This is a genomic window from Streptomyces macrosporus, from assembly GCF_039533145.1.
Classification (GTDB): Bacteria; Actinomycetota; Actinomycetes; order Streptomycetales; family Streptomycetaceae; genus Streptomyces; species Streptomyces macrosporus.
In genome coordinates, this window is record NZ_BAAASZ010000023.1 from 56,097 (window position 1) to 112,021 (window position 55,925).

Annotated in this window: 55 protein-coding genes and 1 riboswitch (2 of these 56 cut by a window edge); of the genes, 28 read left to right on the forward strand and 27 right to left on the reverse strand. The window is 74.2% G+C overall.

Annotation, left to right across the window (positions count from 1 at the left end; all coding sequences use genetic code 11):
• The 5 genes from ABD335_RS15720 to ABD335_RS15740 all read right to left on the reverse strand — a co-directional run.
• Positions 1–495, reverse strand: partial view of a hemolysin family protein gene (locus ABD335_RS15720; RefSeq protein ID WP_344323229.1) — the beginning only. It extends 513 nt beyond the left edge of the window; 495 of the gene's 1,008 nt are visible here — the first part of the coding sequence; it begins with the start codon at positions 493–495; its stop codon lies beyond the left edge, outside the window.
• A complete protein-coding gene (locus tag ABD335_RS15725; RefSeq protein ID WP_344323231.1) occupies positions 492–1,910 on the reverse strand; it encodes a hemolysin family protein in 1,419 nt (472 codons plus the stop codon). Before ABD335_RS15725 ends, ABD335_RS15720 begins: the two co-directional genes overlap by 4 nt.
• A 180-nt stretch (positions 1,911–2,090) precedes the next feature.
• Positions 2,091–2,546: a GNAT family N-acetyltransferase gene (locus tag ABD335_RS15730; protein ID WP_344323232.1), complete on the reverse strand. Its 456-nt coding sequence runs from the start codon at positions 2,544–2,546 to the stop codon at positions 2,091–2,093.
• A 56-nt stretch (positions 2,547–2,602) separates the two neighbouring features.
• On the reverse strand, positions 2,603–3,493 hold the full coding sequence (locus tag ABD335_RS15735; protein WP_344323234.1) for an LLM class F420-dependent oxidoreductase: 891 nt from the start codon (positions 3,491–3,493) through the stop codon (positions 2,603–2,605).
• 63 nt (positions 3,494–3,556) lie between these two features.
• A complete protein-coding gene (locus ABD335_RS15740; RefSeq protein WP_344323236.1) occupies positions 3,557–4,336 on the reverse strand; it encodes an ABC transporter ATP-binding protein in 780 nt (259 codons plus the stop codon).
• Between the two features lie 198 nt (positions 4,337–4,534).
• Here ABD335_RS15740 and ABD335_RS15745 point away from each other — a divergent pair, with 198 nt between their 5' ends.
• Positions 4,535–4,768, forward strand: coding sequence for an antitoxin (locus ABD335_RS15745; protein WP_344323239.1), 234 nt, complete (start codon positions 4,535–4,537; stop codon positions 4,766–4,768).
• Positions 4,765–5,136, forward strand: coding sequence for a fic family toxin-antitoxin system, toxin component (locus ABD335_RS15750; RefSeq protein ID WP_344323240.1), 372 nt, complete (start codon positions 4,765–4,767; stop codon positions 5,134–5,136). The genes ABD335_RS15745 and ABD335_RS15750 overlap by 4 nt, the downstream gene beginning before the upstream one ends.
• Positions 5,137–5,177: 41 nt before the next feature.
• Here the strand turns inward: ABD335_RS15750 and ABD335_RS15755 are convergent, their stop codons facing one another.
• From ABD335_RS15755 to bioB, 4 genes are all read right to left on the reverse strand, one after another.
• On the reverse strand, positions 5,178–5,876 hold the full coding sequence (locus ABD335_RS15755; RefSeq protein ID WP_425583651.1) for a class I SAM-dependent methyltransferase: 699 nt from the start codon (positions 5,874–5,876) through the stop codon (positions 5,178–5,180).
• Between the two features lie 22 nt (positions 5,877–5,898).
• Positions 5,899–6,621 (reverse strand): dethiobiotin synthase, encoded by a 723-nt coding sequence (gene bioD / locus ABD335_RS15760; RefSeq protein ID WP_344323243.1) that lies wholly within the window; start codon positions 6,619–6,621, stop codon positions 5,899–5,901.
• A gap of 63 nt (positions 6,622–6,684) precedes the next feature.
• Positions 6,685–8,052, reverse strand: a complete 1,368-nt coding sequence (locus ABD335_RS15765; RefSeq protein ID WP_344323244.1) for an adenosylmethionine--8-amino-7-oxononanoate transaminase — start codon at positions 8,050–8,052, stop codon at positions 6,685–6,687.
• The gene (bioB, locus tag ABD335_RS15770; protein ID WP_344323245.1) at positions 8,045–9,238 is read right to left on the reverse strand and encodes a biotin synthase BioB; all 1,194 of its coding nucleotides are present in this window, start codon (positions 9,236–9,238) and stop codon (positions 8,045–8,047) included. Before bioB ends, ABD335_RS15765 begins: the two co-directional genes overlap by 8 nt.
• A 147-nt stretch (positions 9,239–9,385) precedes the next feature.
• Between bioB and ABD335_RS15775 the strand changes: the two genes are divergently transcribed.
• Complete coding sequence (locus tag ABD335_RS15775; RefSeq protein WP_344323248.1) at positions 9,386–10,558, forward strand: 8-amino-7-oxononanoate synthase; 1,173 nt, start codon at positions 9,386–9,388, stop codon at positions 10,556–10,558.
• A gap of 274 nt (positions 10,559–10,832) precedes the next feature.
• Complete coding sequence (locus tag ABD335_RS15780) at positions 10,833–11,270, forward strand: ATP-binding protein (RefSeq protein ID WP_344323250.1); 438 nt, start codon at positions 10,833–10,835, stop codon at positions 11,268–11,270.
• Between the two features lie 57 nt (positions 11,271–11,327).
• On the opposite strand, the gene ABD335_RS15785 is transcribed toward ABD335_RS15780, so the two are convergent.
• The 3 genes from ABD335_RS15785 to ABD335_RS15795 form a co-directional block, all read right to left on the reverse strand.
• Positions 11,328–11,837, reverse strand: a complete 510-nt coding sequence (locus ABD335_RS15785; protein WP_344323252.1) for a DUF6328 family protein — start codon at positions 11,835–11,837, stop codon at positions 11,328–11,330.
• A 101-nt stretch (positions 11,838–11,938) separates the two neighbouring features.
• Complete coding sequence (locus ABD335_RS15790; RefSeq protein ID WP_344323254.1) at positions 11,939–12,256, reverse strand: hypothetical protein; 318 nt, start codon at positions 12,254–12,256, stop codon at positions 11,939–11,941.
• A 15-nt stretch (positions 12,257–12,271) separates the two neighbouring features.
• Positions 12,272–12,907: an ATP-dependent Clp protease proteolytic subunit gene (locus ABD335_RS15795; protein ID WP_344323256.1), complete on the reverse strand. Its 636-nt coding sequence runs from the start codon at positions 12,905–12,907 to the stop codon at positions 12,272–12,274.
• A gap of 86 nt (positions 12,908–12,993) precedes the next feature.
• Between ABD335_RS15795 and ABD335_RS15800 the strand changes: the two genes are divergently transcribed.
• Positions 12,994–13,299, forward strand: a complete 306-nt coding sequence (locus ABD335_RS15800) for a type II toxin-antitoxin system Phd/YefM family antitoxin (protein WP_344323259.1) — start codon at positions 12,994–12,996, stop codon at positions 13,297–13,299.
• A gap of 100 nt (positions 13,300–13,399) precedes the next feature.
• On the opposite strand, the gene ABD335_RS15805 is transcribed toward ABD335_RS15800, so the two are convergent.
• Positions 13,400–14,422: an ABC transporter permease gene (locus ABD335_RS15805; RefSeq protein ID WP_344323261.1), complete on the reverse strand. Its 1,023-nt coding sequence runs from the start codon at positions 14,420–14,422 to the stop codon at positions 13,400–13,402.
• A 107-nt stretch (positions 14,423–14,529) separates the two neighbouring features.
• On the opposite strand from ABD335_RS15805, the gene ABD335_RS15810 reads away from it, so the two are divergent.
• Positions 14,530–15,189 carry a TetR/AcrR family transcriptional regulator gene (locus tag ABD335_RS15810; RefSeq protein WP_344323263.1) on the forward strand — a complete coding sequence of 220 codons (660 nt, stop codon included), beginning with the start codon at positions 14,530–14,532 and terminating at the stop codon, positions 15,187–15,189.
• 123 nt (positions 15,190–15,312) lie between these two features.
• Here ABD335_RS15810 and ABD335_RS15815 read toward each other — a convergent pair whose 3' ends face one another.
• Together ABD335_RS15815 and ABD335_RS15820 are read right to left on the reverse strand one after the other, a co-directional pair.
• Positions 15,313–16,044, reverse strand: coding sequence for a lysophospholipid acyltransferase family protein (locus tag ABD335_RS15815; RefSeq protein WP_344323265.1), 732 nt, complete (start codon positions 16,042–16,044; stop codon positions 15,313–15,315).
• 372 nt (positions 16,045–16,416) lie between these two features.
• Positions 16,417–17,421, reverse strand: coding sequence for a Gfo/Idh/MocA family protein (locus tag ABD335_RS15820; RefSeq protein WP_344323267.1), 1,005 nt, complete (start codon positions 17,419–17,421; stop codon positions 16,417–16,419).
• Between the two features lie 367 nt (positions 17,422–17,788).
• Here ABD335_RS15820 and ABD335_RS15825 point away from each other — a divergent pair, with 367 nt between their 5' ends.
• The 6 genes from ABD335_RS15825 (at position 17,789) to ABD335_RS15850 (ending at position 24,641) form a co-directional block, all read left to right on the forward strand.
• Entirely contained in the window at positions 17,789–18,208 is a 420-nt protein-coding gene (locus ABD335_RS15825; protein ID WP_344323269.1) for a CBS domain-containing protein, read from the forward strand.
• 357 nt (positions 18,209–18,565) lie between these two features.
• Entirely contained in the window at positions 18,566–21,067 is a 2,502-nt protein-coding gene (locus ABD335_RS15830; protein WP_344323271.1) for an ATP-binding SpoIIE family protein phosphatase, read from the forward strand.
• A gap of 85 nt (positions 21,068–21,152) precedes the next feature.
• Positions 21,153–21,572 carry an STAS domain-containing protein gene (locus ABD335_RS15835; RefSeq protein WP_344323273.1) on the forward strand — a complete coding sequence of 140 codons (420 nt, stop codon included), beginning with the start codon at positions 21,153–21,155 and terminating at the stop codon, positions 21,570–21,572.
• 103 nt (positions 21,573–21,675) lie between these two features.
• A complete protein-coding gene (locus tag ABD335_RS15840; RefSeq protein WP_344323275.1) occupies positions 21,676–22,566 on the forward strand; it encodes an MEDS domain-containing protein in 891 nt (296 codons plus the stop codon).
• Complete coding sequence (locus ABD335_RS15845) at positions 22,563–23,522, forward strand: anti-sigma factor RsbA family regulatory protein (protein ID WP_344323277.1); 960 nt, start codon at positions 22,563–22,565, stop codon at positions 23,520–23,522. Before ABD335_RS15840 ends, ABD335_RS15845 begins: the two co-directional genes overlap by 4 nt.
• A 189-nt stretch (positions 23,523–23,711) precedes the next feature.
• Complete coding sequence (locus ABD335_RS15850; RefSeq protein ID WP_344323279.1) at positions 23,712–24,641, forward strand: baeRF2 domain-containing protein; 930 nt, start codon at positions 23,712–23,714, stop codon at positions 24,639–24,641.
• A gap of 161 nt (positions 24,642–24,802) precedes the next feature.
• On the opposite strand, the gene ABD335_RS15855 is transcribed toward ABD335_RS15850, so the two are convergent.
• Both ABD335_RS15855 and ABD335_RS15860 read right to left on the reverse strand, forming a co-directional pair.
• Positions 24,803–25,921, reverse strand: coding sequence for a glycosyltransferase family 4 protein (locus tag ABD335_RS15855; protein WP_344323281.1), 1,119 nt, complete (start codon positions 25,919–25,921; stop codon positions 24,803–24,805).
• 292 nt (positions 25,922–26,213) lie between these two features.
• The gene (locus ABD335_RS15860) at positions 26,214–28,304 is read right to left on the reverse strand and encodes an amylo-alpha-1,6-glucosidase (RefSeq protein WP_344323284.1); all 2,091 of its coding nucleotides are present in this window, start codon (positions 28,302–28,304) and stop codon (positions 26,214–26,216) included.
• Positions 28,305–28,574: 270 nt separating this feature from the next.
• On the opposite strand from ABD335_RS15860, the gene nhaA reads away from it, so the two are divergent.
• The gene (gene nhaA / locus ABD335_RS15865) at positions 28,575–30,461 is read left to right on the forward strand and encodes a Na+/H+ antiporter NhaA (RefSeq protein WP_344323286.1); all 1,887 of its coding nucleotides are present in this window, start codon (positions 28,575–28,577) and stop codon (positions 30,459–30,461) included.
• Positions 30,462–30,620: 159 nt separating this feature from the next.
• Entirely contained in the window at positions 30,621–31,022 is a 402-nt protein-coding gene (locus tag ABD335_RS15870) for an SSI family serine proteinase inhibitor (protein ID WP_344323288.1), read from the forward strand.
• 78 nt (positions 31,023–31,100) lie between these two features.
• Here the strand turns inward: ABD335_RS15870 and ABD335_RS15875 are convergent, their stop codons facing one another.
• From ABD335_RS15875 to ABD335_RS15895, 5 genes are all read right to left on the reverse strand, one after another.
• Complete coding sequence (locus ABD335_RS15875) at positions 31,101–31,292, reverse strand: hypothetical protein (protein WP_344323569.1); 192 nt, start codon at positions 31,290–31,292, stop codon at positions 31,101–31,103.
• Between the two features lie 104 nt (positions 31,293–31,396).
• Positions 31,397–32,347 carry a cytochrome c oxidase assembly protein gene (locus ABD335_RS15880; protein WP_344323289.1) on the reverse strand — a complete coding sequence of 317 codons (951 nt, stop codon included), beginning with the start codon at positions 32,345–32,347 and terminating at the stop codon, positions 31,397–31,399.
• An 82-nt stretch (positions 32,348–32,429) separates the two neighbouring features.
• On the reverse strand, positions 32,430–33,167 hold the full coding sequence (locus ABD335_RS15885) for a type 1 glutamine amidotransferase (protein ID WP_344323291.1): 738 nt from the start codon (positions 33,165–33,167) through the stop codon (positions 32,430–32,432).
• Positions 33,168–33,207: 40 nt separating this feature from the next.
• A complete protein-coding gene (locus tag ABD335_RS15890; protein WP_344323293.1) occupies positions 33,208–34,446 on the reverse strand; it encodes a MurT ligase domain-containing protein in 1,239 nt (412 codons plus the stop codon).
• Positions 34,447–34,703: 257 nt separating this feature from the next.
• Positions 34,704–35,345 carry a TetR/AcrR family transcriptional regulator gene (locus tag ABD335_RS15895; protein ID WP_344323296.1) on the reverse strand — a complete coding sequence of 214 codons (642 nt, stop codon included), beginning with the start codon at positions 35,343–35,345 and terminating at the stop codon, positions 34,704–34,706.
• Positions 35,346–35,502: 157 nt separating this feature from the next.
• Here ABD335_RS15895 and ABD335_RS15900 point away from each other — a divergent pair, with 157 nt between their 5' ends.
• From ABD335_RS15900 to ABD335_RS15910, 3 genes are all read left to right on the forward strand, one after another.
• Positions 35,503–36,732 (forward strand): acyl-CoA dehydrogenase family protein, encoded by a 1,230-nt coding sequence (locus ABD335_RS15900; RefSeq protein WP_344323298.1) that lies wholly within the window; start codon positions 35,503–35,505, stop codon positions 36,730–36,732.
• A 609-nt stretch (positions 36,733–37,341) separates the two neighbouring features.
• Positions 37,342–37,495: riboswitch (cyclic di-AMP (ydaO/yuaA leader) on the forward strand.
• A gap of 3 nt (positions 37,496–37,498) precedes the next feature.
• The gene (locus ABD335_RS15905) at positions 37,499–37,972 is read left to right on the forward strand and encodes a C40 family peptidase (RefSeq protein WP_344323300.1); all 474 of its coding nucleotides are present in this window, start codon (positions 37,499–37,501) and stop codon (positions 37,970–37,972) included.
• Positions 37,973–38,125: 153 nt separating this feature from the next.
• Complete coding sequence (locus tag ABD335_RS15910; protein ID WP_344323302.1) at positions 38,126–39,133, forward strand: NAD-dependent epimerase/dehydratase family protein; 1,008 nt, start codon at positions 38,126–38,128, stop codon at positions 39,131–39,133.
• 165 nt (positions 39,134–39,298) lie between these two features.
• Here the strand turns inward: ABD335_RS15910 and ABD335_RS15915 are convergent, their stop codons facing one another.
• Entirely contained in the window at positions 39,299–39,772 is a 474-nt protein-coding gene (locus ABD335_RS15915; RefSeq protein WP_344323304.1) for a MarR family winged helix-turn-helix transcriptional regulator, read from the reverse strand.
• A 117-nt stretch (positions 39,773–39,889) separates the two neighbouring features.
• On the opposite strand from ABD335_RS15915, the gene ABD335_RS15920 reads away from it, so the two are divergent.
• The 7 genes from ABD335_RS15920 (at position 39,890) to ABD335_RS15950 (ending at position 48,479) form a co-directional block, all read left to right on the forward strand.
• Positions 39,890–40,273, forward strand: a complete 384-nt coding sequence (locus ABD335_RS15920) for a hypothetical protein (RefSeq protein ID WP_344323307.1) — start codon at positions 39,890–39,892, stop codon at positions 40,271–40,273.
• A gap of 380 nt (positions 40,274–40,653) precedes the next feature.
• Positions 40,654–41,520: an MEDS domain-containing protein gene (locus tag ABD335_RS15925; RefSeq protein WP_344323309.1), complete on the forward strand. Its 867-nt coding sequence runs from the start codon at positions 40,654–40,656 to the stop codon at positions 41,518–41,520.
• A 102-nt stretch (positions 41,521–41,622) separates the two neighbouring features.
• The gene (tap, locus tag ABD335_RS15930; protein WP_344323311.1) at positions 41,623–43,950 is read left to right on the forward strand and encodes a telomere-associated protein Tap; all 2,328 of its coding nucleotides are present in this window, start codon (positions 41,623–41,625) and stop codon (positions 43,948–43,950) included.
• A 3-nt stretch (positions 43,951–43,953) separates the two neighbouring features.
• Positions 43,954–44,511, forward strand: coding sequence for a telomere-protecting terminal protein Tpg (tpg, locus tag ABD335_RS15935; protein ID WP_344323313.1), 558 nt, complete (start codon positions 43,954–43,956; stop codon positions 44,509–44,511).
• 52 nt (positions 44,512–44,563) lie between these two features.
• Complete coding sequence (locus ABD335_RS15940) at positions 44,564–45,187, forward strand: GNAT family N-acetyltransferase (protein WP_344323314.1); 624 nt, start codon at positions 44,564–44,566, stop codon at positions 45,185–45,187.
• A 284-nt stretch (positions 45,188–45,471) separates the two neighbouring features.
• Positions 45,472–46,881, forward strand: coding sequence for a S1 family peptidase (locus ABD335_RS15945; protein ID WP_344323317.1), 1,410 nt, complete (start codon positions 45,472–45,474; stop codon positions 46,879–46,881).
• A gap of 182 nt (positions 46,882–47,063) precedes the next feature.
• Entirely contained in the window at positions 47,064–48,479 is a 1,416-nt protein-coding gene (locus tag ABD335_RS15950) for an NADP-dependent succinic semialdehyde dehydrogenase (RefSeq protein ID WP_344323319.1), read from the forward strand.
• A gap of 81 nt (positions 48,480–48,560) precedes the next feature.
• Here the strand turns inward: ABD335_RS15950 and ABD335_RS15955 are convergent, their stop codons facing one another.
• On the reverse strand, positions 48,561–48,977 hold the full coding sequence (locus tag ABD335_RS15955) for an ATP-binding protein (RefSeq protein ID WP_344323321.1): 417 nt from the start codon (positions 48,975–48,977) through the stop codon (positions 48,561–48,563).
• A 414-nt stretch (positions 48,978–49,391) separates the two neighbouring features.
• Between ABD335_RS15955 and ABD335_RS15960 the strand changes: the two genes are divergently transcribed.
• Positions 49,392–50,249, forward strand: coding sequence for a helix-turn-helix domain-containing protein (locus ABD335_RS15960; protein WP_344323323.1), 858 nt, complete (start codon positions 49,392–49,394; stop codon positions 50,247–50,249).
• Between the two features lie 292 nt (positions 50,250–50,541).
• Here the strand turns inward: ABD335_RS15960 and ABD335_RS15965 are convergent, their stop codons facing one another.
• Positions 50,542–51,573, reverse strand: a complete 1,032-nt coding sequence (locus ABD335_RS15965) for a DNA topoisomerase IB (protein ID WP_344323325.1) — start codon at positions 51,571–51,573, stop codon at positions 50,542–50,544.
• A 252-nt stretch (positions 51,574–51,825) separates the two neighbouring features.
• Here ABD335_RS15965 and ABD335_RS15970 point away from each other — a divergent pair, with 252 nt between their 5' ends.
• Positions 51,826–52,902, forward strand: a complete 1,077-nt coding sequence (locus tag ABD335_RS15970; protein ID WP_344323328.1) for a glutamate--cysteine ligase — start codon at positions 51,826–51,828, stop codon at positions 52,900–52,902.
• 16 nt (positions 52,903–52,918) lie between these two features.
• Here ABD335_RS15970 and ABD335_RS15975 read toward each other — a convergent pair whose 3' ends face one another.
• A complete protein-coding gene (locus ABD335_RS15975; RefSeq protein ID WP_344323330.1) occupies positions 52,919–53,344 on the reverse strand; it encodes a hypothetical protein in 426 nt (141 codons plus the stop codon).
• A gap of 231 nt (positions 53,345–53,575) precedes the next feature.
• Between ABD335_RS15975 and ABD335_RS15980 the strand changes: the two genes are divergently transcribed.
• Positions 53,576–54,214: a hypothetical protein gene (locus tag ABD335_RS15980; protein ID WP_344323332.1), complete on the forward strand. Its 639-nt coding sequence runs from the start codon at positions 53,576–53,578 to the stop codon at positions 54,212–54,214.
• A 71-nt stretch (positions 54,215–54,285) separates the two neighbouring features.
• Here ABD335_RS15980 and ABD335_RS15985 read toward each other — a convergent pair whose 3' ends face one another.
• Positions 54,286–55,041: a ZIP family metal transporter gene (locus tag ABD335_RS15985; protein ID WP_344323333.1), complete on the reverse strand. Its 756-nt coding sequence runs from the start codon at positions 55,039–55,041 to the stop codon at positions 54,286–54,288.
• Between the two features lie 184 nt (positions 55,042–55,225).
• On the opposite strand from ABD335_RS15985, the gene ABD335_RS15990 reads away from it, so the two are divergent.
• On the forward strand, positions 55,226–55,925 hold the start of the coding sequence (locus ABD335_RS15990; RefSeq protein ID WP_344323335.1) for a catalase. 956 nt of this gene lie beyond the right edge of the window; 700 of the gene's 1,656 nt are visible here — the first part of the coding sequence; the start codon lies at positions 55,226–55,228; its stop codon lies off the right edge, out of view.

Below are 55,925 nucleotides of genomic sequence, written 5' to 3' on the forward strand. Positions count from 1 at the left end.
CTTCAGCAGGCCGTTGGCCAGGGCGTTGATGCCGAAGATCACCGGCCGCAGGGTCCTGGTGACGGCGACCAGCGGCGGCCCGAGCAGCAGCGCGGCCCGCTCGGGGGCCGCCAGCGCGATGTTCTTCGGCACCATCTCGCCGAACAGCATGTGCAGGTACGTCGCCACCCCCAGCGCGATCACGAAGGCGATCGGGTGGATCAGGCCCTCCGGAACGCCCACGAGGTGGAAGACCGGCTCCAGCAGGTGCGCGATCGCGGGCTCGGCGACCACGCCCAGCACCAGCGTGGACAGCGTGATGCCCAACTGCGCGGCGGCCATCAGCGCCGACACGTGCTCCAGACCCCACACCACGCCGCGCGCCCGTTTCTCCCCCCGCTCGGCGAGCGGCTCGATCTGGCTGCGGCGCACGGAGATCATCGCGAACTCGGCGCCCACGAAGAAGGCGTTGGCGACCAGCGTCAACAGACCGATCAGCAGTTGGACGGCGGTCACCGGCGCGTCTCCCCTTCGTCGCCGTCGTCGGTCGCGGCACCGACGACGTCGGGACCGTGGTGGCGCGCGCCGCTGTAGAGGTGGTCGGCGCCGTAGGTGTCGACCATCACCGGCGCGGGCGCGGTCAGGAGCACTTTGGCGGCCCGCCGGCCGGTCGCGTCCACGACCTCCAGGCGCCAGTCGGCGACCTCCAGGGTGTCGCCCACGACCGGAATCCGGCCCAGCTCGGTGGCGATCAGTCCGGCCAGGGTCTCGTACGGGCCTTCCGGCGCGCGCATGCCGATGTTCTCCAACTGGTCGATGCGGGCCGCGCCGTCGGCGTCGTAGAGCGTGTGGCCCTCCTCGTCCTCGCCGGCGGGGACGAGGTCGGGCGTCTGGAGCGGGTCGTGCTCGTCGCGGACCTCGCCCACGACCTCCTCGATGATGTCCTCCAGGGTGACGACACCGGCCGTGCCGCCGTACTCGTCGATCACCACCGCGATGCTGTTCTTCCCCGACAGCCGGTCCAGCAGCCGGTCCACGGTCAGCGACTCCGGCACGAGCACCGGCTCGCGCAGCAGTTCGGTGACCGGGTGGTCGGGGCGGCGGTCGGCGGGGACGGCGATCACGTCCTTGACGTGGGCGATGCCGATCACGGTGTCGAGGTTGCCGCGGTAGACCGGGAAGTGGGACAGCCCCGTCGCCCGGGAGAGGTTGACCACGTCCTCGGCGGTGGTGTGCTCCTCCAGGGCCGTCACCTGCACCCGGGGCGTCATCACGCTCTGCGCCGTCAGCTCGGAGAGCTGGATGGTGCGGACGAACAGCTCCGCGGTGTCCGCCTCCAGCGCGCCCTCCCTCGCCGAGTGGCGGGCGAGCGCCACCAGCTCCTGGGGCGAGCGGGCCGAGGCCAGCTCCTCGGTGGGCTCCAGGCCGAGCCGGTGCAGCACCCGGTTGGCGGTGTTGTTCAGATGGGTGATCAGCGGCCGGAAGGCGGCGCTGAAGACGCGCTGGGGGACGGCCACCTTGCGGGCGACCGGCAGCGGCCGGGAGATCGCCCAGTTCTTCGGCACCAGCTCGCCGACGACCATCAGCAGCACGGTGGACACCGCGGTGCCCAGCACCAGCGCCGTCGAGGACGCCGCCGAGGCGGGCAGACCGACCGCCCGCAGCGGGCCGGCGAGCAGCCGGGCGATCGAGGGCTCGGCGAGCATGCCGATGATCAGACCGGTCACGGTGATGCCGAGTTGGGCCCCGGAGAGCTGGAAGGTGAGCGACCGCACCGCCCGCAGGGCGCTGTCGGCACCCGGCTCGCCGCGTTCGACGGCCCGTTCCAGTTCGCTGCGCTCGACGGTGGTCAGCGAGAACTCCGCCGCGACGAACACGGAGCAGGCGAGTGTCAGCAGCAGGGCCAGGAGCAGGAGGAGGACTTCGGTCATCGGGTCACCCCCGTCCCATGATCGGGCAGGGCGGAGAGGTCCGCTCGGTGGTGGCTGGTTCTGCTACCAGGAGGCTCGCCCATGGGCGGACGCTCACACACCTTTCTTCCGCACGACCGGGGGGCTGTCCATCGTAGGCGAACGGCCGCGCCCCCCTCCGGCCCCCGCGGGCCGTCCCGCTCAGCCCAGCGGCTTCACCCAGCGGCTCCACCGCGGCTGCGGCGCGTAGCCCGCGGCACGCCACGCCCGGTGGGCCACCTCGTTGTCGTCGAGCACCATGGCGTCGCCACGCCGCCCGCCCAGCGCGCCGAACCGCTCCTCGGCCGCCCTCAGCAGGGCCGAGGCCACACCGCGGCGACGGTGCGCCGGATGGACCGCGAGCCGGTACAGATGGCAGCGCCAGCCGTCGAAACCGGCGATCACCGAGCCGATGACCACCGGCTCCGACCGCTCCCCGTCCCGCTCGGCCAGCAGCAGCGCGTCCGGGTCCCGCTCGATCAGCCGCGTCACGCCCGCGCGGTCGTCGCTGACGCTCGTCCCCTTGGCGGCCTCCTTCCAGAAGGCCAGGACGGCGTCGACGTCCGCCGCCGTCGCCGTGCGGATTCGGAATCCGGAACCGTTCGAAAGATCGTCCATGCGGACATCCCAGCAGCGGCCGGGTGAGGGAAGAGAAGAATTTCACCATGCGGGCATCAGCCGTTCCGCAGCTCCTCGATCACCGGGCCGAAGGCCTCCATCCACGGTTCGAGGACACAGATGTAGGTGAAGCCGTACCGCTCGCGGTGGGCGCGCACCTGCTCCGCGATCTCCTTGACACCACCGGTGAGCAGGGCAGGGTGCTCCAGGAGTTCGTCCTCCGTCACGCCCGGGGCGTACGGGGCCAGCTCGCGGGCCACCGCGCGCCGGTCCCGGGTGATCTCCACCCGCTGGACGAGGTAGTTCAGCTCCGCGGGCTCCTGCCGTCCGGCGGCGAAGCCGCGGTAGGCGGCCACCCGCTCCTCCAGCTCGACGGGGGAGATCAGGTGGAGGGTGCCGTCCGGCGCGCCGGCGGCCTGGCGCGCCCCGGTGAAGGCGGCGATGTCGGCGCGGTGGGCGGCCAGCCGCAGCACCCGATCGCCGTTGCCGCCGACCATCAGGGGCGGCCGGGGGCGCTGCTCGGGCGCCGGGACGTGCTCGGGGTCGGCCAGCAGCCGCTCCAACTCGGCGACGGTGTGCTCCAGGCGGTCCACCCGCTCGCCCGGGGACCCCCAGGGCAGCCCGGCCCGCTCGTGCTCGGAGCGCACGTACCCGGTGCCCAGGCCCACCTCCAGCCGCCCGCCGGTGAGCCGGTCGCAGGTGGCGACCTCCCGGGCCAGGAGGGTCGGGTTCCAGAAGCCCGCGTTGAGGACGAAGGTGCCCACCCGGGGGCGCTCGGTCGCCTCGGCCGCGGCGACCAGGGCCGGGAACGGCGCGGGCGCGCCCAGGTGGTCGGGCACGAGCAGCACGTCGTACCCCAGCGCCTCGGCGCGGCGGCACTTCGCGCGCCACGCGTCGCCGGAGTCGGGGGTGACCAGGTTGACGCCGAAACGGAACGGTCTGTCCATGGCTCCTCCTCGGTGTTCTCGGAACGCGCCCCGGCGCCGGCGTACCGGACACCGGCGGCGGCGTCAGTACTGCCGGACGGGGTCGAACCGCTTCATGCGCTCCAGGACGGCCTCCGCGGTGGGCTCGGGCATCTCGTCGACGATCCGCCCGTCGGCGAGGAAGAGGACCAGGTCGGCGTGGGCGGCGGCGCCGGGATCGTGGGTGACCATCACCACCGTCTGTCCCAGGTCGTCCACGGCTCGGCGCAGGAAGTCCAGCAGTTCCAGGCCGGAGCGCGAGTCGAGGTTCCCGGTCGGCTCGTCCGCGAAGACGAGTCTGGGGCGGGAGGCCAGCGCGCGGGCGCACGCCACGCGCTGCTGCTGGCCGCCGGAGAGCTGGGTGGGCCGGTGCTCCAGGCGGTCGCGGAGGCGGAGCGTGTCGATCACCGTGTCCAGCCACCGCGGGTCCGGGGCGCGGCCCGCGATGTCCATGGGCAGGGTGATGTTCTCCCGCGCGGTCAGGGTGGGCAGGAGGTTGAACGACTGGAAGACGAAACCGATCTCGTCGCGCCGCAGCCGCGTGAGCTCCCGGTCGCCGAGCCCGGTGATCTCCGTGTCGCCCACCCACACCCGCCCGCCGGTGACCGTGTCCAGGCCGGCGAGGCAGTGCATCAGCGTCGACTTGCCCGAACCGGAGGGACCCATCACCGCCGTGAACCGGCCGGTGGCGATGTCGACGTCCACCGAGTCCAGCGCCACCACGGCGGCCTCGCCGCTGCCGTACGTCTTGGTCAGCGAGCGGGCCCGGGCGGCGACCCGCCCGCCCTCCGGCACCTCGCGCGTCTTCTCCGCCTCCGTGGACACCGCACCTCCCGGTCGTCGGACGGACGGCTCCCCGGCGGGAACCGTCACCAGTGCCGTACCCGGTGCGCGGCGGCGCATCCACCGGACGGCTCCGGGAAATGGCGACCTCGGGACGTGGCGGCTCCGGGACGTGGCGGAGTCCGGGGCGGCCGGCCGGGCCGCTTGCCGATGCTAGCACATCGGCGCTAGCGTGGTGGTGTGGCCAAGACCCAGTTGAACGTCCGCGTGGACGAGGCGACCGCGGAGACCGCCCGCAGGCGGGCGCTCCAGCGGGGCATCAGCGTGAACCGCTACATCGAGGAACTCGTCCGCCGGGACGCGGGCGAGGTGGGGCACACCTTCGTCGACGCGGCGGCCGACTTCATGAAGCAGTACGAGGCCGTCTTCGCCGAGGAGTTCGGCCGGGAACGCGAGGGTCACCGGCCTTCGTGACGCTCCGCATCGACCTCCCCTGGCTGCTCATGCTCGCCGAGGACAAGACCCCCGGCGATCCGCGCGTGACCGACTACGGCGCCCTCGTCGCCGCGGTCGCCCGCCACGAGGCGACCATCTTCGACCGTCCCGTCTACCCCGACCCCCACGACCGCGCCGCCGCGCTGCTCCAACTCCTGCTGCACGTTCCGGCGCTGGAGCGGTCCAACGCCCTGTTCGCCTCCGCCGTCGCCTACGCCTACCTGGTGGCGAGCGGGCTGAAGGTCGCCGTCCTGCCTGAGCAGGTCCGCGACCTGGCCCGGCTGGTCAAGGACGGCACCGCGGACGTCCGCGCCATCGCCGCCGAACTGCGCGGCTGGACCCTCTGACGTCCGCTCCGCCCCGCGCCGGTCGACGTCCGGCGCACCCGCTACGGCCGCCGCGCGCTGCCCAGGACGTGCGCCGAGACCGGGGTCGGCACACCGCCTTCCGGCACGCGCAGCCGCCGGTGGGAGACGGAGACGAACCCCGCCGCCCCGATCGCGGCGACCGTGTCCCGACCGGTGTGGCAGCCGCCGAAGAGCCGCGGCCACACCGTGCGGTCCAGCGCCCGTTGCAGGGCGGCTCCCGCCGGGCCCGCCGCCCGGACGTGCTCGTAGAAGCGCAACTCGCCGCCCGGCCGCAGCACCCGCCGCAGCTCCGCCAGGGCGCGGTCGGGATCCCGTACGGAGCACAGCACCAGCGACACCACGGCCGCGTCGAACTCCCCGTCGGCCGCGGGCAGCGCCTCCGCCAACCCCGGCACCACGGAGATCGGGACGGCGGCCTTCCGCGCCGCGTCCACCGCCGCCCGCCGCAGCCGGGGCTCCGGCTCGACGGCCACCACCTCGCGGACACCGGCCGGGTAGAGGGGGAAGTTCAGCCCACTGCCCGCCCCGACCTCGACCACCCGGCCGGAGAGCCCGGTCAGCAGCTCGGCCCGGTGCGCCCCGATGCCCGCCCGGACGTCCAGCACCGGGGCGAGGCGGGCGTAGAAGCGCGCGAAGAGCGGATGGCGCACGGTGCCGAGCCTCGGCGCGGCACCGTTTCGGGAGTCGCCGCGGACGGTCCTGTCGCCGCGAGCCGTCATGGGAACCCTCCGATCGGACGGGTCACTCCCAGTCTGCCTCCGCGGACGCCTCCACGCCCTTCCAGGTGCCGCCCACCTCCGGGGAGAGCCACGTTGCGGCCCGCCGCCGGAAGACCGAGGGGTCCAGGGCACCCGCCCCCTGCGGCACCAGCCCCACCAGGGGGGCGTCCGCCGCGACCGGAAGGTCGGCCAGGTTGCAGCGGGCCGCGAGGTCCGGATCGCGCGGCCAACTCCCGACCACCACCCCGGCGCACTCCAGGTCCCGGGACCGCAGCGCCTCCGTCGTCAGCGCCGTGGCGTTCAGGGTGCCCAGACCGGCCGCGGCGACCACCAGCACCGGAGCCCCCAGCAGCCGGGCCGCGTCGGCGAGGGTCGAGCCCCGGTCGTCGAAGCGCACCAGCAGCCCGCCTGCGCCCTCGACCAGCACCAGATCGTGCTCCTCGACCAGCGTCCGCACCGTCTCCGCCACCGCCTCGGGGTGCACCCGGGGCAGGCCCGCGCGCCGCGCCGCGGTCTCGGGCGCCAACGGCTCGGGGTAGCGGGCGAGTTCCACGGCGGTCACGTCCGCGCCGGCCAGCCGCCGCACCTCGGCCACGTCCCCGGGCTCGCCCTCGGCGACCCCGGTCTGCGCGGGCTTGAGCACGGCCACCGAGCGGCCCGCCGCCACGGCCGTGGCGGCCAGCGCCGCCGTGACCACGGTCTTGCCGACCTCCGTACCCGTTCCGGTGACGACCAGCACCGACATCCTCGCGCCTCTCCTCGATTCCCCGGGCCTCGCGGCCCTCGTCCCCTGCCCCTCGGCGTGTGCTCAGCCCGCGCGCGCCGCCGCGCACACCGCGGTCGCGATCCGCGCCACGTCCTCGTCGCCGGTGACGTACGGCGGCATTGTGTAGACCAGGTCGCGGAACGGCCGCAGCCACACGCCCGCGCGGACCGCCGCCTCGGTCGCCGCCGCCATGTCCACCTCGTGGTCCAACTGGACCACGCCGATCGCCCCGAGCACCCGCACGTCCCGCACCCCGGGCAGCCCGGCCGCCTCGGCGAGCCCCTCGCGCAGCCCCGTCTCGATCCGCTTCACCTCGCCCGCCCAGTCCTGCCCGAGCAGCAGGTCGAGCGAGGCGCCGGCGACCGCCGCCGCCAGCGGGTTGCCCATGAAGGTCGGTCCGTGGGCCAGCACCGGCACCTCGCCCCGCGAGATGCCCTCCGCGACCCGCGCCGTGCACAGCGTCGCGGCCATCGTCAGGTAGCCGCCGGTCAGCGCCTTGCCGACGCACATCACGTCGGGGGAGATCCCCGCGTGGTCGGACGCGAACAGCGCGCCCGTCCGCCCGAAGCCGGTGGCGATCTCGTCCAGCACCAGCAGCACGTCGTGCTCGTCGCACGCCTCGCGCAGCACCCGCAGGTAGGCGGGGGAGTGGAAGCGCATCCCGCCCGCGCCCTGCACCACGGGCTCCACGATGACCGCGGCCGACTCCTCGGCGTGGGAGGCGATCGTCTCCCTCAGGTGCGCGGCGTACGCCGGGTCGGGCTCGGCGTCGAAGCCGTCCGGCGGCGCGTCCGCGAAGATTTGCTCCGGCAGCACCCCCGACCACAGGTGGTGCATGCCGCCCTCCGGGTCGCACACCGACATCGGCTGCCAGGTGTCCCCGTGGTAGCCGCCGCGCCAGGTCAGCAGCCGCCGCTTGTCGGGCCTGCCGAGCGAACGCCAGTACTGCAGGCACATCTTCACGGCGACCTCGACCGACACCGAACCGGAGTCGGCGAGGAAGACGTGTTCCAGACCCTCCGGCGCGACGTCCACCAGCCGCTTGACCAGCCGTACGGCCGGTTCGTGCGTGAGCCCGCCGAACATCACGTGGCTCATCCGCTCCAGTTGGGCGCGCACCGCGTCGTTGAGCACCGGGTGGTTGTAGCCGTGAACGGCCGCCCACCACGACGACATGCCGTCGACCAGTTCCTCGCGCCCCCACGCCGGCCGCGCCAGCCGCAGCCGGACCCCGGAGGCCGAGGAGACCACCAGCGGTTCGGAGCGGCCCGGCATCGGACCGTAGGGGTGCCAGACGTGACGGCGGTCGAGGTCGAGCAGTTCGTCGGGGGAGAGCCCCGGGGCGGTGCCGGGCGTTCCGGGTGTTTCGGGGGAGAGCTCGAGGGAGAGGGGGAGTGGCGCGTCAGGCATTGGGGGGCAGCTCCGTGCCCGCGCCGCGCCGCCGCACCGCCACCAGATCGGTGCGGGCCCGCCCGGCCGTCGGGACGCCTCCGCAGGCGCCCGTGCCCTCGGTGGCGCCGTCGCCGCCCGCGCCGCCGCACGGCCCGCGACCGCCGTCGCCGTGCCCGCCGCAGCCGCCGGCCGGCGCGTCCGAGCGGTGCTCGGGCAGGGTCCGCTCGCCGGCGCCCTCCACCTCGAAGCCCGCGTCGGCGATCATCTCCAGGTCCGCCTTGCCCGCCTGGCCCTCGCTGGTGAGGTAGTCGCCCAGGAAGATGGAGTTGGCCAGGTGCAGGGCCAGCGGTTGCAGCGACCGCAGGTGCACCTCGCGCCCGCCGGCCAGCCGGACCTCCACGTCGGGGCAGACGAAGCGGACCATCGCCAGGATGCGCAGGCAGCGCTGCGGGGTGAGGTTCCACTCCTTGGCCAGCGGCGTGCCCTCGAAGGGGATGAGGAAGTTCACCGGCACCGAGTCCGGGTCCAGCGCGCGCAGCGCGAAGACCACGTCCACCAGGTCCTCGTCCGACTCGCCCATGCCCGCGATCAGCCCCGAGCAGGCCGACAGGCCGGCCGCCTGCGCCTGCCGGACCGTCTCCACGCGGTCGGCGTAGGTGTGGGTGGTGGTGATGTCGCCGTAGGTGGCCTCGGAGGTGTTGAGGTTGTGGTTGTAGGCGTCCGCGCCGGCCTCGCGCAGCCGCTCGGCCTGTCCCTCGGAGAGCAGGCCGAGGCAGGCGCACACCTCCACGTCCTGGTTCCGTTCCTTGATGGCGGCGATGGTCCGCGACACCCGGTCCACGTCCCGGTCGGTGGGCCCGCGTCCGCTGGCCACCAGGCACACCCGCTTGGCGCCTCCGGCCACGCCCGCGTCGGCCGCCGCGGCGGCCTCCTCCGGCTTCAGCCAGGTGTACTTCAGGATGTCGGCCTTCGACCCCAGCCGCTGGGAGCAGTAGGAGCAGTCCTCCGGGCACAGCCCCGACTTCAGGTTGACCAGGTAGTTCAGCTTCACGCGCCGGCCGAACCAGTGGCGCCGCACCTTCCCGGCCGCGGCCACCACGTCCAACAGGTCGTCGTCGGAACCGGCCAGCACGGCCAGCGCCTCGTCGCGTGTGGGCAGCTCGCGCCGCAGCCCTTTGTCCACCAGCGTGTTCAGCAGGTCCATGGCGCCGATCCTGTCCTACCCCACCGCCCGCGGCCAAGGCCGCATCCCACAACCGGCCGTGTGGAAGATGTGTGAATCACCACACCCTGTACGGGTGCGTCCGCGGCTACCTTTGGGCAGACCCGACGGAAGGCGAGGAACGGCCCCATGCCGCAGGACTCCCGGAACTCCTCCCCGGCTCCCGGGGACCCGTTCGGCTGGTTGGAGGAGGCGCGCGAACAGCGCCGCCGCGCGGGCCTGGTGCGCGCCCTGCGCCCCCGCTCCGCCGACTCCGCCCCGCTCGACCTCGCCGGCAACGACTACCTGGGGCTGGCCCGGCACCCCGAGGTCACCGAGGCCGCGGCGGACGCCGCGCGCCGATGGGGCGCGGGCGCCACCGGCTCCCGCCTGGTCACCGGCAGCACCGAACTGCACGCCGAACTGGAGGCGGAACTCGCCGACTTCTGCGGTTTCGAGGCCGCCCTGGTGTTCTCCTCCGGCTACGCCGCCAACCTCGCCGCCGTCACCGCCCTGACCGGACGCGACACCCTGGTGGTCTCCGACGCCGCCAACCACGCCTCCCTGATCGACGGATGCCGCCTGTCCCGTGCCGGGGTCGCCGTCGTCCCGCACGCCGACCCCGACGCCGTCCGCAAGGCGCTCGACGGGTTCGACGGCCGTGCCCTGGCCGTCACCGACGCCGTCTTCTCCGTCGACGGCGACGCCGCGCCGCTGCCCGAACTGGCCGCCGTCTGCCGCGAACACGGCGCCGCGCTGCTGGTGGACGACGCGCACGGCCTCGGCGTCCTGGGCGAGGGAGGCCGGGGCGCCCCCCACGCCGCGGGCCTGTCCGGCGCCCCGGACGTGGTGGCCACCGTCACCCTCTCCAAGTCCCTGGGCAGTCAGGGCGGCGCCGTGCTCGGGCCGGCCCGGGTGATCGACCACCTGGTCAACACCGCCCGCACCTTCGTCTTCGACACCGGCCTGGCCCCGGCCGCCACCGGCGCGGCCCTCGCGGCGCTGCGGCTGCTGCGCCGCGAACCCGCCCGAGCCGACCGCGTCCGCGAGGCCGCCGGAGGGCTGTACGAGCGGCTGACGGCCGCCGGTCTGGACGCCACCCGCCCGGACGCCGCCGTGGTCTCCGTACGCGCCCCCTCCCCGGAGGCGGCCCTCCGCTGGGCCGCCGACTGCCGGGACGCCGGGCTGGCCGTGGGCTGTTTCCGGCCGCCCTCGGTGCCCGACGGCGTCTCCCGACTGAGGCTGACCGCCCGCGCCGACCTCACGGACGTCGAACTCGACACCGCCGTCGCCACCGTCGTCCGTACGGCACCGGCGGCCTGACCGGAGGTCCGCCCGGTCCCGGCGCGCGGCGTGCCGGGACCGGGAGGGGGAGCCGGACGCGGTCTCCGCGCGGGCCGCGCGTGTCAACACCACGTGCCCCGCGCAGAGTTCACCGCATCGGGCGACAGAAATCGGTACATGTCGGGGGAACGACCGCATCGGAGTCCGTCTGATGGCACTCTGGCGCGAAGCAGCCATCCGAGGGCGGTTCCGCCTCCACACGCCCGGCACCGCGCCGGAGTCCCGCCCCGATGGGAAAGGGACGAGGCTCGCCATGGCAGATCATCAGGAAGCGTCCGTCACCCTCCCCAGCGTCCCGGTCTCGGTCACGGCCGCGCGCAGATACGTCACGGACGCGCTCGCCGAGTGGGGCATCGCGGGCGGGGCGGGCCGAAACGATCTGGCGGACACCATCCGGCTCATCGTCTCCGAACTGGCCACCAACGCCGTCGTCCACACCTCCGGCCTGTCGCCCACCTTCACCGTCGACGTCCGCCTGGAGCACGACGAGACGCTCCGGGTCGGCGTGACCGACAGCCACCCGCGCCGGCCCCGGCGACTGCCCGCCGCCGTCCGGCAGGACAACGGGCGCGGCATGGCCATCGTCCGCGCCCTCGCCGCCGAACTCGGCGGCGGCCTCACCGTCGAGCCCACCGCCGAGGGCGGCAAGACCGTCTGGATCACCCTGCCCCTGCGGGCCTCGCTCGACTGACCCGGGACACCCCGCCGCGCCGGATCGGTCCGCACCGGCCCGCGCCCTCGACGGACTTCACCGGCCTCCCGCCGGCGGCCCCGGAGGCCGTCCCGTCGCGCGATCCCCCGTTCTGAGCCGCCGGATCCCCAGGGGCAGCAGGGCCCACACCGCCGCGCAGAAGGCGAGCACGCACGCCGCCACCACGATCCCCACGGCCCGGCCCAGCACCACGTCCACCACCAGCAGCACCGACCCGGTCAGCGCGAGGGCGAGCACCACCAGACCGGCGGCGGCCAGCCGCGAGGACACCTCGACCAGCAGTCGCTTCACCCCTCGCCGGAACAGCGCCCGGTGCAGCGCGGCCGGGGCCGTGAACAGGACGGACGCGACGACGGCCAGCAGCAGCGTCGTGACGTAGGTGCCGCGCTGCACCGCGTCCAGCTCGTCGAAGCGCTGGGTGAAGGCGAGCGTGAGCAGGAAGGCGAAGAGGATCTGGACGCCGGTCTGGATGACCCGCAGCTCCTGGAGCAGTTCGACGAAGTTGCGGTCGTCGCGCTCCAGCGGCGTCTCACGACGGTAGTTCATGCCGCTGCGGGTAGCCCTTCCGCCGCGGGGTCACGCACCGCCGGGCCGGTACGGTCCCCTCGGCCCGGCCGTCCCTCTCCCCGGCCCGGTTGCCCCTTCCCTCAGCCCGGCCGGCCCTCCGGTTCGGGCGGAGGGGTGACCAGGGAGGTGCGCCGCGGGCCGTCCAGCACGCGCAGCGCCCGGGTCAGGGTGGCCGCGTGGATCTCGGTCTCGCCGCGGTCGTGCATCACGGTCAGCGCGTCCCGCAGCGCGGTCGCCCGTCCCACCAGCGCCTGGGCGGCGCGCAGGGCGCTGTAGGTGTCGCGCCCCCGGGCCGGGTTGATCCGGCCCAGCAGGTCGACCACCTCCAGGTAGCGGTCGATCAGTTCGCCCTCGGCCCGGGTCAGCGCGGGCAGGGGCGGCAGTTCGGGAGGCAGCACGGCCCTCGCCCCCGATCATCCGGCCGCGCGCACCGCGCGGGGCGTCTTGCGCCCGACCGTCAGCCGGTCCACCAGCCCGTAGGCCACCGCGCCCTCGGCGTCGAGGAACAGGTCCCGTTCGACGTCCTGCCGGACGCGCTCCTCCGGTTGGCCGGTGTGGAGGGCGAGCATCTCCTCCAGCTTCTCGCGGGTGCGCAGCATCTCCCGGGCGTGGATCTCCAGGTCCCGGGCCTGCCCCTGGACCGGCTCGGCGAGGGAGGGCTGGTGGATCAGCACGCGCGCGCCGGGCAGGGCCAGGCGCTTGCCGGGGGTGCCCGCCGCGAGGAGGACGGCCGCGGCGGAGGCGGCCTGGCCCAGGCAGACGGTCTCGATGTCGCAGGAGACGAACCGCATCGTGTCGTAGATCGCGGTCATCGCGGTGAAGGAGCCGCCGGGGGAGTTGATGTAGAGCGAGATGTCCCGCTCGGGCGCGGCGTGCTCCAGGTGGATGAGCTGGGCCATGACGTCGTTGGCGGAGGCGTCGTCGATGTGCGTGCCGAGGAAGACGATGCGCTCCTCCAGCAGCTTGGAGTACGGGTCCAGGGTCCGGACCCCGTAGGAGGTGCGCTCGGTGAACTCGGGCAGGACGTAACGGGCGATCGGGCGGTCCATGGGAGGTCCCTCCGTCGGTCCGGCGGGCATGCCGGACGGCTCCACGTACGGAATGTACAGGACGTACATCTGGTTATGCTGGGAGCATGGCCTACGAAATTCCGGTGACGCAAGCCCGCGCGGAGCTCGCCGACCTGATCAACCGAGTGGTGTACGGCGGAGAGCGGGTGGTGGTGACGCGTCACGGGAAGCCGCTGGTGGCCCTCGTCGCCGCCGCTGACCTGGAACGACTGGAGAAGCAGGACGCGCCGGCGCGGGACGAGGTGATCAGTACGGTCTCGGCCGTGCGGGAGGTGCCGTCCGCTCCGGGCGAACGGGGCCGCTTCGGCATCGCCGCCCACCACCCCGGCCCGTCCGCCGGGGAGCGCCGCCCGGGGCACCGGGGCGTGTAGCGGGCGCGTGGGGCGCGTGCGAGGCGGACGGAGACGCGAGAGGGCCGTGCGCCGCCGCCCGCCGCGGCGGTGACGCACGACCCGTTCGAGGTCCGACGGTTCAGCCCGCCGGGGTGGGGGAGGCGCCTCGCGCGGGGCCGGCGGCCGTGCCCGTCGAGCCCGCCGCCGCGCGCCGCCGGCCGAGTGCGACGGCCGTCAGGCCGAGCACCGACCACAGGGTCAGCACCAGCGCCGGACCGGCGGCGCCGTGGCCGGCGAAGTACGTCACCGAGCGCAGCATCGTGCCGCCCGCGCCCGGGGGCAGCCACTGGCCGAGCGGGCCGACCGGCTCCGGCAGCAGTTCGGGCGCCGAGGCGACCCCGGAGAACGGATTGCCGAGCAGCACCACCACCAGGGCGCCGAGCCCGACGCCCGCCGGGCCCAGCAGGGCGCCCAGCCCCGCCACGGTCGAGCCGATCGCCAGGGTGAGCAGCGCGAGCGTTCCGGCCTCCGCCCACCGGTCGCCGGCGAGGACGTCCAGCAGGCCGTGGCCCAGCGCCACGGCGACGGCGCCCGTCAGGACGGCCGCCCCCAGGAGCGCGGCCGGGGCGTACGGGCCGCGCAGCCCGAGCCGCCACACCAGGACCCCGGTCGCGACGCCCGCCAGGGACAGGGGCAGCAGGCTCGCGCCGAACGCCGTGCCGCGCGGGTCCGAGGGAGGGGCGGCGACGACGTCGGTGACGCGGACCTCGGTGCCGGGCGGCGCCTGCCCGGCGACCGCCTCGCGCAGCAGTTGGGCGACCACGGGGCTCGCGGCGGAGGCGGTGAGCAGCTTCGGACCGCCGTCGGAGACGACCAGGGCTCCGTAGATCTCGTGCTCCTCGATCGCCTCACGGGCCGCCGCCTCGTCGGCGTGGCGGCGCACCTCGAAGGCGCCGTCCCGGGCGGCGAGGTCCTTCTCCAGGGAGGCCGCCGCGGCGGCGGGACCGGCGACGCCCACCGGCAGGTCGCGAGGTGCGAGCCGGGCGGCGGGCCAGGCGAAGGCCCACAGGGCGAGGGCCGCGATCACCGGCACCAGCACGGCGACCAGGACGGCGCCGCGGCCGGCGGACGGAGGCCGGCGGGAGGTGGAGGGGGAGGACATGGCGTGCCTCGATTCTCGGAGAAGGATCGTTCGTTTTTCTTCTGGTGTCACCGTGCTCCCGAGGCTCTCGCCTTGTCAAGAATGAACATTCGTTTTAGCTTGGGCGCATGGCCCGCGTATCCCAGGAGCACCTCGACGCCCGCCGCCGCCAGATCCTCGACGGCGCCCGCCGCTGCTTCGCCCGCAACGGCTTCCACGCCACGTCCATGCAGGACGTCCTGCGGGAGGTGGGCCTGTCCGCCGGTGCCGTCTACCGCTACTTCCGCGGCAAGGACGAGCTGATCGCCGCCATCGCCCTGGAGGTCTTCGAGGAGGTCGCGGGAGCCTTCGACGCGGCCTCCCGCTCCGACGACCCGCCCACCCCGGACCGCGTCCTCGGCGAGGTGATGCGCATCGTCCAGGGGGACGAGGAGGAGGAGAACGTCCCGCCGCCCCTGCTGGTCCAGGTGTGGGCGGAGACGCTGCGGAACGAGATGCTGGCCGAGGCCCTGGAGAAGGGCTACGCGCGCGTGCGGCGGGCGTGGGTGAGGATCGTCGAGACGTACCAGCGACGGGGGCTGATGCGCGACGACGTCCCGGCCGACCACGTGGCCCGCACCCTCATCGGCGCCGCCCAGGGGTACCTGCTCCAGCGGGCCCTCTTCGGCACGGGCGACGTGACGCAGCTGGAGAACGGCCTGCGCGCCCTGACGTCCATGGCCCTGTCCGGCGACACGCCGGGACGGCCGGGACGGGGGGACGACGCCCCCGGGACCCCGCCGACGTGACCTCCGCGCCGTCTCCGGGCCGCCTCCGAGTTCCGCCCGTCCGGCGCGTCGGAGGGCCGGGCGCGGTGGCCGCCGTCGGGGCGTGGGTCGGGCCCCGCGGAGACGGGCCCCGTGCGTCCGGTCTCAGCGCGAGGCGTTCCCGGGAGTCGGATCGGCGTTGTCGCCGTTCCTCCGTGCCGCCGCCTGCGCGGCCTTGGCGTCGGGGGCGTACAGGTCCACGTACTCCTGGCCGGAGAGGCTCATGATCGCGTACATGATCTCGTCGGTGACCGCGCGCAGCACCGTGCGGTCACCGTGCATCCCCGCGAAGCGCGAGAAGTCCAGGGGCTCGCCGAAGCGGATGGTCACCCGTCCGATCCGCGGCAGGGCACGGCCCGGCGGCTGGATCTCGAACGTGCCCACCATGGCGCACGGGACCACCGGCACCTTTGCCCGGAGCGCCATGACGGCGACTCCGGTCCGGCCCCGGTACAGCCGTCCGTCGTGCGACCGGGTGCCCTCGGGATAGATGCCGAGCAACTCGCCCCGGCGCAGCACCTTCAGACCCTCCTCGATCGCCGCCCGTCCGGCGCCGCGGCCGGAGCGGTCCACCGGGATCTGCCCCGCGCTGCGGAAGAACGCCGCCGTCAGCCGGCCCTTCAGCCCCGGCCCGGTGAAGTACTCCGCCTTGGCGAGGAAGGTGATGCGCCGCTTGAGGATCGCGGGCATCAGGAAGTGGTCGGAGAACGACAGGTGGTTTCCGGCGACGATCGCCGCGCCCTCCTCCGGGACGTTCTCCAGGCCCTCGATCCGGGGCCGGAACAGCAGCCGCAGCAGCGGTCCCAACAGGGCGTACTTGAGCACGTTGTAGAACACCGGTCGGCTCCCGTCTGCGCAGGATGGTCCTCGGGGGTGCGTCTTCCAGGTCGGAGCGGGGGGCGAGGGGATCGGCGCGGGTGCGGGCGTCGCCGCGCAGGGCCACCTCCGATCGGACGCGCGGCGATCGGGCGCCGGTTCACGTGACGGTGCGCCAGACCGTTCCCGCTCCACAACCGACGCTTACCCGCCCGTGCCCGGTGCAGGCACGGGACCTCCCGATGGAGGGTGGACGACGCGGGCGTGCCGGTCCGTCTGACAAGCCGTCACGTGCCGCGCGGCGACGACCGGAGGCGGCGGCGAGCCCGACCCGTCCGGTCCGTCACCGGCCGTCCGTCACCGGCCGTCCGTCACCGGCCGTCCGGCGCCGGCTCAGTCACGGCCGTCGCCGTCGGCGAGCGGAGCCCGCGGGGCGCCTCGGCCCTCCGGCGTCGGGCCGTCCGCGCGCAGCGCCTCGACGGCCGCCAGGGTCAGCCGGTGGGTGCGCAGCGCCTCCTCGTAGGGCGCGCGGATCCGGTTGGGACCGCCGCGCACCGCGGTGACGAAGTCGGTGTCCTCGCGTACGAACGGGTCGCTCCTCAGGACGATGGTCCGGTGCCCGGCCCCGTCGTCGACGGTCAGGTCGCGTTCGGTGAGCACCACGGCCGTGCCGTCGCAGAGGAACTCCATGCCGGCGCGGCGACCGCGGCGGAGCAGGCGGGTGGAGGCCAGCGTGCCGACGGCGCCGGAGCCGAAGCGCAGCGCGCAGGTGACGGCGTGACGGGGGTCGTCGTCGCCCGCCGTCGGGCAGCGGGACTCCTGGGCGTGCACCACCCGGAACTCGCCGACGAGAAGACGGGCGAGGTCGAACAGATGGGCGGCGCGCTCCACCAGCAGAGCGCCGGAGGTCCGTTGGTCCGGCCGCCGGCCGGTGTCCGGGGCGCGGTCCAGCCAGTGTCCGAGGACGAGGGCCGGCGGGGAGTCGGCCAGCAGTCGGGCGGCCTCCTCGGTGGTGGGGAGACAACGCCAGTGGTGGCCGGCCGCGGTGATCAGTCCGCGCTCGTCCACCGCCGCGGCGATCCGCTCGGCGGTCTCCGCCGTGCTCGACAGGGGGACGTCGACGAAGAACGGCAGACCGCGCTCGATCGCCGCCTCCTCCGGGGCGCCGTGCGTGTACGGGGGCACGCAGAGGTAGAGCGCGTCCAGCCGCTCGGCGTCCAGCATCGCCTCGTGGTCGGCGTAGGGGCGGGCCCCGGTCCGGCGGACGAAGACCTCGCGGATCCCGGGGCGCGGCTCGGCGACCGCGGCGATCTCCACGTCCTCCACGCGGGCGAGGGACTCGGCGTGCCTGTCGGCGGCGTGATCCGCCCCCACGAAACCGATCCGGGTCGTCGGCATGGGTCCGACCCCCTCCGTCGAGGCGCTCGCCGGCGGGCCTCGACACCGGGTGGGTGCGCGCTCCGCCCTCGATCCGATCATCCGCCACGGGCGTCGCTCGCGCACCACGTGTCCGGGCGCGCCGTGCTCGTCCGGGTCCGCGGAGGCGGCGCGCGCCCTCTCCCGACGGCGCTCGCCCACGGCGGCCGAGCGTCGGGGTCCATGGCCCCGGCCGGCTCCGTCCCCGTGGCTCCGGGTGGATGCCGAGCGGGCCACCCAAGCGGTTCAATGGGGATGTAACAGGACATCGAGGAGATTCCGTCGGGTACTCGTGGCCCGCCGACGGAGTACGCCGCCGGAACGTCCCGACATCGTTTTGGAGGAGTCGATGGCCCAGCAGATCAGTGAGATCATGACGGCCGATCCCACCACCGTCACGCCGCAGACCCCGATCGTCGAGGTGGCCCGCCTGATGCGGGAGGAGGACATCGGCGACGTGCTGGTCGCCGAGGGCGACCGGCTGCGCGGCCTGGTCACCGACCGCGACCTGGTGGTGCGGGCCATGGCCGATGCCCGTGATGTCGAAGCCACGCCGGTGCAGGACGTGTACAGCACCGACCTGGTCACCTGCTCCCCGGACGACGACATCGAGGAGGCCGTCCGCCTGATGCGGGAGCACGCGCTGCGCCGGCTGCCGGTCCTGCACGGCGAGGCCCTGGTGGGAGTGGTCAGCCTCGGCGACCTCGCCGTCGAACGGGACCGGGGCTCCGCGCTCGGCGACATCAGCGCCACCGAACCCAACCGCTGATCCCACGCCGCGATCCCACGCCAGGGTCCACCACGGCACCGGGCCGGTGCGCCGCTCTCCGCCGACCGGTTTCCGGCCGGGTTCCCGCCGCCTCCGCGGGAACCCGGCGCGGCGGCACCCCCGCGCCGCGCGGGGACGGCTCCCCTCGCCGCCCTTCTCCTCCACCTCCCGGGCGAGTTCCTCCGTGGTCCGTCGAGGAGCGGATCGGGACACCCGGACGAGAGCCGACGAGAGCCGGCGACGAGGCCTGAAGGAGGACGTACCGGGTACCGGGCTCCACCGTGGGCCTTCCCGGGAGCGGGATAGGCTCTGAAGTCCGTGGTTTTCGGCCATGAACGCTCGCCAGGAAGTGACGCCATGGGGGATGTCGGGTTTGATCTGTCGGCTTTCGGCCTCAGCGAGATGGTGCGCTGTGGCGCGGAGCTCCGGAAGGCCCCTCGGAGAGCCGCGTCGCTGGAGACGGCGGCACAGGCCGTCGTCGACTTCCTGTACCACAGCATGGCCGACGGAGAGGGCCGCCGGGCCTGCCCCCTGGTGAGGCTCTTCGTCACCCGACGTTGGGACGCCCTGTCGCCCGAGGACCGCGCGGCGGCCTCGCCCCGGCCGGCCGCCGACCCTCCTCGGCCGGGCACGCGCTGCCTCGCCCTGGTGGCGTTCCGCGGTTCGTACCCCCGGTGGAGGGACCCCGCCACCGGCTCCGAGCGGTTCGTCCTGCCCGTGCCCTCCCGGGACGCCGCCCGACGGATTCCGCTGCTCTCCCGGCTCGTCGACCGCATCGGCCCCGGCGCCGAGGACGCCGTCGACGGGGCGCTGCCGCCCTCGGCCCGCTTCGAGGTCCTCCACGTCCCCGACGGCCCCCGCACCCGCGAGCTGTGGGGCGAGGAGTTCGTCGAGGAGTACGGCGTCCGCTCCGCCCTGGCGTTCGGCGGACCGCTGCCCGACGGCGAACTCTTCGCCGTCGTGCTCTTCTCCCGCGTCCCGCTGCCCGCGCAGACGGCCGAACTCTTCCGCACGGTCGCCGTCAGCACCCGGATGGCCCTCCTGCCCTTCAGCGGCGCGTCGCCGCCGGCCGGGGCCGCGGAGCGGACGTGGCGCGAACGCGCCGCCGCGGCGGAGGCCCTGCTCGGAGCCCTGGAGGAGTCCGTCCAGCAGCAGGCGACCCACCTGGAGACGCTGGTCGCCGAGTTGAGCGCCACCACACGGGAACTGCGCCGCTCACAGCGCGAACTGCGGCGGCGCGAGGAGGAGTTGCGGGGAGAGGCGGCGATCGTCGAGACCCTGCAACAGGTCGGGAACACCCTGGCCGCGGAGTTGGACCTCGACGCCCTGGTGCAGCACGCGGTCGACGCCGCCACCCGCCTGACCGGTGCGGCCTTCGGGGCCTTCTTCTACAACGTCCTGGGCGAGACGGGCGAGTCCTACCTGCTGTACGTGATCTCCGGCGTGGACCGGTCGGCCTTCGACCGGTTCCCCATGCCCCGCAACACCCGGGTGTTCGAGACGACCTTCCGCGGTCTGGGCACCCTCCGTTCCGACGACATCACCGCCGACCCCCGGTACGGCCACAACGCGCCGCACCACGGCATGCCGGAGGGACACCTGCCCGTCCGCAGCTACCTCGCCGTCCCCGTGGTCTCCCGCGGCGAGGTGCTGGGCGGCTTCTTCTTCGGCCACCCCGAACCCGGCATGTTCACCGAGCGGCACGAGCGGCTGGCCACCGGCGTGGCCGCGCAGGCCGCCGTGGCGCTGCAGAACGCGCGGACGTACCGGCAGGAGCGGAACACCGCGATGGAGCTGCAACGCCACCTGCTGCCGACCCTGCCCCGGGTGGACGGCATCGCGACCACCTCGCGCTACCTGCCCGCCACCCGCGGCACGGAGGCCGGCGGCGACTGGGTCGACCTCATCCCCCTCCCCGACGGAAGAGCGGCCCTGGTGGTGGGGGACGTCATGGGCAAGGGCGTACGGGCCGCGGCCGTCATGGGGCAGCTCCGGACGGCCTGCCGCGCCTACGCGCTGCTCGGGCTCTCCCCGGCCGAGGTCCTGGAACAGCTCAGCGTCCTGATGGACGACATCGCCCCCGGCCGCATCACCACCTGCGCCTACGCGACGCTGGACGCCGACCGCGGCCGGCTGCGCGTGGCCGTCGCCGGCCACCTGCCCCCGGCACTGCGCGACCCGGACGGCCGGGTCCGCCTCCTGGACGACGGGATCGGCCCGCCGCTGGGGGTCGGCAGGCGCGGCTACCCCGAACAGGAGGCCGCCTTTCCGCCCGGCGCCCGGCTGCTCCTCTACACCGACGGCCTCATCGAGCGCCGGGGGCGCTCCATAGACGCCGGTCTGCGGCACCTGCGGACGCTCCTCGCCGAGTCGGCCGGGGAGATCGAGGCCGACTGCGACTCCTGGCTGGACGTGCTGACCTCCGGCGGCCGGCACGACGACGACATCGCCCTGCTCTACGTCCACCGTCCCGCCGGAGCGGAAGAAGGCAGGACCATGGTCGTCCGCGAGTACCCCCCGGTGTCCGACGCGGTTCCGGACGCGCGCCGGCTGGTGTCCGACACCATGCACGCGTGGGGGCTCGGCCGTCTGGCGACCGACATGATGCTCATCGCCGACGAACTGGTGGCCAACGCCGTCCGCCACGCCAGGACGCCGCTGCGCATGGAACTGCGGCGCACCGAGGACAGGATCATGCTCGAGGTCACGGACAGCAGCACCGAGGAACCCCGACTGATGAAGTCCGCCCCCCAGGACTTCGGGCACCGGGGGATCTTCCTGGTCGACGCCATCGCGACGCGCTGGGGCACCCGGCGCGTCGAAGGCGGCAAGGTGGTGTGGGCGGAGGTCGCGGCATGAGCGACACCGCCGGGCAGCCCCGCCTCCCCGAGGCGAGCGGACGATTCGCCGCAGCACCCTGGAACGGAGATACGGACAACCGCGCATGAACCGACCGCCCATTCCCCACCCGCACGAGTCCGCCGGGGCCGACGCGTCGGCCGGCCCGAGCCCCCTGCCCAGCGGCCCCACCCTGACCCTGACCTCCCGCACGGGCCCCGGGCACACCGTCGTCACCGTCGAGGGCCCCATCGACTACCACACCTCGCCGCAGCTGCTGGGACACCTGCAGTCGAAGGCGTTGCAGCAGACGCCCCTGGTGGTCCTGGACCTGTCCCAGGTGGGCTTCTGCGACTCCAGCGCCCTGGGCGCCTTCGTGGAGGTGTTCCGGCGCCGCTCCGAGGCCGGTCTGCGCCTCGCGCTCGTCGGTCTCCAGGCCGACGTCAGACGCGTCATGGAACTCACCCGCCTCGTGGACGTCCTGCCGCTCCACGACACGGTGGCCGACGCGCTGGCGGAGAGCTGAACGGGTGACGACGCGTGGGTGCTGCCGCCCGCGCCCGGGCTGTACGGTGGGGTGTCCACGAGGCTTCCACACGCTCGAGAACAAGCGGCTCGGAGTGGAGCACATGTCGTCAGACGGGTTCGATCCGGTCCGGCCCTCCGGCGGGGACGGGCACCTGTGCTGTGCCTACGCCGGCGAGGACGAGTGGGCCCGCTGCGCGGCGGTGTTCGTCCGGGACGCCCTGGCCGGCGGCCGGCGGGTGGTGTACTTCTCGGACACCGCCGCCCCGGAGGCGGTGGTGGAGCGGCTCGCCCGCGCCGGGGTCGCCGCGCGGGCGGCGGCGGACCGCGGCCAGTTGGTCGTCCGGCGGGCCGAGGACTCCTACCTGCGGCGGCTCCCCTTCGACCCGGACCGGATGGTGACGGCCTGGGAGGAGATGTGCGCCGCGGCCGTCGAGGCGGGGTACACGGGGGTGAGCGCGGTCGGGGAGATGGCCTGGTGCGCACGGGAGGTACCGGGAGCGGACCGCCTCCTGGAGTACGAACTGCGGCTGAACGAGGAGGTGTTCGCGCGCCTGCCGCTCACCGCCCTGTGCCTGTACGACCGCGGGGCCGTCCCCGAGGAGACCACGGCGCTGCTGACCGCCGCCCACACCCGGCGTCTGTCCCCGTGCGGACGGGCCACCGCCGTGGACGCGCGGGCGGAACCACCGCTCGGGGTCACGCCCCTGGTCGACCGGGTGGGCCTCCGGTTGCGCGGCGGCGCGGACGCCGACACCCGCGTCGTGCTGCGGGGAGCGCTGGCCGCGCTCGCCCGGCTGCCCGGCCCGGTGGTGCACCTGGACCTGTCCGGCACCGACTTCACGGACACCGCGGCCGTCGCGGCGCTGGCCGCCGCGGCCGGCGCCGAGCGGGCACGGGGCCGGAGGCTGATCCTCCACCACCCGCCGCACTCCCTGCGGCGCGTGGTCGAACTGTTCCCCGACGAGTGCGGCCCGCTGGAGATGGTTCCGTGACGACCACGACCGCGAGCGCTCCGTCGGGCTCCGACACCGATCCGTTCGTCCACCCGGCCCTGTTCTACCGGGACGTGGACGAGTACGTGAGGGAGGTCGGCGGTTTCGTGCGCGCCGCCCTGCGGGCCGGCGAGCCGGTCCTCGTCGCGGTCCCCGGGCCGCGGTTGGCGGCCCTGCGCCGGAGCCTGACCGAGGCCCCCGACGTCACCTGGGCGGACATGACCGACGTGGGGCGGAACCCGGGGCGCATCCTGTCCATGCTGCGGGACTTCGCCGACCGGCACGCGGGCCGGGCCGCCCACATCGTGGGAGAGCCGATCTGGGCCGGCCGCTCCCGGGCGGAGATCCTGGAGGCCACCCGGCACGAGGCCCTGATCAACGCGGCCTTCGCGGGCCGCCGGGCCACCATCCTGTGCCCCTACGACACCGAGGGCCTGCCGGCGCGGGTGCTCTCCGACGCCCGGCGCACCCATCCCGTCGTCGACGAGGACGGCCGGCGGACCGTCAGCGCGGCGTACCGCGACCCGTCCGTCGTCTGCGCCGACTGCGACCTGCCCCTGCCCGAACCGGCCCACGCCCCGGAGTCCGTCGCCTACGCCGCGGGGGACCTCGCGGAGGTCCGCGACCGCGTCGCCGCCTGGGCGTCCGGCACCGCACTGACCCCCGCCCGGCGGGTCGACTTCGTCCTGGCCGTCAACGAGGCGACCGCCAACTCCCTCGCCCACGGCGGTGGCAGCGGCACCCTGCGCCTGTGGACGAGCGAACACGGCACGGTCGTCGCCGAGATCCGCGACCGCGGACGGCTGGACGACCCGCTCGCGGGACGTCGCCGCCCCGCCCTCGCCTCGGCCACGGGAGGACGCGGCCTGTGGGTCGTCCACCAACTGTGCGACCTGGTCGAGATCCGCGCCACCGGCACGGGGCTGACCCTGCGCCTCCACATGACCCCCTCCTGACCGCGGACCACCGGGACACCGGCGCGGCGTCCCGCCCACGACACGAGGCGCGCGACCGCGACGGACGGGCGGACGTCCGCCCCGCCGGCGGCTCGGGGGTTTGCGTCCCCTCCGGGCGGGCAGTCGCCCTGCGTGCCGCAGTGCCCGCTTCCGGGGTACGAGAGCCCGGGGGACGGCGATGGTCGCCGGTTGTCGGAAGACCGGTCCGCGACCGCTGCGGCACACCACTCGAACATCGCGTCGGGGCCGCCCGGGCGAGCGGGTGTACTGGTCGGTCTGCCTCGTCTGGGCCCGCTGGTGGAGCTGTGCGGCCGGGACCCGGCCTGTCTGGTCGCCCGCGTCGACCGCACGGGCGCCGACTTCTCGCTCCACGACACCGGACCGCGGCGGGACGCCGGGCACGTCGAGGGCGACGCGCGGTGGCCCGTCCACCGGACGGCCTCGGCGGACTGGTCCGAGCGGCACTTCCGGCTCAAGGTGGAGAACACCTGGGAGCACACCGCGGGCGAGATCGCCCGGGCGCTGGAGACGGCGTTCGAGGAGACCGGCGCCGATCCGGCCGTCCTGGCCGGCGATCCCCGCGAGCGGCAGGCCGTCCACGCCAGGCTCCCCGAGGCCGTGCGCGCCGTGACGGTGACGAGCGACCACGGCGGGCGGGCGCCCGGCTCCGACTCGGTCCCGTTGGAGCGGGACGTCGACCGCGCGCGCCGGGAGCACCTGAGCCGGCGCACCGAGGAGGCCCTGGACGGGTTCCGGGCCGGACGGGTGGGCACCGACCGGCCCACCGACGCCGTCGAGGGCGTCCCGGCGCTGGTCGAGGCGGCGCGGGAGCACCGCATCGGCACCCTGCTCCTGCGGCCCGGCGGCTCGGACCTGCACCGCGAGGTGCGGGTGGGCGCCACTCCCGACCGGATCGCCGAACGCCGCACGGACGCGCAGTACCTCGGCGAGAGCGAACCGGTGTCCGCGCGCGCCGACGGCGCGCTGCTGCGCTCCGCGGCGGCCACCGCCGCCGACGTGCTGGTCCTGCCCCCGGCGGACGCCGAGGACGCCGACACCGAGGAGTTGCCCGTGGGCGGTCTCGGCGCCCTGCTGCGCTGGAGCTACGAACAGCCCTGAGCGCGGCCCTGATCGCGGCTTCGAGCACGGCCCTGGTCGCCGGTCGGCCGCCGAACGACGGCGCCCCGACGCCCGATCCGGACCTCCGACGGAGAAGGGCCGGGCCCCGGCACCGGGTGCGGTGCCGGGGCCCGGCCGGGACGGCGGCAGGAGACGTCCCGTCAGGCCACGGGCTGCATGCCCGCGTTCACGGCGTCGGCCAGGGAGCCGTCCGGCTCCGCCGGCACGTCCCCGGGGGCGCCGCCGCGCGCGGCGATCGCCCGGCGGTAGACCGCCTCGTAGCCGGCCGCCATGATCTCCGGACGGAACCGCTCGACGACGCTCTTGCGGCACCGCGCCGGGTCCAGGTCGCCGACGGCGTCCAGGGCCTCGGGCAGGTCGGCCGGGTCGTCGCGGACCAGGCCCGTCGCGCCGTCCTCGACGACCTCGGGGACCGACCCGCGGCGCAGGGTGACGACCGGGGTGCCGCAGGCCATGGCCTCGATCATCACCATGCCGAAGGGCTCCTCCCACTGCAGGGGGAACAGCAGGCAGCGGGCCCTGGCCAGCAGGTCCTTCTTGCGCTCGCCGCCGACCTCGCCCAGCCACGCGACGCCGGGGCCCAGCCGCGGCCTGATCTCCTCCTCGAAGTAGGCGTGCTCCGCCGGTTCGCTGCACTTGGCGGCCAACCGGATCTCCCGACCGGCCGCGCGCGCGGCGTCGATCGCCAGGTGCATGCCCTTGTCGGGGGTGCAGCGGCCGAGGAAGAGGACCCAGTCCTCCTTCTCCTGCCGGAAGGGGAAGTCCTCGGGCCGGAGGGCGTTGTACACGGTGCCGCACCAGTTGAGGTCGGGCGCCGGGCGCCGCTGGGCGTCCGAGATGGCCACCAGGTGCACGCTGTCGCCCAGGTGCCGGTAGTACTCTCCCGGCTCCCCGTCGACCGGCCCGTGGACGGTGACCACCGTCGGGACGTTCCGGCCGCGGGCCAGCAGCGGCCCGGCCAGGGAGTGGTCGTGGACCACGTCGACGTCGAGGCCGTCGAGGATCCGTCCGGCCGCCGCGGCGTGCAGCACCTCCGGAAGCGGCTCGCCCAGCCGTGGGCCCTGCGGCACGTCGTAGGTGCGCACCATGCGGGCCCGGGTTCCGTTGCGCCCGGCCGCGATCAGGGTCACCTGATGCCCGCGCGCGACCAGGGCGTCGACCAGATCGGCGCACATGGCCTCGATGCCTCCGTAGCCGCGCGGGGGCAGGTCGAACCACGGCGGTGCGATCATGGCGATGCGAAGCGACCGGTTGCTCAACTCGACTCCTCCTTTGCACGCGTCGGCGTTCCCGGGCACGGGCCGGGCATCGGACCGGTGGTGTGCGCGGCCGAGGGGAACGGGGCCGCGCGGTGGATCCGTTCTCCCGCGAACGGTTTCAGGTGATTTCAGGCTGTTTCAGGCAGCTTCGAGCGTCATCAAGCGATTCCCGGCGGTCTCGGGCGGCGAGGGCCGGGGGCCGGACGGGACGTCCGGCCCGGTGGGGCGGACGAGGCGCGGCCACGGTCCCGGAGGAGCCGCGGGGCACGCGGAACGGGCGGGGGAGGGGTGTTCAGCCCTCCGTCACCGAGCACGGGCACGGCTCGTCCGTCAGCTTCACCCCGTCCGGCAGGCCGTCCACGGTCAGCCGGCCGTCGCGCAGTTCGACGCGCACCCGCGCGTCACCGAGCGGCAGGTCCTCCACGCGCAGCGGTCCGAAGCGGGACGGCAGGGCCGGGGCGACGCGCAGCCGTCCGTGCGGCAGGCACGCCTCGGCGCCCAGGAGCACCCTCAGCAGGTGGAGCGGGGTGGCGGAGGCCCACGCCTGGGGCGAGCACGACGCCGGGTACGGCACCGGCCGGTCGTACTCGGCGCGGTCGAAACCGCACAGCAGCTCCGGCAGCCGTCCGCCGAACGCCGCCGCCGCGTCGAGCACGGCGCCGGCCACGCGCTGGGCGTGCTCGGTGAAGCCGTAGCGCATCAGTCCGGCGGCCGCGATGCCGCTGTCGTGCGGCCACACCGAACCGTTGTGGTAGCTCATCGGGTTGTACGCGGCCATGGAGGTGGCCAGGGTCCGCACCCCCCAGCCGCTGAACAGCTCGGGCGACAGCAGGTGTTCGGCGACCAGCGGCGCCTTGTCGGCGTCCACGATGCCGCTCCACAGGCAGTGGCCCATGTTGGAGGCCAGGGAGTCGACGGGCTGCTTGGCGCCGTCCAGCGCCATCGCGTACCAGCCCTTCTCGGGCAGCCAGAAGCGCTCGTTGAACCGGCGCTTGAGGTCCTGTGCCTTGGCCCGCCAGCGCGCGGCGCCCTCGGCGTCCCCGGCGTCCTCGGCCAGCAGGGCGCGCGCCAGATAGGCGGCGTGGACGTAGCCCTGCACCTCGGCCAGCGCGATCGGCGGCTCCGCGATCCGGCCGTCGGCGCTGTTGACGCCGTCCCAGGAGTCCTTCCAGCCCTGGTTGGCCAGGCCCCGGTCGGTGGCGCGCCGGTACTCCACGAACCCGTCGCCGTCGCGGTCCCCGTACCGCTCGACCCACTCCAGCGCCCGGTCGGCGTGCGGCAGCAGCGCCCGTACGGCGGCCGGGTCGGCGCCCCAGCGCAGCAGCTCGCCCAGCAGGACGACGAACAGGGGAGTGGCGTCGACGGTCCCGTAGTAGACGTTGCCGCCCAGCACCAGCGAGGCGTCCACGCCGAAGCGCAGCTCGTGCGGGATGCGGCCGGGCTCCTCCTCGGTCATCGGGTCCTCCCGACGGCCCTGGTAGCGGGCGAGGACCTGGGCGGTGCCGAGGGCCAGCCGCGGGTCGGTCGGCAGGGACATCAGGGCGGTGAGGATCGAGTCCCGTCCGAACAGCGCCATGAACCACGGGGCGCCGGCCGCCACCACCGGGGTGTCCGGCAGCTCCGGGTCGAAGATACGCAGCGCGCCCAGGTCGCGGCGGCTGCGGCGCAGCGTCGCCCCCAGCGCCTCGTCGCCCACCGACGCCTTGGGGCCGGTCTCCAGCCACTCGGTGTTCCGCACCACCGGCCCGGCCTGCTCCACCGGCCGCTCCAGCGGGAAGGACGTCGGTGTCTCGACCCCGTCCACCAGCGGGGTGACCAGGATGGACTTCTCCCAGGTGCCGCGCGGGGGCACGACGACCCGGAAGGTGAGCGAGCCCGGCGCGCTGATCGCGCCCTCGGCGGCGAGCCGGACCCCGCGGCTCTGCCCCCGCCACTGCCGCGACAGCGTCAGGACCCCGTCCCCGTGCTCCACGCCGTGCTGGCCCTGGAGGCGGACCCGGCCCTCCTTCACCTCGAACAGGTCGGCGAAGTCGGCCTCCGCGCGGAGGGTGAGGACACAGGCCGCGGCCTCGTTGCCGAGGTTGCGCAGCACCACGTCCTCGCGCATGCCGGCGCCGACGAACCTGCGGCGCTCGACCAGGAGCGTGGCCTCCGCCTGCCCCGGCCGGGGACGGGCACGGCCGAGGAAGACCGCCCGGTAGGGCTCGGGGACCATCACGGACAGCGGGTCGATCTCCTCGTCGTCCAGCCGCAACCGCCAGGAGGACAGGATGCGGGTGTCGCGGTAGAAGAGGCCCTGGGGCGTTCCGGAGGCGATGTCGCCACCCGGCTCGGACAGACAGAACGACGAACCTTCGATGAGCGTGACCGCGCCGGTGTCCACCCGCGCGGATTCTCCGGCGAAAGTCCACCCCTCCGCCATCGATCACCCTCCCACACAGTCGAACCTGGGCAGTCCCCTGCGAGCCGAAATGCGAAAGGCCCAACGGGAAAAGAGGAATCGCGGTGTCCTGATGGACCTTCCGGAACGATCACCAACTTTATAAGCCTGCACGCAAGTTTTCTGCAAGATTCCATGGCAGTGGAACGGCGTGGGAGAGGCTGAGGCACGGCCGACGGGCGCGGGACGCCGAACGGCGGGAGAATCGGGAGGATGAACGTGCCCGCGGGGGAGCGGGGTCCCTCAGGCCAGACCGTGCGCGGCGGCGAGACGGCGTCCGCGCTGCGCGACTTCCTGCGCACGGAGACCGGCAGCGCCGTCGTCCTGGTGGTGTCGGTGCTCGCCGCGCTCGGCTGGGCCAACCTCGGCCCCGCGTCGTACGAGGAGTTCTGGCGGATCCACCTGTCGGTGCGGGCCGGGCCCTACGGGGTCTCCCTGGAACTGCGCGAGTGGGTGAACAGCGGTCTGATGACGCTGTTCTTCTTCGTCGTCGGACTGGAGACGCGCCGCGAGTTCGACGTGGGCGAACTGCGCGAGCGCAGGCGCCTCACCCTGCCGCTGCTGGCCGGCGTCTGCGGCATGGTCGTCCCCGTGGCGGTCTACCTGGCCGTCAACGCGGGCCACGGCACGGCGTACGGCTGGGGCGCGGCCATGTCCACCGACACCGCGTTCGCGCTCGGCCTGCTCTCCCTGTTCGGCCGGCGCATGCCCGCGGGGCTGCGGATCTTCGTCCTGACCGTGTCCGTCGTCGACGACTTCGCGGCGCTCGGCGTCATCGCCCTGGCCTACAGCGGCCACGTCACCGTGCCCGCGCTCCTGGCCGCCCTGGGCGTCTTCGGCGCGGTCCTGCTGGTGCGGTCCTGGGGCGTGCGCCGGGGCGGGGTGTACGTGCTGCTCGCGGTGGCGCTGTGGCTCGCCCTGCTGGAGTCGGGGGTGGAACCGGTCGTCGCGGGCCTCGCGATGGGGCTGCTGACCTACGCCTACCCGGCGGCGCGCGGCGACCTGGAACGGGCCAGCGGCCTGTTCCGGCTCTTCCGCGAGCAGCCGACACCGGAGCTGGAGCGGTCCGTGCGGCTCGGCCTCGCCTCGGCGATCTCCCCCAACGACCGGCTGCAACGGATGTACCACCCCTGGAGCAGCTACGTCATCGTGCCGCTGTTCGCTCTCGCCAACGCGGGCATCACCGTGAGCGGCGAACGGTGGGCACAGGCGCTCGGCTCGCCCGTCACGCTGGGCGTCCTGCTCGGCTACACGCTGGGCAAGCCGCTCGGCATCCTCGGCGCCTCGGTGCTGGGCGCCCGGCTGAGCCGCGGCCGGCTGCACCCCTCGGTCGGCATGGGATCGGTCGCGGTGGGCGGCACCATCTCCGGGGTGGGCTTCACGGTGTCCCTGCTGATCGCCGCCATCGCCTTCGACGGCGCCCGGCTGGAGGAGGCGAAGATCGGCATCCTCGGCGCGGTGGTCTGCTCCTCCGCCCTCACCTGGCTGGTCGTCCGGGGCATCGGAGCCCTTCCGCGGCGCACGCGTCTGCGGGCCCTCCACGGCCGCGCCGAGGGCATCGTCGACCTCGCCGTGCCCGTCGACCCGGAACGGGACCACGTGCGCGGGCCCCGCCGGGCACCCGTGACGGTCGTGGAGTACGGCGACTTCGAGTGCCCGTACTGCGGGCAGGCCGAGCCCGTCGTCCGCGAGCTGCTGGCGAACGACGGGGACGTCCGCTACGTCTGGCGGCACTTCCCCCTCGACGACGTCCACGTCCACGCCCGGCTCGCCGCCGCGGCGGCCGAGGCGGCCGCCGCCCAGGGCCGCTTCTGGGAGATGCACAACCTGCTGTTCGCCCACCAGGACGCGCTACGCCCCTCCGACCTGCGTGGATACGCCGAGGAACTCGGTCTGGACGCCGACCGGTTCCACCGCGACCTCGGGGAGCGCGCCGGTGCCGCCCGGCTCGCCGCGGACGAGGAGTCCGCCGACCTCAGCGGGGTGTCCGGCACCCCGACCTTCTTCGTCAACGGACGGCGTTACCAGGGCGCCTTCGACATCGACGGCCTCACCGCCGCCGTACGGGCCGCGCGGGAGCGCGCCGCCCTGGCCCCGTAGACCCCCACGGACGGGGCGGACCCGCCACCCGACCGAGGGAGCGTCGTCCGCCGACGGGGGGACGGCGCCGGCCGGTCGCTTGCCCGGGGCGGGGCCGGTGCGGTGGCCTGGGCGGCGCGATCGCGTCCACCCCACCCTGTCCACCCCAGGAGATCCGTCATGTTCCCGCGCCCCCGTGCCACCGCCGCCGCGGCCGTCGCCGCGCTCCTCGCCATCGTGCCGGCGTCCGCGGCCCGTGCCGTCGCCGAGCCGTCACAGCCCCACGGCGAACTCATGCTGACCGTCTCCGACGCCGAGGACACCTGGACGCGGGGCGTGATGCTGACCTGTCCCGACCAGGGCGGGCCCCACCCCCGGGCGGCCGAGGCGTGCGCCGCCCTCGACCATGCGGAAGGGGAGTTCCGCGCGCTGTCCGGCCGCGACCGGAACTGCACCGCGCAACACGAGCCGGTGGTCGCCACCGCCTCGGGGACCTGGCGGGGCAAGTGGGTCAAGTGGAGGGGAGAGTTCCCCAACGCCTGCGCCCTCGCCCGGCAGACCGGGGTCATGTTCGACTTCTGAGCCGGACCTCCGGCTCCGGGCCGGCTCCGACCCCGGGACCGGGTCACGGGCGGGGCACACCGTGCCCCGCCCGACCGTTCAGCGGTCCCGCGCCGTCACCAGGCCCAGCGTGGCCAGTACCAGCACCACCCAGGCGAACCACAGCCACCCGTTGCCGCCCAGGGCGACGGAGTAGGCGGTCACCAGCACCAGGGCGGCCACGGTGGTCACCGTCATGGCCTTCGCCTTCTCCGGCAAGGTGCCCGCCCCTTTGGGCGTCCTCTCAGGCATCGCTCACACCCTCCTCCCGACGTCGCCGGCAGGCGGAACGGGCGGATCGGTGCCGTGCCGCCGCGCCGCGGCCGTGCGTCACGCGCCCGGCCGCGGCCACCGTGTCACCGGCCGCGGGCCTGGAGCGACGCCAGGTAGTCGTTGTAGGCCGTCAGCTCGCGGTCGCCGTCGCGGTCGGCGGCCCGGTCGCTCCGCCGAGCCTGCCGCTGTTCGGAGAAGTACCACTGGATGAGCAGCGCAATCAGCACGATGACCGACGGAATCTCGCTGAACGCCCAGGCGATGCCGCCCGCCGTCTGCTGGTCGTCGAGCGCGGTGACCCCGAGCGAGGCGGGCGGATGCGCGTACGTGGTCACCAGCGGCGTGCTGGCCATCATCAGCGCGATGCCGAAGAAGGCGTGGAAGGGCATGCCGGCGAACAGCTCCAGGATCCGCATCACGTAGCCGGGGCGGTGCGGGCCCGGGTCGGCTCCCATGATCGGCCAGAAGAAGACCAGCCCCACCGCCAGGAAGTGCACCATCATCGCGATGTGCCCGGGCTTGGAGCCCATCAGGAAGTCGAACAAGGGCGTGAAGTACAGCGCGTACAGGCTCGCGATGAACATCGGGATGGTGAACGCGGGATGCGTGATCACCCGCATGTACCGGCTGTGCAGCAGGGCCACCAGCCACTCGCGGGGGCCCTTGCGACCGCGCCCGGCGGTCGGGAGCGCCCGCAGCGCCAGCGTCACCGGGGCGCCCAGCAGCACCAGGATCGGCGACAGCATGCTGATCACCATGTGCTGCACCATGTGGACGCTGAACAGCACCATGCCGTAGTCGTTGAGCGCGGTGCACATCACCAGCGCGACCGTCAGCACGCCCAGCGCGAAGGAGACCGTACGGCCCACCGGCCAGGCGTCGCCGCGCCGCCGCAGCCGCACGACCCCCCAGCCGTAGAGCGCCAGCGCGAGCAGGCAGCCGATGAGGAAGAAGGGCTCGCCGGAGAACTCCAGACCACGTCCGAGGGTGAAAGGCGGAAGATCCGCCGTCATGCCGTGTCCGTCGTGGTCCATCCCTGACTCTCCCGGTTCGTGCCGATCCGCTCGAACCAGGGTAGAGCCGACCCCGCCCGGACCTCCGGGCGGGGTGGCGCGATCAGGCGGGCTGCGTGGCCGCCGCGATCCGCTCGGCGCGCAGCGCCTCGTACCAGCGGTCGTCCACCGGCGGGAGGGCGTTCACGTCCAGGGCCAGCTTGAGCAGCAGGTCCGCGATCTGCGGGTTCCTGGCCAGCACCGGCCCGTGCATGTAGGTGCCGAAGACGGTTTCGTTCCAGGCGCCCTCGGTTCCGTCGCCGGTGCCGTTGCCCTTGCCCAGCCGCACCCGGGCCAGCGGCCGGGCCGTCGGGCCCAGGTGCGTGATGCCCTGGTGGTTCTCGAAGCCGGTGAGCTGCGGCAGCCCCAGCCGCTCGTCGATGTCGGCCAGGACGTCGCCGACGCACCGCTCGCCCTCGCCGCGGGTGCTGACCACGTCCAGCAGACCGAGCCCGGGCTCGCGCTGCCCGAGGTCGTTGATGAACTCGTGTCCCAGGATCTGGTAGCCGGCGCAGACCGAGAAGACGATCGCGCCGTTGTCCACGGCCCGGGTCAGCCCGCCGTCGCGGCGCAGCCGCTCGGCGGCCAGCCGCTGCGGGCGGTCCTCGCCGCCGCCGATCAGGTAGATGTCCCCGGAGGTGGGGATCGGCTGGTCGGACCGGACGTCGATCCGGTGCACCGCCAGGCCGCGCTGCCGCGCGCGCCGCTCCACCACCAGTACGTTGCCCTGGTCGCCGTAGGTGCTCAGCAGGTCCGGGTAGACCCACACCAGGCGCAGGCCGCTCTCGTTCGTGCTCGCCATTCTCGCCATCTCTCCTGCCGTGTCGTCGGTGGGCTCGGGATCAGTTGCCGACGACGCGGCGCAGATCCTGGAACGCGGTGTAGTTGGCGATCGCCTCGATCCGGCCGGGCGGGCACTGCCGCACGGCCTCGGTGGCGTTCTCGCACACCTGGAAGTCCACCCCGGCGACCTCCAGCCGGACCGCCAGGTCCAGCTTGCGGTCGCCGATCACGCAGATGGGGTGCCCGGCCAGCCGGGAGTAGTCCACGTCCCACAGCCAGGAGGTGTCGGTGCCGTCCGCGCTCCGGGCGTTGACCGACAGGATGACGGGCGCGGGCGCGGGGTCGATCAGGGAGAAGGTCTCCAGCCAGCCCGCCGGGTTCTTCGCCAGCAGCAGCCGGAGCTCGCGTCCCTGGTAGGACACCACGTCGTAGCGCCCCGCCACGGCGGTCACCGAGTACATCCGCTCCAGCGCCACCTGCGGGGGGACGCCGAAGGCGGCGGCGACGGCCGCCGAGGTGGCGGCGTTGGCCTTGTTGGCGCGGCCGGGGAGCTGGAGGCGGATCGGCCAGGCCGATCCGTGCGGGTCCAGCACGTGGTCGCCCGAGAGCGCCCAGCTCGGGGCGGGGCGGCGGAATCCGCACTCCCCGCAGAACCAGTCGTCGCCGGGCCGCTGCATCACTCCGCCGCAGGCGGGGCAGGACCAGGCGTCGTCCTTCCACTCCTGGCCGGCGGCCACCCACACCACGTTGGGGGAGGAGGACGCGGCCCACACCACCAGCGGGTCGTCGGCGTTCGCCACGATCACGGCCTTGGAGCCGGAGAGGCCCTCGCGCCACTTCTCGGCCAGCATCCGGGTCTCGGCGGCGCGGTCGAGCTGGTCGCGGGAGAGGTTGAGCAGGGCGATGGCCTTGGGGGTCACGTCCCGGGCGACCGAGGCCAGGTACTTCTCGTCGACCTCGATGACGCCGTAGCGGGCGTCGCCGCCCCCGGCGAGCGCCGCGGTGATGCCGGCGGGCATGTTGGCGCCCAGCGCGTTGGAGACCACCGGACCGACGGCCCGCAGGGCCTCGGCGATCAGCCGGGTCGTGGTGGTCTTGCCGTTGGTGGCCGACACCAGGACGACGTCCAGGTTCTGGGCGAGTCGGGCCAGCAGGTCGGGGTCGAGTTTGAGAGCCACCTTTCCGCCGATCACCGATCCGCTGCCACGACCCGCGGCCCGTGACACCGCCGCCGCGGCCTTGCCCGCCGTCACGGCCAGCTTGGCCCGCGGCGGCAACGGCTCCGTGTTGCCTGCCATCGTTCTTGCTCCTCCTTGCCCCTGGATCGGGCCTCAGCCTACCGAGGTCCGTCCCGGGTCCCGAATCGCGCCACCCCCGAGATGATCACCCCGCGCGGACGGCGCGCGCGCCCTGGGCCGCCTTCCCCCGAAAGCTCCGCGTCTGTCCGCTCCGCGCGGCCGGTCGGCGGCTCGGTTCGGCGCGGGATTCCCCACGGGATCCGCACGAGACGGCCGCCGTTCGGCGGCGCCGGACCCGTCCGGTGTCGCGCGGCCGGTCAGAGGCCGGGGCCGTCCGCCCGGTCCTCCGCCGTGGCGAGACCACCCCACAGCAGGTCCGCCAGATGCCGCACCAGCCGCTCCCGGGGGCAGGGCCGTTCGCGCAGCCACCAGTCCCCGGCCGCGTGCATCATGCCGACGATGCCGTGGCCCCACACCCGGGCCCGCTCCTCGCCCTCGGGGCCGAGCTCGATGCGCTCGGCGACGACCGTGGCCAGCTCCTCGCCCAGCCGGCGCAGCAGGGGGGCCGCGTGCTGTCCGACGTCGAAGCCGCGGTCGCCGCCGGGGTCCTCGGCGGGGTGCATCAGGAAGCGGTAGACCTGCGGACGGGCCTCGATGGCGGCCAGGTAGGTGTCGAGGGCGGCCTCCACGCGCTCGCGCCGGTCGGTGGGCGCGTCCAGGGCGGCCCGCAGCGCGTCCACCAGGGCGTCGGTGTGCCGTACGGCCAGGGCGCGGTACAGCCCGCCCTTGTCGCCGAAGTGCCGGTAGAGGATGGGCTTGGTGATTCCGGCCTCGGCGGCGATGGCGTTCATCGAGGCGCCCGGGCCGTCGCGCAGCACCACGCGCTCGGCGGCCTCCAGCAGCTCCTTGCGGCGGCGTTCCGTGGTGCTGAGCCGGTCCTCCCGGTGTGTGGTCTCCATGCCTCCGCCTCCCCGACCCTGTGACGCCTCGCCTGCCCCTCCGCGCAACGTAACACCCGCCACCGGGGGACGGGCGGACCGAGCGCCGGAGGTTGACACCGGACTGGCCGGTAACATATTCCTGTTACCGCTAGTAACAATCGGATGGAGGGCTTCCATGGCGGAGTTCGCACTCGAGCTCAACGAGGACCAGAAGGCCGTGAGGGACTGGGTCCACGGCTTCGCCGCCGATGTCATGCGTCCCGCCGCCGCGGAGTGGGACGAGCGCGAGGAGACTCCCTGGCCCGTCATCCAGGAGGCGGCCAAGATCGGCCTGTACTCGCTCGACTTCTACGCCCAGCAGTACTTCGACCCCACCGGCCTGGGCATCCCCGTGGTCATGGAGGAGCTGTTCTGGGGCGACGCGGGCATCGGCCTGTCGATCGTCGGCACCGCCCTGGCGGCCGTCGGCGTGCTCGCCAACGGCACCGAGGAGCAGATCGGCACCTGGATCCCCCAGATGTACGGCGACGCGAACGACGTGAAGGTCGCCGCCTTCTGCTCCTCCGAGCCCGACGCGGGCTCGGACGTCTCCGCGATGCGCACCCGCGCGGTCTACGACGAGGCCAAGGACGAGTGGGTGATCAACGGCACCAAGACCTGGGCGACCAACGGCGGCATCGCCAACGTCCACGTCGTCGTCGCCGTCGTCGACCCCGAGCTCGGCGCCAAGGGGCACGCCTCCTTCGTCGTCCCGCCGAACACCCCCGGCCTGTCCCAGGGCCAGAAGTTCAAGAAGCACGGCATCCGCGCCTCCCACACCGCCGAGGTGGTGCTGGACGACGTCCGCGTCCCGGGCCACTGCCTGCTGGGCGGCAAGGAGAAGCTCGACGAGCGCCTGGCCCGCGCCCGCGAGAAGGCGAAGAAGGGCGGCGGCGAGCGCGTGAAGAACGCCGCGATGGCCACCTTCGAGGCGTCCCGCCCGGCCGTGGGCGCCCAGGCCGTCGGCATCGCCCGGGCCGCCTACGAGGTCGCCCTGGAGTACGCCAAGACCAGGGTGCAGTTCGGCCGCCCGATCATCGACAACCAGGGCATCGCCTTCCAGCTCGCCGACATGCGCACCCGCATCGACGCCGCCCGCCTGCTGGTGTGGCGGGCCTCGTGGATGGCGGCGGCGGGCAAGCCCTTCGAGGCCGCCGAGGGATCGATGTCCAAGCTGTTCGCCGGGGAGACCGCGAAGGCCGTCACCGCCCAGGCGATCCAGATCCTCGGCGGCAACGGCTACACCCGGGAGTACCCGGTGGAGCGCATGCACCGGGACGCCGCGATCTACTCGATCTTCGAGGGCACCAGCGAGATCCAGCGACTGGTCGTCGCCCGCACGATCTCGGGCATGCACATCCGCTGAACCTCCGCCGGGCCGCCGCCGGGAGGCGGTGGCGGCCCGGCCGGGCCTTCCGGCCGTACGGTGCCCACCGGCGAGACGGCGGGCACCGTACGGCCTCCACCTGCGGCGATCGCCCTCCGACACCCGCGCGGCACCGTTGCCGCAGGTCGGCCCCGCCGCGCTCCCCTGCCCGCCGGCAACGCCGGTCCGCCGGCGCCGCGGGCGTCCGCACCGCCGTCGACCGCGTCCGCTTCCGGCGCGCCCGACCCGTCTTCGGGTTTTCGGATTTTCGGGTTTTCATGATGGCGTGGGTCGAGGGTCACCCGACACGAGGGCGGCCATTCGAGGTGATCGTCTCGGCGCGAGCGGCGCGCCGAGACCGTTCCGGCCGCCTCGCCGCACCCTCGGAGGGGGGCCAACAGCCGCTGCTCAGAGGCCGTTTCGAGAGGTTGCGGCCGGGCAGTGGAACGGCCCGGGACTCCGGACGGCACAGAAGTGAACAAATTCACAGATACCGTCAGATCTCGCACCTGAGCCCGTTCTTGACGCACTATCCGTAGACAACGGCAAGTCCCCGCCACGGGGCGGGGCGCCCGGGCGGACGCCGAATCCTGCCGCCGCCCGGGTGAGAGACGGACCATGACGAATCGGCAGGAGCGGGAGACCCAAGCACGACGGGCCGCACACCACGCGGCCCTTGGGGTGAAGCCACCGAGGTGGCCGGGCAACTTCGCCAGCCCGAACCCGACAGGTCATCTTTCGCAGGCGGATGACGAAGGGTTGAACCATGTCCGCGTACCCGCGTATACCCGGACTCGTGTCCCGAGCGGCCGTCACCTCCGCCGTCACCGCGGCGACGCTCGCGGGAACGGCCTTGATCCCGGCCGCCACCCCCGACGCCGAGGCGCTGACGCCCGCGGGCAAGGCGCTCAAGGTCGCGGCCTCCAAGAAGGGGGCGCCCTACCAGTACGGCGCCGCCGGGCCGAACCGCTTCGACTGCTCGGGACTCACCCAGTACTCGTACAAGAAGGCGGGCAAGAAGCTGCCGCGCACCGCGGCGGCCCAGTACAACCGCACCAAGCACATCACCGCCAAGTCCCGGAAGAAAGGCGACCTGGTGTTCTTCCACTCCGGTGGAAGCGTCTACCACGTCGGCATCTACGCCGGTGACGGACGGGTCTGGCACTCCCCGAAGCCGGGGAAGACCGTCCGCAAGGAGAAGATCTGGACCAAGAGCGTGCGGTACGGGCGCGTGAAGTGATCCCGGACCGGGCTCGACGGCCCCGGTGACGGGGCGCCGCGGACACCCGTCCGCGGCGCCCCGTCGGCGTGTCCGGCCCGATTCGGCTCTCGGCGATTCCGCCCGGGGCGTGAAGCCGTTCCGCCGCGCTGCCCGGGCGGGCAGGCTCGCCCCATGAGACTTCTGATACTGGGCGGAACGGAGTTCGTCGGTCGGGCGGTCGCCGAGGAGGCGTCGGCCCGCGGCCGGCGGGTGACCGTCTTCCACCGGGGACGGCACGCCGCGCCTCCCGGCGTCGCGGAACTGCTGGGCGACCGCACGGCCGACGGCGGCCTGGACGCCTTGGAGAAGGCGGCCGGGGACGGCGGCTGGGACGCCGTGGTCGACACCTGGAGCGGCGCGCCCTCCGCGGTGCGCGACGCCGCCGAACTCCTGGCCCCGCACGTGCGGCACCACGTCTACGTCTCCAGCCGCTCGGTGTACGCCGACCCCGTTCCGGCGGGCCTGGACGAGAACGGCCCGGTGGTCGACGCCTCGCCCGACGACGAGAGCGGCGCCGACTACGCGCGGGCCAAGAGGGGAGGGGAGCTGGCCGCCCTCGCCGCCTTCGGCGACCGGGCGCTGCTGGTGCGGGCGGGACTGATCCTCGGCCCCCACGAGAACATCGGACGGCTGCCGTGGTGGCTGCTGCGCGTCGCCCGGGGCGGCGAGGTCCTGGCGCCCGGCCCCCGCGACCTCCCCCTGCAGTACGTGGACGCCCGCGACCTCGCCGGCTGGACGCTGGACGCCGTCGAGCGCGGGCTGGGCGGCCCGTACAACGTGGTGAGCCCGCCCGGCCACACCACCATGGCCGAACTGCTGGAGAGCTGTGTGCGCGTCACCGGCTCCGGGGCCGAACTGCGCTGGACCGAACCGGAGACCGTTCTCGCGGCGGGGGCGCTGCCCTGGACGGACCTGCCGATCTGGATCCCGCCGGGCGAGGCGCACGACGCCCTCCACCAGGGGGACGTCTCCCAGGCCGTGGCGGCGGGGCTGCGCTGCCGGCCCGTCGCCGAGACGGTGGCCGACACCTGGGCCTGGCTGCGCGGCCTGGGCGGCGAACCGCCCCGGCGCCCCGACCGCCCCCGGCTCGGTCTGGCACCGGAGAAGGAGGCGGAGATCCTGCGGTCGGCGGATCGGTAGCCGGCCGGGCGACTACCGTTCGGGGCGGCGGGCCGGCCGGGCGTCACGGCCTCGCGGACCTCCGTCGGCCCGGACGGGCGGGGCTCCTCGCCGCCTCCGTGACCCGTCCCCGTGGCCCGGTGCCCCGCGCGAGGAACGCCGCGAGGGACGCGAGGTCCGCCGTGTTCAGCCCTCCCGGTCCGTCCGCCGGGCCGCGTGGTGCTCCAGGACCTTCCCCAACAGCCGTGTGAGCCGGTCCCGCTCGTCCGCCGAGAGCCCGGCGAGCAGCTCGTCCTGCGCCCGGCCCAGGGCCTCGTCGAGCCGGGCGAGCTGCCGGAGTCCGGCCGGGGTGATCGTGACGATGTTGCGCCGCCGGTCCGCCGGGTCCGAGGAGCGCGTCACCTGCTCCCGCTCGGCGAGCTCGTTGAGCGCGGCGACGACGTCGCTGCGGTCGATGCCGCAGCGGCGGCCCAGCTCCGCCTGGCTGGCGGGGCCGTACTCCTCCAGGGCCGAGAGCAGGGCGTAGTGGTGGTTGCGCGCGTCGGCGGAGGCGAACGCCCCCCACACCAGCCGGTGGGCGTGCGCCGTCGTCTGCGACAGCAGCCAGCTCGGCGTGTTCCTCAGCCGGGCGGGAGCGGCGTGGTAGGCCGTCGTGTCCATGCGGCGAGCCTAGCAAGGCCGTTGGTGCCGCCCACGGAATCGGGACGGCCGAAAGAGCGACCCGGATGGACCGGACCGGACTGTGACCATCGCCCGCACCGGGGTACAGGTGGGGCTATGAGCACTGAACGGATGGAAGAGAGCGCGAACCTGGTCGAGGTCGAACTCCCCGACTGCACTCCCTCGAACGCCGCGGCCGTCTTCGCCGTGCTGAGGTCCGCGTTCCCGCGGTCGCCTCAATTGGGGGACGGCCACGACCGGGCCGAGGGAGACGGGGAGGAGCGGCGGAGGTTCTGGGTCGGCACGGTCGACGTCGGCACGCACGGCGACGTGGAGTGCTCCCTGGAGCTGAAGGAGCCGACCGAGGCCGACATCAGCGGCAGCCCCGACGCGGTGCGGCAGGTCCGGGACGCGCTGGCCGGCTTCTACGACGTGACGGCCGAACCCCGGATCTCCGGCGACCAGGAGGTGGAGGTGCGGCTGCGGCTCACCCAGCGGTGACCGGACGCGGCGCGGGCGGACGTCCCGCCGGTGGGCACCGCCGCGGACCGGCCGTACCCGGCCGTACGGCGCCCTTCGAGCCGGCGGCGGACACGGAGCGTGTCGCCCCGTCGGGCGTCGGGGCCCTCCCGCGCGTTCTCTCCCGGACCCCGCCGGGACCCGCGGGGAGCAGGGAGGACGCCGAGGGCCCGGCCGAGGGCCGGAGGGAAACTCCCGATCATTCCCGCGCCGCTGTTCCGGCGAAGTGCTCACATCACGCGAGATTCCGTTCCCTTTCCGTCAATAGAAGTCGGATGTGGGCAGACGCTCCTCGTCGGTGAACACCGAGCGTAATGTCGTGCTGCCACCTTGATTCTCCCAGTACGAAGGGGCGGCACCACGTGGCCGTATGGAACGGCGCAACCGACCACACCATCGCCGTGGAGAGGCTGAGGCCGGGGGACCACGCCTTCGTCGGGTACGCGGGCGAGCCGCTCTGGCAGGGGTTGGCGGCCTTCACCCACGACGGACTGGTCCGGGGGGAGAAGGTGCTCCTCTTCCCCGACCCGGCCCTCCCCAGGGAGGAGGTCGACCACCGACTGCTCTCCTGCGTGCCGCCGGCCGAGACGGCCCTCGCCCGCGGCCGGCTCCGCTACGGCAGCATCCGGTCGCTGATCCGCCCGGACCGGGAGTTCACCCCCGAACGGCAGACGAGACGGCTGCGGGAGGAGACCGAACGGGCTGTCCGGGAGGGCTACGCGGGCCTGCGCGCCTACATCGACATGGCCTGGGTGCGGGACCTCGGCGCCGACATCGAGACGGTGATGCACCGCGAGTCCCACGCCGGACACCTCTTCGCCGACGGCCGGTACACGGAGGTCTGCGCCTACGACCGGCGCCGTTTCGACGACGCGGTGCTCACGGCCATGCGGAAGGCCCACCCGGTCGACCTGCTGGAGAGGCCCGGCGACCTCGCGGCCGTGTGCGGGGCGGACGAGGTCAGGCTCGTCGGCGACGCCGACCTGGCCACGCGCGAGGAGTTCCGCGCGGCACTGCGGACGGTGCCGGTCGGGGACGGCGACGCCCCGCCGGTGCGCGTGGACCTGTCGGAGCTGTGCTTCCTGGACATCGGCTGCGCCGCGCTGCTGCTCCGCCACGCCGCCACCGGCACCCGCCGGGTGGAGGTGCGGTGCGGGGCCGCCCAGGCCGATCTCCTCCGCCGACTGGGATCGTCCACCCTGGGAAACCTCGTCGTGACCGAGGTGTGACGGACACGGCCCCGCACCCTGCCGCGCGCGAGGCGGAACGGGGCACGTCCGGTGGACGGCCCGGGGCGCACGGATGGTTAGGCTCGGACGCGGAGGTGTCCCATGCCCAACGAGCGGGATCGGCTACTGGCCGCGGTCGACGCCCTGTTGACCCGCCCGAACGAACTCCCACCACCGGCCGAGCGCAAGCGGCTGCGCACGGCCGCGGGAGTGACCCAGGGCGAACTGGCGGACGTGTTCGGCGTGCGGCGGGAGACCGTGGCCGGCTGGGAGACCGGCCGCAGCGAACCGCGTCCGCCCAAGCGGGAGGCGTACGCGCGGCTGCTGGAGGGCTGGGCCGCCAGGTACCCGGCCGAGGCGGGAGACCCCGGCCCGGAGCGGGCCCCGGCACCGGCCCCCGAACCGATCACGGCCGCGTCCGCCGCACCCGCCACCCCCGCCGTGGCCGAGGCGGACCGCACCGGGGACGGCGGACTCGTCACCGGTGAGCCGCGTCCGTGCGTGCTGTGCGGAAAGCCGACGCCCTACCGCGCGGCCGGACGACCCCAGCACATCGGCGGCTTCTGCCGCACCGCCCCCGCGCACGCCCCTGCCCCCGCCTCCGCTCCCGCTCCCGCCGCGCCCGTACCGGCGTCCGTCCCCGCCCCCACCACCCCACCCGCCCCCGCTCGCGCCCCGGTCACCTCCCCGGCCCGGATCGCCGCGCCCACGCCGCGGCGTCCGGCGCCGACACCGTCCGCGCGGCGCGCTCCCGCCCCCGCGTCCGCCTCCGTGGCGCCCGACGCCCGTTTCCCGAGCGGCCCGCTCGCCGTCCTGGACGGGGACGGCACCGCCCACCTCGCCGACGGCCGGACCCTCGACTGCCCGGCACGCACCGTCCCGGAGCTGGTGGACTGGGCGCTGACCGACGCCGGACTCGGCGCACCACGACTGCACCGCTCCGGCCGGGACGCCGACCCGCTCGTCGTCCTCACCGACACCGCGACCGAACGCCTCGGCCTGCCCGCGGAGCTGACGGACCGCCGCGGCCTGCGCCTGCCCGACACGCATCCCGTCGTGCGCGGGCTGACCAAGGCCGGGTGGCGGCTCACCCGGCGCGGCTTCGGCCCCTGGGCGCGCGTCCACCGGCCCGCGGAGGGCGGGCGGCGCCGGTGCGTGCAGCTCGCCGTCCTCCCCTGGGGCGCGCTGGACCCCCGTTCCTGGGGCGACGCCGCCGGCTTCCCGCCGGACGAACTGGCCCGGACCCTGGGCGCCTACGCCGCCCGCGTCCTCACCCCCTGCGGCTCCACCGCCGTCTGCGGCCTGGAGCTGATGACCAGCGTGCGCCCGCCGACCCGCGCGGTGCGCGAGCCGGCCACCGGCGCGTGGGTGTCCGCCCCGGTGCCCGGCTCCCTCACCGCCCCCGTGGACCCCGCCCCGCCCGAGGCCCCCGACGAACACCCCGTCGCCGCCGGCCGCGCCGCCACGGACGTCCTGGACGAGGAGGCGTACGAGTGGGTCCGCGACCCGGACCTGGTCACCGACGACGAGCGCGCCCGTCCCTGGGCCGTCGGCATCGACGTCAACACCGCGTTCCTCGCCGCCGCGAACCGGCTGACGGTGGGTCTGGGCCCGGCCGTCCACGTCACCGCCCCCGACTTCGACAGGAAGCTGCCCGGCTGCTGGCTGGTCGACCTCTCGCACGTCGACCTCGACCCCCGGCTGCCGAGCCCGTTCACCCCGCACGGCGGTCGCCCGCGGGGCCCGGCCTGGTACGCCACCCCCACCGTCGCCTACGCCGTCGAGCTCGGCGCCGAGGTCCGGCCCGTGGAGGCGTGGGTGCGGCCCGAGTGCGGCCCGTACCTGGACCCGTGGCACGCCCGGCTGCGCACCGCCTACCTGGAGACGATGGCCGCCCTGGGCGTCACCGCCGACCTCGACGAGGCCGGCTACCTCGCCGCCATGGAAGGCCACAAGGACGCCGACCGCGGCCAGGCCGCCGTGCTGTCCGCCGTCAAGGCCACCGTCAAGGGCGGCATCGGCAAGCTCCGCGAGCGTCCCCAGGGCCTCGGCTACCGGCCCGGCGAGCGGTGGCCCGCGCTGGAGCGCCCCACCTGGCGTCCCGACATCCGCGCCGCCGTCATCGCCACCGCCCGGGTCAACATGCACCGCAAGATGGTCAGGACCGCGGCCGCCGCCGGGCTGTACCCGCTCGCGGTGCTGTCGGACTGCGTCGTCTACCCCGGCACGGGCCCCTCCCCGCTGGACGTCCTGCCCCGCGCGGAGGACGGCAGGCCGGCGCCGGGCACGTTCCGGCTCGGCGTCTCGCCGGGCATGGTCAAGCACGAGGGCACCCGGCCCCTGGCCTGGGCCCTGGAGTTGATGGAGGCCGGTCACAACCCGGCCCGCCACATCAAGGACGGCGTGGACGCCGTCGCCGAGGGGGAGTGATCGGTGGGGAAGATCGCCGACGGGCTGGAGGCGGCCGACCGGAACGTCTTCACCCGGCCCATCCCGAAGTCCGCCGGCGCGCGGATGCGGTTCCTGGTGCGGCAGGCCAAGGGCTCCACCAAGGCCGTCGCCCGGCGGCTGGGCGTCTCCCAGCGCACCGTCCAGCGCTATGTGGCCGGGCAGCGCAAGCACCCGCCCAAGGCCCTCGCCGAGGCGCTGGAGCGCGAGGTCCGCAAGGAGTGGCAGCCGCGGGTCCGTCGACGCGCCGAGAAGAGGGCCGCCACCAGCACGGGAATCGCCGTCGAGGCCCGCGCCCGCTTCGGCTTCACCGCCGCGCCCGGCTCCACCGACGACGGCCGGATGCGCCGCATCACCCAGCAGCTCCCGCCCGTGTACGCGCGGCGCCTGTTCGACGCGCGGGCCGCCGGGGCGAGCGAGCGGGAACTGCGGGACATCGTCGCCGAGGGCCTGCAGGAGGTCTACTTCAAGGACGGCGGTCGCCGGGCGCCGGGCCTCGTCGTGGAGTTCACCGACATCGACTACGTGGAGATGAGCTACTAGGGACACCCGGGGCGCTTTCCGGGGCGCTCGGCCGATCGGGTGGAATGGGCCGGTGACACAGAGGACACAGACCATCGTTCCCCGCGTGCTCCACGCCCCCGGTCTCGTGCTGCGGCCACTGGAGGAGACCGACGAGCCGGCCGTCGCCGAGGCACTGCGCGACGCCGAGATCCTCCGCTGGGCCACCGGCAGCGCGGTGGCCCGCGCCCCCGAGGCCGAGCGCGCCCGCACGTGGCTGCGCCCCCGCATCGCCGGCTGGGCGAACGGCACCGCCTTCTTCGCCGTCACCGACGGAGCCGACGGCACCCTGCTCGGCTCCGTCGGCGTCCGCGAGGTGAACCGGCTGCCGGACCAGGCGGTCGTCACCTACTGGGTGGCGGCGCGCGCCCGCGGCCGAGGGGTGGCGGCACGGGCCCTGGACGCGGCGAGCCGCTGGGCGTTCGCCGCCCGCGAGGACGGCGGGCTCGCGCTGCACCGCCTCTCGCTCGACCACGCGCTGGTCAACCCGGCCTCGTGCCGGGTGGCGACCCGGGCGGGGTTCCGGCTGGAGGGCACCATGCGGGACTTCTACGTCGACACGGCCGGTCGGCGGTACGACTCGCACCTGCACGCCCGGCTGGCCACGGATCTCGGAGAGGAGGCGGGAACGCGCCGGCCCGCGGCCTCCGGCGCGTGAGCGGCCCGTCGACCAAATCCCCCACCGTAGCCGCCGGACCCGGCCGGTGCCGGAAGTTGTCCGGTCGTGAGTGGCGCTGAGCCCGGTGCGGGGAAGGGGCCGTACCTCCTGGCGGCCGGAGAGCGCGGACGGTGCGGGAGCGGCTCCCGCACCGTCCGTACCCGGCACGGACCCCTCCGCGGCGGCCGAGGCGGCCGCGGGTCCGTACGGCATCCCCGGGTCGGCGGCGCCCTGCCCTGTCGGCCCGCCCCGCAGTGGAGGTCAGTGAGTTGAGCCACCGACGTGTGAACAGGCGGACCGGCACGGTAGCAGTGGCGGGAGCGGGGGTCGTCGCACTCGCGGCGATCGTGCTGCCGAACGCCAACGCGAGCCGGCACGAGCAACCCTCCGGACCCCGGGCACTCGCCTTCGCCACGGCCGCGGACCTCGGGCGGACGCTCGCCGCGGACCTCGGGACGGACGCGGCGGGCTGGTACTTCGACGGCGGTGACGGCCGACTGGTGATGAACGTGCTGGACGAGGAGGCCGCCGAAGCCGCCGAGGCCCGCGGCGCGGAGGCCGTGATCGTGGAGAACAGCATGGCCGAACTCAAGGCCGCCACCCGCACGTTGGGCGACACCGCGGCGATCCCCGGCACCGCCTGGTCGATCGACCCCAGGAGCAACAGGGTCGTCGTCGTCGCCGACAGAACCGTCACCGACGAGCGGATGGCCGCGCTGCGGCAGGCCACCGACGCGCTGGGCGACACGGTGACCGTCAAGCGGTCCGCGGGCGAGTTCCGGCCCTTCACCGGGAACACCGGGGGCACGGGCGCCGACAGCGGTGCCGGTGGGGAGGGCGGCACCGCCTCGGGCGGGGGCACCGCCTCCGGCGGGGCCGACGCCGGTACGGGAGGAGAGGGCGGTACCGGGGGGAACGGCGGTGCCGGCGGTGGGGACGCGACCGCGGGCGCCGTGGACGGCGGCGACGCCGTCTTCGGCGGCGGCGCGCGCTGCTCCCTCGGCTTCAACGTCACCCTCGACGGCGCCCCCGCCTTCCTCACCGCCGGCCACTGCGGAAACGCCTCGCGGACGTGGACGGCCGACGCCGCGGGCGCACGGCCGCTGGGCACGGTCGTGGAGTCGCGGTTCCCGGTGAGCGACTTCGCGCTGGTGGCCTACGACGATCCCGCCACCGAGGCGCCCGGCACGGTGGACCTGAAGAACGGCACCACCCAGGAGATCACCCGGGTCGCCGAGGCCGCCGTGGGCATGCGGGTGCAGCGCAGCGGCAGCACCACCGGGCTCGGCGAGGGCACGGTCACCGGCCTGAACGCCACGGTGAACTACGGCAACGGCGACATCGTCAACGGCCTGATCCAGACCGACGTGTGCGCCGAGCCGGGCGACAGCGGCGGCGCGATGTTCTCCGGCGACGCGGCGGTGGGGCTGACGTCCGGAGGCAGCGGCGACTGCACCAGTGGCGGCGAGACCTTCTTCCAGCCGGTCACCACCGTACTGGAGGCCACCGGAGCGCGGCTCGGCACCGGAACCGGCACGGGCGGCGCCGACGGTGCGGGCGGCGACGGCGCCGAGGACGGGAGCGACGGCGGCGACGGCGCCGAGGACGGGAGCGAGGGCGGCGACGGTGGCGACGGCGGCGCGACGGTGGCCGACGGGATCGCCGGACACGGCTCCCGCGGCTTCCGGCGCTGACACCGGCCGGGTCCGCCCGGCCCCCACAGCACGGCACGCCCCGGAGCAAGCACCCCGCCCCGTCCCCCGCCGGGGCGTGCCGTTCGCCGAGTGAGAGCGCCGCACGCGGGTACGCGGGGTCGCGGAACACGAGCCGTCGGCCGCAGGCCAGGCCGCCTCCACCGCTTCCGAGGAGGAACCCCATGCCCATCGCGACCATCAACCCGGCGACCGGGGAGACGCTGCAGACCTTCGAGTCCCTGGGCGCGGAGGAGATCGAGAAGCGACTGGAACGCGCCCGCACCGCCTTCGAGACCTACCGCACCACCGGCTTCGACGAGCGCGCCGAGCTGCTGCGCCGGGCAGCCGACCTGCTGGAGAAGGACCAGGAGGACATCGCCCGCACCGTGACCACCGAGATGGGCAAGCCCATCGCCGCCGCCCGCGCGGAGGCGGCCAAGTGCGTGAAGGCGATGCGCTGGTACGCCGAGCACGCCGAGGGACTGCTGGCCGACGAGCACCCCTCGCCCGCGGACGTCGAGGACAGCGGAGGCACGAAGGCGTACGTGCGCTACCGTCCGCTGGGCCCCGTCCTCGCGGTGATGCCGTGGAACTTCCCGCTCTGGCAGGTGATCCGCTTCGCCGCGCCCGCGCTGATGGCGGGCAACACCGGTCTGCTCAAGCACGCCTCCAACGTGCCGCGGACCGCGCTCTACCTGGAGGACCTCTTCCGCCGCGCCGGATATCCGGAGGGCTGCTTCCAGACCCTGCTGATCGGCTCCGGAGCCGTCGAGGGCGTCCTGCGCGATCCGCGCGTGGCCGCCGCGACGCTCACCGGCAGCGAACCCGCCGGACGCTCGGTGGCGAGCGTCGCCGGTGACGAGATCAAGAAGACCGTCCTGGAACTGGGCGGCAGCGACCCCTACCTCGTCCTGCCCTCGGCGGACATCGCCAGGGCGGCCGAGGTCGCGGTGACCGCGCGGACCCAGAACAACGGGCAGTCCTGCATCGCCGCCAAGCGCTTCATCGTGCACCGGGACGTGTACGACGAGTTCACCCGGCTCTTCGTGGACGGCATGAAGGCCCTGAAGGTCGGCGACCCGATGGACGATTCCACCGACGTCGGACCGCTCTCCAGCGAGCGGGGCAGGGCCGACCTGGAGGAGCTGGTGGAGGACGCCCGGAAGCACGGCGCGACCGTGCTGTGCGGAGGACGGCGGCCGGCGAGCCACCCGGCGGGCTGGTTCTACGAGCCCACCGTCCTGGCGGACGTCACGCCGAGGATGCGCGTCCACCGGGAGGAGACCTTCGGACCGGTGGCGACCCTCTACAAGGTGGCGGACCTGGACCAGGCGATCGAGGTGGCCAACGACACCGCCTTCGGGCTGAGCTCCAACGTGTGGACCCGCGACGAGGAGGAGCAGGAGCGCTGTGCGCGGGACCTCCAGGCGGGCGGTGTCTACATCAACGGCATGACCGCGTCGCACCCGGCGATGCCCTTCGGCGGGGTGAAGCGCTCCGGCTACGGCCGGGAGCTGTCGGGGCACGGCATCCGCGAGTTCTGCAACGTCACCACGGTCTGGTACGGCACGCCTCCGGACGTGCCGGCGGCCGAGTAGCGCGGGCGGGCGGAGCCGAGGGAGAGCCGAGGAAGAAGAACAGGGAGCAGAACAGGCAGAAGGAGGAGGAACGGGGCGGCGTCAGGAGCCGCTGTTCAACCTCAGCTCCGCCCACACGACGCGTCCCCGCGTCCGCGACGCGGGGACGTCCCCCCAGGAGTCGGTCAGGGCGTCGACGAGCTGGAGGCCGCGCCCGTTGGTCGCCTCGGTGTCCGCGGAGCGCGGTGTGAGCCCGAGCGTGCCGGTGCCCTGGTCGTGCACCTCGATGCGCAGCCACCGCTCGGACTGCTGGAGACGGCAGACGATTCTGTCGCTGCCGGTGTGGAGCACGGCGTTGGTGGCGAACTCCGAGATGACCAGCTGGGCGGTCTCGACGGTGTCCCGAGGACAGTGCCAGCGGTTCAGCCACTCGGCGAGCAGACGCCGCGCCACGCACACGGAGGAGCGCTGGGCCGGCACCTCGAACTCCGCCCGCTGCCGTGGTCGTGGGGCGGGCACGGCCGGAAGCATGGGGGCGAGACGCGCGGAGTGGGGGAGAAGAGCCATCACAGGCTCGCCTTTCGTGTGCCGGTGGGCGACGGAGGCGCCGCTCCGAACCCGGGCCCGAGTCCGTGGGGGAATCCGGTGCTCAAAACCGCCCGGTCACCAGTCACCGAGTCCAAAACGTCACCGCGGGGCGAGGCGGTGAGTGCGCGGCCCCCACGGGTGGGGTGGGAGGACCCGCGTGCCGGGACGGTTCGACGCTGGGACGGTCGCGTCGTGGACTGGATCACCACGCTACTATGCTCATTGGTGCCCGCAAAAGGCAAGAAGAGTTCTGCAAATTGCAAGATTTAAGCGACAGTCTGGCTGCACCACTCGTGTCGTGGCACACTGCTCTGCCTGTGTCGAGGAGGCAGGGAGGGAGACGCCATGGCCGAGTCCCGGTCGGCACCGACCGTGGGGCAGATCGTCCTGGGACTGCGGCTGCGCGATCTGAGGGAACAGGCCGGACGATCGTTCGAGGAAGCCGCCAGGGTACTGAGCGTCACCACCTCCACGGTCCGCCGCATGGAGAAGGCCGAGGTGGGACTGCGCCCCCTCTACGTCAAGGCGCTGCTGGAGAGCTACGGCGTCGAGAAGGGGGAGATCGACGCCTTCCTCGCCTTGGTGGAGAAGGCCAACAAGCCCGGCTGGTGGCACCGGTTCCGCAGCGTCCTGCCGGACTGGTTCAGCCTCTACGTCAGCCTGGAGAGCGAAGCCTCCCTCATCCGCTCCTACGAGCCCCACTGCGTTCCCGGCCTGCTGCAGACCGAGGAGTACGCCCGCGCCCTGCTGCGGACCGGTTTCCCCGGGGCCGACGAGGAGGAGCTCGACCGCCGGGTCGCGCTCCGCATGGGGCGGCAGCGACTCCTCGCCAAGCCGGACGCCCCGCGCTTGTGGATGGTGCTGGACGAACAGGTCCTGCGGCGGCCGGTGGGCGGCCCGGACGTGATGAGGGCCCAGGTGGACCGGCTGCTCGAGGAGAACGCCAAGCCCAACGTCAGCCTGCAGATCATGCCCTTCAGCGCTGGGCCGCACCCCGGCATGTTCGGCCCCTTCCAGCTCTTCCGGTTCAGTTATCCGGAGCTGCCGGACATCATCTACACCGAGAGCCTGACCGGCGCCGTCTACATCGACGAGCGCCCCGAGGTCACCGCCTACCTGGAAGCCCTCGACCGCATGGTCACCCAGGCCGCCCCGGTGCAGGAGACCGAGCGCATCCTGCGGGAGATGCGCGAGAACTTCTGACCGGCGGGCGTTCGCCGCGCTGCCGAATGTGATGGAAATCACTCGGTAATCGTCACTTTCCATACGATCCTTGTGCGGAAGTGGGCGGAAGTGCAGGAATGGCGCGCTTGTTCGGCGCACCGGACCGGCCCGGCGGGAGCCGGAGGGAGGCCGGCGCGGTCGATGACGTGCCGGCCGCCGTGATCGAGGCGGCCCTGGAGCGCACCAAGCGGTTCCTCGTCGCCGCCGACCCCGACCGGGACGTGCTCCACGGGCCTGCGACCCCCGCGACCGCAGCCGGCCGTCCGCCCGCTCAGGCACGCGGCGGACGGCCGGTGTGCAGCATCCGCAGCACGGCCTCCTCGACGGCCCCCTGGGTGGCGGGCACGCCGAACGCGGCCCCGGCGCCGAGGCGGTCCAGCACGGGGGCGATCGTCACGCCCTCCTCGTACAGCTCGATCACCCGGGGGTTGACGTACGAGGCGCGGCACACCGCCGGGGTGTTGCCCAGGTACACGGAGACCTCCCGCACGGCGCGCGTGACCGCGCGGCGGCGCGCGGTCACGCTCCGGTCGGCGAACCGCGAGACGGCCAGGGCGACGGCGGCCAGCACGGTGGCGTGCCAGGTGCGGAAGTCCTTGGCGGTGACGTCCACCCCGCCCAGGTCCTTCAGATAGGCGTTGAGGTCCTCGCCCGTCACCTCGTGCCAGGCGGGCCGCTCCCACCAGGAGAACAGCCGGTCGCCACCGCCGCGGCGGCGTTTCAGGGAGCGCACGGCCCGGCAGGTCGCGGGGTCGGCCACGGCCCGCACCTGCTCCTTGCCGTGCTTGCCGGGGTAGGTGAAGGTCACCGCGCCGCTCCCGATGGAGGCGTGCTCGCGCAGCAGGGTCGTCAGGCCGTAGGAGTTGTTCAGCTCCGCGTACCGTTCGCCGCCGACGCGGAAGAAGCCCAGGTCCAGCAGGCGGGCCGCGGTGGCGAGCACCCGTTCGCGGACCAGCCCCCGCAGGCTCAGATGGGCCTCCACCGCCTCGCGGATGCGGGGCAGCGTCTCGGCGACGTCGAGCACGTGGTCGTGCTTGGCCTGCTCCTGCTCGGCCCGGAACTGCGGGTGGTAGAGGTACTGGCGGCGGCCGGCGGCGTCGGTGCCCACGGCCTGGAGGTGGCCGTTGGGCTTCGGGCAGATCCACACGTCCTGCCACGCCGGCGGGATGACCAGGGACCTGATCCGCTCCAGTTCCGCCGGATCGCGCAGCGGGCGCCCCGAGGTGTCGAGGTAGCGGAAGCCGCGGCCGTGGCGCCTGCGGGTGTAGCCGGGATCACCGGGCCGGGTGTGGCGCAGACGCACGCGGTCCTCCTCGTCTTCTCGGGACCTTCTCGGGGCCTTCTCGGGGCCGGTGTCGCCCGCGTGGAGGGCGTCCCGGGCGGCGGGGACGCCTTCCTCTTTCCCCCGTTCGGCGCCGTCATGGTTCCGGCCGTGGCCGCTCCCCGCTCCCCTCCTCGCTCCCCGGCGCTCGGCCGGGCGGGGGGCCGGGGCCGGCCGGCGTAGTCCCGCCGGAGCGGGGAATCCGCTGGAGCGACTACTCGAGGAGGCTGTGCGATGAGAAGCGTGGGCGTGGAGGAAGAGCTGCTCCTGGTGGACGCGGACACCGGCGAGCCGCGGGCCGTCTCGGGAGCGGTGCTGGCCTCCGCCCGGGAGGAGGAGGAACTGGAGAAGGAGCTCCAGCGCGAGCAGGTGGAGACCGGCACCCGTCCCCGCAGGGAGATGGCGGACCTCGCGGTGGAGATACGCCGGTGGCGCGGAGCGGCGTCGCAGCGCGCGCGGGCGGCCGGTGCCGAGGTCGCCGCGCTGGCCACCTCCCCCCTGGAGAACCACCCCTCGCTCAGCCCCGGAGACCGCTACCGGCGGATGGCGGAGGAGTACGGGCTGACCGCGCAGGAGCAGCTCACCTGCGGATGCCACGTCCACGTGAGCGTCGAGTCCGACGAGGAGGGGGTCGCGGTCCTGGACCGGATCAGGCCCTGGCTGTCCCCGCTGCTGGCGATGAGCGCCAACTCCCCGTTCTGGCAGGGTGAGGACAGCGGCTACCACAGCTACCGCAACCGCGTCTGGGGGCGGTGGCCGTCGGCCGGTCCGGTGGAGGTCTTCGGCTCGGCCGAGCGCTACCACGAGCAGGTCCGCTCGATGATCGAGACCGGAGCGCTGCTGGACGAGGGGATGATCTACTTCGACGCGCGGCTGTCGCGCAGTTACCCGACGGTCGAGATCCGGGTCGCCGACGTGTGCCTCGACGCCCGCGACACCGTGGTGATCGCCGCGCTGGCACGCGCCCTGGTGGAGACCGCCGCGCGCGCCTGGCGCGCGGGCGAGCCGCCCACGCCGGTCGGGGTCGGCGCGCTGCGGCTGGCGGCCTGGCGGGCGAGCCGCTCCGGGCTCTCCGGCGATCTGGTCCACCCGGTGACCTTCAAGCCCGCCCCGGCGGAGACCGTCGTGCGCGCCCTGCTGGATCACGCCGGCGCCGCCCTGTCGGACGCGGGGGACCTGGCCCTGGTCAAGGAGGGAGTGGAGGAGATCTTCCGCCGCGGCAACGGCGCCGACGTCCAGCGGGCCGTCTTCGACGACACGGGGGACCTGAGCGCCGTGGTGGCCGAAGCGGTGCGCAGGACGGTGGCCTGAACACCCCGCCCGCCCCTCAGCGCTTCGCCGTGTCCTTGTCCATCGCCCGGGCCAGCACCATCTGCTTGACCTGGGCGATGCACTCCTCGCAGGCGTGGAAGAGGGTCGTCCCGCCCTGGTGCTCGACCTCCGCGAGAGGAAACAGCGGTACGTCGTCGCGCCCGCACCACAGCCAGCAGGCGGTGTCCTGGCGGGCCGGGGAGGTGCGCACCTGCTCCTCCAACCGGCGGATGCACTCCTCGCACGCGTACAGCGGGGCGTGGGTGCCCCAGGAGATCACCGGACCGAGCCAGGTCACCGCCGTGTCGGTGCGCCGGCACCACAGCCAGCAGTCGCCGACGACCCATGCGCACCAGCCGGTCTCGTCCCCCGGCTCCGACGCCGGGGCGTCGACGGGGGCGCCGGGCTCCCGACCGGCGTCCGCCTCGGGCTCGGTGAGCACGGGAACGGCCTCCTCTCGCCTCGCGCGGAGGGCGCGCCGGCGGTACGGCCCCCCGGTCCTGCCCCTCCTGTCATGCCTACCCCGGATCGGCCGGTGGGGACAGCGCTCCTTCGGCCACCCTCGCGCCCTCTCGCGAAATGCGGCGGATCGTCGGGAACCAACCCCGTCGACCTGGGCGTCCACTGATCGCGGTCGTCAGGGGGACGACCTCGAACAGGGGGGTACGCCATCGTGTTTCGGACACCCGGAAGATCTCTGCGCCTGACCGCCGTCGCCGCGGTCGTGGTCGTCGCCGCGGTGACCGGCTGCCGGCCGGAGGACGTCCCGGCGTCGCCGGACGGCTTGCGGTCCGCGTCGCCCGGCGCGTCGCGCCCCGCCGACAGCGCCCCGCCGACCGCCGCGCCCGACGGCGAGCGGGCGCTGGTGGACGCGCGGGAGGCGGGCGGCCTGCGCAGGCTCACCGGCGAGGGGGCCGTCACGGACGTGCCGGTCGACCCGGGGGAGATGCGGGACGGGATGCGGCTGGTGGTGGCCGAATTCGCCGCGCCGGACGGCGGCGAGCCGGTCCTCTTCGAGGGTGTCGACAACGTTCCGGAGGACCCGGTCAAGCGCCGCGAGCACCTCTTCCGCGGCATGTTGGAGCACATCGAGTGGGACCCGGAGCCGGGGCAGCCCGAGGCGCGGCCGGTGGCGGACCCCGGTCCGCTGGGCGGCTCGGTGGAGTGCCTGTTGGCCTCCCTCGCCGAGGACGGCAACGTGATCTGCGGCTGGGCGGACGAGAGCACCGCCGCGGTCGCCCTCTTCCCGAACAGCGACCCGGACGAGGCCGGGAAGCTCTTCGTCGCGATGCGCTCCGACCTGGAGCGCTGAGCCCGCGCGCCGGTCCGCCGGCGCCCGTCCGGGTGCCGGCGGACCGGCGCGTCGGCGTCGGGACCCGACCCTCACGCCCGCGAGAGCGCGAAGGAGACGAGGAAGCCGGCGACGACGATCAGCCCGATGGCCAGGTGGGCCTTCTCGAACGCCTCCGGGATCATCGTGTCCGCGATCATGGCCAGGATGGCACCCGCGGCCACGGCCGTCACCGCGGCCACCACGGGAGGCGACAGCGCTCCGGCGGCGGCGTTGCCCACGACGGCCGAGAGCATGCTCGCGACCGCGATCGCCCCCCACAGGCCGAAGACGTAGCCCCTGCTCCGCCCGGCCTTGCGCATGCCGGACGAGCTGGAGAGCCCCTCGGGCACGTTGCTGATGAAGACCGCGGCGACGGTCACCGTGCTGACCGCACCCCCCTCGGCGAGGCCGAGCCCGATGACCGCGGACTCCGGGACGCCGTCCAGCAGCGCGCCCAGCGCGAGCGCCACCCCGGACCCGGCCTGCTGTCGCTCCGACGGCTGGTCCTGCACGTGTCCGGAGCGTTTGCGGTGCCGCGCCCCGCGTCGCGCCAGGACCATGTTGCCCACGGTGTAGGCGGCCGCGCCCCCGACGGCGCCGACCACCACCGGCGGCATTCCCGACCGGCCGTAGGCCTCGTCGAACAGCTCGAACGACACCGCCGACAGCAGCACTCCGGCGCCGAAGGCCATCACCGACGCGACCACCTGATGGGGGATCCGCAGGACGTATCCCAGGACCGCGCCGATCAGCAGCGCCGAGCCCGCCAGGAGCCCCCACCCTCCCGCTTCCAGTAGTTCGCTCATGCGGCGCGCGTACCCGGTTCCGGCCGCTCGGCGTCCCCGCGTTCCGCCCCGCCCCGGCGGGCGGCCGGGCACATGGCCCAAACCGTCAATGAGCACCCTGATGGTACGAACCGGGCGTATCGGGGTACAGGCACTCGCGCGACGGGCTCGAACCCGCACCCATCGTTCGAAGGAGACCAGGACTGTGACCGACACGGCGAAGCAGGGAGCCGACACGGGCGACACCCGTCCGGTGCTCACCAACCGGCAGGGACACCCGATCCACGACAACCAGAACCAGCGCACGGTCGGTGCCCGGGGTCCGGCCACATTGGAGAACTACCACTTCCTGGAGAAGATCAGCCACTTCGACCGGGAGCGCATCCCCGAGCGCGTGGTGCACGCGCGCGGCATCACCGCCTTCGGGTTCTTCGAGGCGTACGGTTCCTGGGGCGACGAGCCCATCGGTCGGTACACCCGTGCCAAGCTGTTCCAGGAGCGGGGCAAGCGCACCGACGTGGCCGTCCGCTTCTCCACCGTCATCGGCGGACGCGACTCCTCCGAGGCCGCCCGCGACCCCCGCGGCTTCGCGGTGAAGTTCTACACCGAGGAGGGCAACTGGGACCTGGTCGGCAACAACCTCGGCGTCTTCTTCATCCGGGACGCGATCAAGTTCCCCGACGTCATCCACGCCCTCAAGCCCGACCCGGTGACCTTCGAGCAGCGGCCCGAGCGGATCTTCGACTTCATGTCGCAGACGCCCGAGTCCATGCACATGCTCGTGAACCTCTTCAGCCCGCGCGGCATCCCCGCCGACTACCGCCACATGCAGGGCTTCGGGGTCAACACCTACAAGTGGGAGAACTCCGACGGCCACACCATGCTGGTCAAGTACCACTGGATGC

Bases quoted from the DNA above. Each gene is read 5' to 3' on its own strand.
- ABD335_RS15870 (WP_344323288.1), top strand. From the start codon at position 30,621: ATGTTCCCGCGCCCCCGTGCCACCGCCGCCGCGGCCGTCGCCGCGCTC.
- ABD335_RS15810 (WP_344323263.1), top strand. From the start codon at position 14,530: ATGGCCCGCGTATCCCAGGAGCACCTCGACGCCCGCCGCCGCCAGATC.
- ABD335_RS15960 (WP_344323323.1), top strand. From the start codon at position 49,392: ATGGCCGAGTCCCGGTCGGCACCGACCGTGGGGCAGATCGTCCTGGGA.
- ABD335_RS15900 (WP_344323298.1), top strand. From the start codon at position 35,503: ATGGCGGAGTTCGCACTCGAGCTCAACGAGGACCAGAAGGCCGTGAGG.
- ABD335_RS15880 (WP_344323289.1), bottom strand. From the start codon at position 32,347: ATGGACCACGACGGACACGGCATGACGGCGGATCTTCCGCCTTTCACC.
- ABD335_RS15915 (WP_344323304.1), bottom strand. From the start codon at position 39,772: ATGGACACGACGGCCTACCACGCCGCTCCCGCCCGGCTGAGGAACACG.
- ABD335_RS15950 (WP_344323319.1), top strand. From the start codon at position 47,064: ATGCCCATCGCGACCATCAACCCGGCGACCGGGGAGACGCTGCAGACC.
- ABD335_RS15765 (WP_344323244.1), bottom strand. From the start codon at position 8,052: ATGCCTGACGCGCCACTCCCCCTCTCCCTCGAGCTCTCCCCCGAAACA.
- ABD335_RS15735 (WP_344323234.1), bottom strand. From the start codon at position 3,493: ATGGACAGACCGTTCCGTTTCGGCGTCAACCTGGTCACCCCCGACTCC.
- ABD335_RS15910 (WP_344323302.1), top strand. From the start codon at position 38,126: ATGAGACTTCTGATACTGGGCGGAACGGAGTTCGTCGGTCGGGCGGTC.
- nhaA (WP_344323286.1), top strand. From the start codon at position 28,575: ATGAACGTGCCCGCGGGGGAGCGGGGTCCCTCAGGCCAGACCGTGCGC.
- ABD335_RS15920 (WP_344323307.1), top strand. From the start codon at position 39,890: ATGAGCACTGAACGGATGGAAGAGAGCGCGAACCTGGTCGAGGTCGAA.
- ABD335_RS15785 (WP_344323252.1), bottom strand. From the start codon at position 11,837: ATGAACTACCGTCGTGAGACGCCGCTGGAGCGCGACGACCGCAACTTC.
- ABD335_RS15830 (WP_344323271.1), top strand. From the start codon at position 18,566: ATGGGGGATGTCGGGTTTGATCTGTCGGCTTTCGGCCTCAGCGAGATG.
- ABD335_RS15800 (WP_344323259.1), top strand. From the start codon at position 12,994: ATGGCCTACGAAATTCCGGTGACGCAAGCCCGCGCGGAGCTCGCCGAC.
- ABD335_RS15725 (WP_344323231.1), bottom strand. From the start codon at position 1,910: ATGACCGAAGTCCTCCTCCTGCTCCTGGCCCTGCTGCTGACACTCGCC.
- ABD335_RS15885 (WP_344323291.1), bottom strand. From the start codon at position 33,167: ATGGCGAGCACGAACGAGAGCGGCCTGCGCCTGGTGTGGGTCTACCCG.
- ABD335_RS15985 (WP_344323333.1), bottom strand. From the start codon at position 55,041: ATGAGCGAACTACTGGAAGCGGGAGGGTGGGGGCTCCTGGCGGGCTCG.
- ABD335_RS15820 (WP_344323267.1), bottom strand. From the start codon at position 17,421: ATGCCGACGACCCGGATCGGTTTCGTGGGGGCGGATCACGCCGCCGAC.
- ABD335_RS15840 (WP_344323275.1), top strand. From the start codon at position 21,676: ATGTCGTCAGACGGGTTCGATCCGGTCCGGCCCTCCGGCGGGGACGGG.
- ABD335_RS15970 (WP_344323328.1), top strand. From the start codon at position 51,826: ATGAGAAGCGTGGGCGTGGAGGAAGAGCTGCTCCTGGTGGACGCGGAC.
- ABD335_RS15825 (WP_344323269.1), top strand. From the start codon at position 17,789: ATGGCCCAGCAGATCAGTGAGATCATGACGGCCGATCCCACCACCGTC.
- ABD335_RS15730 (WP_344323232.1), bottom strand. From the start codon at position 2,546: ATGGACGATCTTTCGAACGGTTCCGGATTCCGAATCCGCACGGCGACG.
- ABD335_RS15805 (WP_344323261.1), bottom strand. From the start codon at position 14,422: ATGTCCTCCCCCTCCACCTCCCGCCGGCCTCCGTCCGCCGGCCGCGGC.
- ABD335_RS15905 (WP_344323300.1), top strand. From the start codon at position 37,499: ATGTCCGCGTACCCGCGTATACCCGGACTCGTGTCCCGAGCGGCCGTC.
- ABD335_RS15775 (WP_344323248.1), top strand. From the start codon at position 9,386: ATGCCGCAGGACTCCCGGAACTCCTCCCCGGCTCCCGGGGACCCGTTC.
- ABD335_RS15890 (WP_344323293.1), bottom strand. From the start codon at position 34,446: ATGGCAGGCAACACGGAGCCGTTGCCGCCGCGGGCCAAGCTGGCCGTG.
- tap (WP_344323311.1), top strand. From the start codon at position 41,623: ATGCCCAACGAGCGGGATCGGCTACTGGCCGCGGTCGACGCCCTGTTG.
- ABD335_RS15835 (WP_344323273.1), top strand. From the start codon at position 21,153: ATGAACCGACCGCCCATTCCCCACCCGCACGAGTCCGCCGGGGCCGAC.
- ABD335_RS15795 (WP_344323256.1), bottom strand. From the start codon at position 12,907: ATGGACCGCCCGATCGCCCGTTACGTCCTGCCCGAGTTCACCGAGCGC.
- ABD335_RS15895 (WP_344323296.1), bottom strand. From the start codon at position 35,345: ATGGAGACCACACACCGGGAGGACCGGCTCAGCACCACGGAACGCCGC.
- ABD335_RS15755 (WP_425583651.1), bottom strand. From the start codon at position 5,876: ATGACGGCTCGCGGCGACAGGACCGTCCGCGGCGACTCCCGAAACGGT.
- ABD335_RS15875 (WP_344323569.1), bottom strand. From the start codon at position 31,292: ATGCCTGAGAGGACGCCCAAAGGGGCGGGCACCTTGCCGGAGAAGGCG.
- bioD (WP_344323243.1), bottom strand. From the start codon at position 6,621: ATGTCGGTGCTGGTCGTCACCGGAACGGGTACGGAGGTCGGCAAGACC.
- ABD335_RS15780 (WP_344323250.1), top strand. From the start codon at position 10,833: ATGGCAGATCATCAGGAAGCGTCCGTCACCCTCCCCAGCGTCCCGGTC.
- bioB (WP_344323245.1), bottom strand. From the start codon at position 9,238: ATGGACCTGCTGAACACGCTGGTGGACAAAGGGCTGCGGCGCGAGCTG.